Source organism: Streptomyces sp. NRRL S-378 (genome assembly GCF_000720645.1).
Taxonomy (GTDB): domain Bacteria; phylum Actinomycetota; class Actinomycetes; order Streptomycetales; family Streptomycetaceae; genus Streptomyces.
On sequence record NZ_JOBX01000056.1, the window covers coordinates 1 to 54410 of the forward strand.

Genomic DNA, 54410 nt, shown 5'->3' on the forward strand with positions numbered 1-54410 from the left:
GGACGAGCGCGCGACCCGGGCCGCCTGGCCGTGCCACACCCGCACGCGCCGAGCCGAGGAGAGCCCCCGCAGGGGCACCGCCCCACCCGCAACCACCGCCCACGCGGGCACCACGGCCGCACAAACCAGCCCCGCCGGCGCGCTTGAGGCGCACCCACCGGCCCGCACCCGGACAGCACGCGCACCCACCGGCCCGCACTCGGACAGCACGCGCACCCACCAGCCCGCAGCCGGGCGCGCCGAGGCAACCCGGTGGGGGTGGGGGACGTCTCGTTGGACGGGACGGAACGCTGCCCCGCCGTGACCTTTGTCATCCAGCGAGGCCGATTTTCCCCCGTGATGACGGCATATGACGGAGGCCCGCGCCAAGAACGGCATTCCGTTCGCGGTGCCGGGACCGCTAGGGTCTGCCGGAGCGCACCCTCGGGGGGAGGGAAGGAACCGGAAACGATGTCCGTACCCGTACCGCGGCAGAGGGAGACCCCCGCCACGGAGAGCGGTCAGGCCGTATTGCACGCCGTCGCACCGCCCACGCCCCTCGGCGCCGACGTCGCGCAGGCGACCCCTCACACCACCGCCCTGACGCTCCTGGTCATCGAGGACGACCCCGCCGGCGGGCTCACCGTCCCCGAGATCCTCGACACCGACGGCCACCGCATCCGGCTCCGCACCGCCCGCAACCTCACCGAGGCCGAGCGCCTGCTCACCCCCGACGTGCACTGCATCCTGCTCGACCTGTCCCTCCCCGGCGCCCGCGGGCCCGCCGGGGCCGCGGGCACGGCAACGACCGCCGCCACCGTGGAGCAGCAGCTCGCCGTCCTCCACCAGGTGCTGCGCCTCGCCCCCCGCCACGCCGTCCTCGTCCTCACCGACGAGGACGACGCCGAGCGCGCCGCCGAGGCCGTCCGCGTCGGCGCCCAGGACTTCCTCTTCCGGGACGAGCTGGACGGACGGCTGCTGAGCCGCGCCATCCGCTACGCGGTGGAGAGAAAGCGGGCCGACATAGCCCAGTACAAGCTTGCAGAATCGAAACTGCGCGCCCAGGAGAACGCCCGCCTGGAGCGCGGCCTGCTCCCCACTCCCCTCCTCCAGGGTTCCGATCTGCGGTTCGCCGCCCGCTACCGCCCCGGCCGCAGCCGGGCCCTCCTCGGCGGCGACTTCTACGACACGGTCCGCACCCCCGACGGCACCGTCCACGCCATGATCGGCGACGTCTGCGGCCACGGACCGGACGAAGCCGCCCTCGGCGTCGAGCTCCGCATCGCCTGGCGCGCCCTGACCCTGGCCGGCCTGTGCGGCGACGACCTGCTGGCCACCCTCCAGGAGGTGCTGGAGGTCGAGCGCCCCTGCGAGGAGATCTTCGCGACGCTGTGCACCGTCGACATCGCCCCGGACGGCCGCCGCGCGGGCCTGTGCCTGGCCGGCCATCCGGCCCCGCTGATCTCCCGGCCGGGCCGCCGGGCGCGGCTCCTCCCGTACGAGAACAGCGGCCCGGCCCTGGGGCTGCTGCCCCGGGCCCGCTGGCCGCGTCGGCAGGTCGAGCTCGGCGGCACCTGGAGCCTGATGCTCTACACCGACGGCCTCATCGAGGGGCGGATCGGCGAGGGGAAGGAACGCCTGGGCCAGGACGGCATGGTCGAGATGATCAACCGCCACCTGGACCTCGGCCTGAGCGGCGAGGGGCTGCTGGAGGCCTCCGTCACCGAGGCCCGCCGCCTCAACGGCGGCGAGCTCACCGACGACGTGGCCGTGGTCCTGCTCTCCCGCTCCGAAGGCTGAGCGGGCAGCCGAGCGGGCAAGAGCCCGGCGAGCCGGCTACCGGCCGCCGTTGTAGGGGCCGTACGGGCCGTCGCTGCTGCTGCCACCGCTGCGCCGGCCGCCGCCCGAGACCTGCTTGAGGGCCGGCCGTACGTCCACGAAGAACACGATGGTCGCCACCAGGCCCGCGATCTGGAGGAAGAGCATCCCCAGGAAGGCGTCCACGAGCACGGTGATGCCGAGGATGACCAGCCAGAAGGTCTTGCTCTGCTTGTCGGCGGCCCGGTACGCGTCGTCGCGCGCCAGCAGCGCGAACCCGAAGGCCACCACCGCGAGCACCAGCATGGCGAGCCCGAGCAGCGGGATCACACCTCGATCGAACCCGTCCATCAACATCGCTTCGACCGCCTTCTCATGCTTCCGCTTCGCACTTCCGATGCCGCCTCGCTCCACGCTACCGGCACATGCCCCTCCATAGACCACAACGGGCCGGGCCCTTGAAGGGTGCCCGGCCCGTCGTCGCCCATGCGGGCGCGGCTCAGCTCGCGTCGTCGGCGGTGACGACGGCCTTCTTGGCCGTGCTCTTGCGCGCGGCCGGCTTCTTGGCGGCGGGCTGCTGCTCCTCGGCAGCGGCCTCGTCGGCCGACGCGGCCTTGGCCTCGGGGGTCGGCTCGGGCCGCGGCTCGACGACGACGGCGATGTCGACGATCTCTGCGGAGACCTCGCCGCGCCAGGCCCGTACGGCCTGCTCACCGTGTTCGGCGACCTTGTCGTAGGTCTCCTTGGCGCGCACCGCGTACTCGGCGGCCACGCCGACACCGCGCAGCGCCAGGTCCTGGGCGGTCTCCCCGATCTTCTTCGGGTCGATCGCGCCGATCACCTCGGCGACCTTGGCGGAGACCGCTTCCTGCACGGCCTTCGGGTCCGTGTTCTTCACGGCCTCGATGCGCGCGGGGGCCTCGGCGCGCAGCTGCTCGATGAGCTCCGGCACCTTCTTCGCCTGCTGAACGGCGAGGTCGGCGGTGCCGGCGGCGAAGTAGAGGGGAGTGGGGTCGGTGAGGGTCTTCTTCAGGTCATCGGCGATGGCCATGCTGCTGGTCCTCCCGGATCAACTTCAGTCGGTCTTCGACGGCATCTCGTCGGCGGACGTCCCGGGAACGGTGGGCGCCTCGGGAACGGTGGGCGATTCGAGTGCGTTCTCCTTGCGGAACGACTCGTAGATCTGGAGCAGCACCTGCTTCTGCCGCTCGTTGATGGACGGGTCGGCGAGTATGACGGCTCGCGTCTCCACCTCGTCGCGGTCCCGCTCGTCCAGGATCCCGGCCTGCACGTACAGCGTCTCCGCGGAGATCCGCAGCGCCTTGGCCAGCTGCTGGAGGATGTCCGCGCTCGGCTTGCGCAGCCCGCGCTCGATCTGGCTCAGGTACGGATTCGACACTCCCGCCGCATCGGCCAGCTGCCGCAGCGAGAGCTGCGCCTGCCGCCGTTGCTCACGGAGGTATTCGCCGAGATTTCCGACGTTGAGCGATGCCATGCTCCCGATCCTGCCCCATCCTGCTAACTTTTGCAAGCAGATGCTTGCAACATCTCCCGGCCGTCCGGCGGCCTCCCCCCTCTGACCAGCGAAAATCGCCTGGACTCCGGGCGCGGCACCGGCATATGTTCCGGACGGCCCCCGCCCGCCCGGCCGGGGCCGTCCGCAGGTCATCCGTTCCCGTGGGGGGTCCACCGTCATGTCCTTCAGCGCGCCCGGCTCACCGCCGCTCCAGCAGCAGCCGGTGCAGGCACAGGGGCATCCGTACCCGCAGCCCGGCCCGGCCCCGTACCCGGTCCCCCCGCCCATGCCCCAGGGCGTACTGCGTTCGCCGAAGGGCCTGGCGACCGCCCTGACCTGGCTGCTCGGCGCCTCGGCCGCAGTGCACCTCTTCTCCGTCGGCGCCGGCGGGTACGAGCAGGCGTGGATGCAGGGGTTCTCGGGGGACACCCACTTCGACGACCTCGAACTCGGCCTGTCCCCCGCGCTCACCATCCTCGCCGGGCTGCTCCAGGTGCTCACGCTGCTGCCCACGGTCGTGGTCTTCATCGTCTGGTTCCACCGCGTGCGGACCAACGGCGGCATCTTCCGCCCCGACGCCTTCACCCTGGGCCCCGGCTGGGCCATCGGCGCCTGGTTCGTCCCCGTGGCGAACCTGTTCCTGCCGTACCGGATCGCCCGGCAGACCTGGCGGGCCAGCACCCAGCGCGGCCCCGACGGCTCCGACCGGACGGCGCCCGCCGCGCTGCTGACGTCCTGGTGGGTGGTCTGGGTCCTCGCGGCGATCGTGGGCCGTGTCTTCAGCCGGATCTACATGGGTGCCGACACCGTGGACGAACTGCTCGAGGCGGGACGGCTCGGGATCGTCGCGGACCTGGCCACCACGATCGCCGGCGTGCTCGCCGTCCTCTTCGTGCGCAGGCTGACGGCGATGCAGAACACGATGGCGACCGAGGGCCCCTACGCGAAGGCCTGACGGGTCCGGTCGGCCACCGAGGCCGAGGGCCAGGGCGACCGCGCCCGAAAACCCTTGGCGGGACAGCGTTCCGGCCGCGGAGACTGACGGCATGCCGCATCGCTCCGCCCATGTGTGCCTCCACTGCCGGGTGTCCTTCAAGCACACCGTCGACCATTCCGGGCAGCGCGGGTACCGCTGCCCCCGGTGCCGCCGGGCGCTCGTCCTCGCCGGTGACGCCTTCGAAGCGCCTCCGAGGCGGGACCGGGACGCCTGGCGGGTCCTGTCCGTGCTCCTGCACGCCGGGCTCGACTTCCGGCAGGCCTGCTGCGGGTGCGGGCCCGGCTACCGGCCGCGCAGCCTGCGAGAGGTGCGCGAGCGGCTCGCGGCCGCCCGGCGCACCGGGGTGTCGGCCGCCCGTGCCCTCGCCACGCCGTAGCCGGTAGCCGGTAGCCGGTAGCCGGAAAAGTCCCCGGCGGGCCGGCTCCGGGGCCGTGAGGGGCCCGGAGCCGGCTCAGGACGTGCCGATCACCACCGTCGCGTACAGCTCCTCCGACGTGACCGCCCGGACCGACAGGCCCGCCGAGGTCAGCGCCGACGCCGTCGACGGTGCCTGCCGGGCACTCGTCTCGATCAGCAGGTGACCTCCCGGCGCCAGCCAGGCCGGAGCCCCCGCCGCCACCCTCCGATGGATGTCCAGACCGTCGGCCCCGCCGTCCAGCGAGACCAGCGGTTCGTGGTCGCGGGCCTCCGACGGCATCAGCCCGATCTCCTCCGTGGGCACGTACGGGGCGTTGACCACCAGTACGTCCACCCGGCCGCGCAGCTCCGGCGGGAGCGCGGCGTACAGGTCGCCCTCCCACACCCGGCCGCCGTACGGAGCCACGTTGCGGCGCGCGTACGCCAGCGCCGCCGGATCGATGTCGGCGGCGTGCAGCTCCACACCCCCCGGTGCCTGCGCCGCAACCGCCGCGCCCAGCGCGCCGACCCCGCAGCACAGGTCCAGCACCACCGCACCCGGCCGGACCAGTGACACCGCCTCCTCCACCAGGAACTCGGTGCGCCTGCGCGGCACGAACGCCCCCGCGCCCACCTCCACGCGCAGTCCGCAGAACTCGGCCCACCCCACGACGTGTTCGAGGGGCTCGCCGCCCACCCGACGGGCCAGCAGCTCCGCCAGGTGCGCCTCGTCCCGGGCGGCGCCGCTCAGCAACTCCGCCTCCTCCTCCGCGAAGACGCAGCCGGCCGCGCGCAGGGCTTCCACAAGTGATGTCACCATGTCGGTCCTCGTCTCAGAAGACGTCCGGGCACCACGGACGGCGCGCGGTGCGGAACACCGCGTCCGCCAGGGCCACCGCGCCCGGCCGCTCCTCGGCCAGCTGCCCGAGCGCGGCCAGCCGCACCGCCGACGCGTCGCCGAGGTACAAGGAGCCCAGTACGGACACGTCCAGCCGCAGGTCGGCCGCCTCCTGCGTGCGCTCGCACACGCCCGTGGCCGCGTCCAGCCGGTAGCGTCCGGCCGCCGGACCCGTGCCGTCCGTGACGTCCAGCACCAGCACCCCCGGCACCTCGTACGTCCGCGCGCCCAGCGCCCGTACGACGTCCAGGACCCGCACCCACAGGAAGTCGGCGGACGTGACGACACGGGCCGCGCGCGGGTCGGGCAGCAGCTGCGGAACGAGGTCGTCGGGGGCCCGGTAGCCGGTGCGGACCTTCAGCACCCAGTCGATCGAGCACAGGAACTGCCACAGCGCGCGCTCCGCCTGCGGGCCGAGCGCCAGCAGGTCGTGGACCTGCACGGTGTTCTGCGGGAGCTTCGCGTCCGTCCAGTGGTCGTCGGCGGTGTAGACGGCCACGCCGGCCACCTCGCCCTCCGCCGTCCGGTACACGGCGTGGAACTTCTCCTTGTAGGGCCGGTGCGACATCTCCTCCAGCCCGGTGGCCACGTTCCACCAACGCTGTCGGCGGTCCACCGCCCCCGGCGTGACCGCCCGCAGCCTGTCGTGCAGCCCGGGCCCGATCCGCCGGAACCCGGCCGCGTCGACCAGGTCGATCCGTCCTCCGTCCACGGGCCCCGACAGCCGCCGGTCCAGCCCGGCGCGCGGTACGTCGATCTCCCACTCCGTGAGGGTGGTCGCGGGCCCGAAGCCGTACCGCCCGTAGATCGGGTACTCGGCGGCGATCAGCGTCGCCAGGACGTCGCCGCGCCCGGCGGCCGCGGCGAACTCGGCCTGCATCATGCGGGTCAGCAGACCCTGGCGGCGGTGGGTGGGCAGCACCGCCACGTTGGAGACCGCGCTGGCCGGGACGGCCGCGCCGCCGGGCACGGTCAACTCCTGCGCGAAGGAACGGAAGGCCCCGACGCAGCGGCCGGTGTCGGTGTCGAACGCGCCCTGGGTACGGGCGAGGTCGTCGTACTTGGCGCGCTGGGCGACATCGGAGTCGGTCACCCGGGTCGCGGTCAGGAAACCGGTGTGAACGGCGCGCAGCCAGTCATGGAGTTCGGATTCGGCGATCGGCCGGACGTCAGCACTCATAGCGGCCCACGCTAATCGCCCGACCGGCGCGGGTCGCCCGAATTTCCTACGCGAGCAGGTCGTCCACCTGCGCTTCTCCCTCCCGGTAGCGCCGGGTGATCTCAGCGCTGCACTCGTCCGCGGTGCGCTGCAGCTGCTGACGGCGCCGCGAGACCTGCTGCTCGTAGCGCACCAGCCGGCCCATCCCGTCGAGCAGTTCGCCGTCCGTGCGGGCCTCCAGGTCCGACAGCTCCACGTCGGCGAGCATCTCCGCCGCCAGCACCCGGTACTCCTCGCTGTGCGGGGTGCCGAGGGTGACGTGCCGGGCGGAGGCGCTGCGGCGGGAGGGTGCGTCGGCGAGGATCACGGAGAGCCGGTCCACCACCGGCGCCTCGGGATCGGTCCGCCGGGCGAGTTCGGCGCGCAGGATGTCGATGCGGCCCTGGAGCAGTCTGCGCACGTAGCTGAGATCGGCTTCGTCGCGCTGCGCGTCGCGGCGCAGCGCGCGCAGTTCGGGCAGCCCGAGCGCGGTGGCCGGGGCCGTCGGCCCCTGGTCCTGCGTCTCGGCCGTGCGCTGCGCGGGCGGTCGTACCGCGGCAGCTGCGACGGAAGCGGGTGATGCAGGTACGGAGGTACCAGAAGTGTTCATGTCGTTCGGGTCCGTCCCCTCGACCGGTGCGGCGCACCCGCACCGCCTGCGTGCATCGTGCCACTCTCCGTGGCCCCGGTGCAGTCCCACTCCACCCGATCGGCCCCGGACGGGTGCAAGGCTGGTACACAGGTGGTATGCGAGCTGTGGTGCAGAGGGTGGACGGCGCGAGTGTCGTCGTGGGCGGCGAGACCGCGGGCGAGATCGTCGGCGAGGGGCTGTGCGTGCTGGTGGGGGTGACCCACGACGACACGCCGGAGAAGGCGGCGCTGCTGGCGCGCAAGCTGTGGTCCGTGCGGATCCTGGAGGGCGAGAAGTCCTGCAGCGACAACGGGGCGCCGCTGCTGGTGATCTCCCAGTTCACGCTCTACGGCGACGCCCGCAAGGGGCGGCGTCCCACGTGGAACGCGGCGGCGCCCGGTCCGGTCGCCGAGCCGCTCGTCGACGAGGTCGTGGCGCAGTTGCGGGCGCTGGGCGCGACGGTGGCGACGGGCCGGTTCGGTGCGGACATGCGGGTGTCGCTGACCAACCACGGCCCGTTCACCATCGTCGTCGACGTCTGAGCGGCCCGGTCAGGGCGCTACGACGACCTCCTGGGCGGCGGCCGTGCCGCCGACCAGCAGCGGTGCGTCGACCGGGACGTTGCGCTTGACCAGGGCGAGGGCGATCGGGCCCAGCTCGTGGTGGCGCACGGCGGTGGTCACGAAGCCCAGCTGGCGTCCCTCCTCGCCGTCCGCGGCGAGCCGGACCGGGGCGCCGTGGGCCGGGAGGACGACCTCGGAGCCGTCCAGGTGGAGGAAGACCAGGCGGCGCGGGGGCTTGCCCAGGTTGTGGACGCGGGCGACGGTCTCCTGGCCGCGGTAGCAGCCCTTCTGCAGGTGCACGGCGGTGCCGATCCAGCCCAGCTCGTGCGGGATGGTGCGGTGGTCGGTCTCCAGGCCGACCCGCGGCCGGTGCCCCTCGACGCGCAGCGCCTCGTAGGCGAGGAGGCCGGCGGCCGGTCCGTGGGCGGCGGCGAAGGCCTCCAGGTCGGCGCGGGGCAGGAAGACGTCGCGGCCGTACGCGGTCTCGCGGACGACGAGTTCCCCGGCCACCTCGGCGATGGAGCCGGCCGGCAGGTGCACGACCGCGAACTCCTCGGTGCGGTCGGCGACTTCGACGCGGTAGAAGAACTTCATCGACTCCAGGTAGGCGATCAGGGCCTCCTGGGTGCCGGGCTCGACGTGCGCCCAGGTGGTCTCGCCGTCGTCGACGAGGTAGAGCGCGTGCTCGATGTGGCCGTTCGCGGAGAGGATCAGGGCCTCGGTGGCCTGTCCGGCCGGGAGTTCGGTGACGTGCTGGGTGATCAGCAGGTGCAGCCAGCTCAGCCGTTCCGGTCCGGTGACGGCGACGACCCCGCGGTGCGAGAGGTCGACGAAGCCGCGGCCGTCCGCGAGGGCGCGCTGTTCGCCGTACAGCTCGCCGTAGTGGGCGGCGACGCCCTCGTCGCGGCCTTCGGCCGGGACGGCGCCGGGAAGATGGAGCAAGGGGCTGCTGGTCATACGGCCAAGCCTACGACCCTGCTGCGCGTGGGCGGCACGCTCCTGCTACGCGTGGGCGGCACGCTGCTTCGCGGCGCACTTCTTGCACAGTCCGAAGATCGCGAAGTGCTTCATGTCGGTCTCGAAACCGAAGGTGGTGCGGAGCTTCGCGGTGAAGTCGGCGGCGATGTCGACGTCCGCCTCGATGACGTCGCCGCAGTCGCGGCACACCAGGTGGATGTGGTGGTGCCGGTCGGCCAGGTGGTAGGTGGGGGCCCCGTGGCCGAGGTGGGCGTGCGAGACCAGGCCGAGCTCCTCCAGGAGCTCCAGCGTCCGGTAGACGGTGGAGATGTTGACCCCGGAGGCCGTCTTGCGCACTTCCGCGAGGATCTCGTCCGGGGTGCCGTGCTCCAGTGCGTCCACGGCCTCCAGCACGAGCTGGCGCTGCGGCGTCAGACGGTAGCCGCGCCGGCGCAGGTCGGTCTTCCAGTCGGTGCCCGGGGTTCCTTCGGTGCTCTGGGTGCTCACCACCCCGTCAGTGTATGTGTGCGAAGGGGACCGCGGTCGAGCCCGCGGTCCCCTTTCGTGCACGGCCTGGGGAGGTTTCCGCTCAGCGGAAGAAGGCGATGCCGTCGTCGGGCATGTCCGGAAGGTTGCGCGCCATCTCGGCGACCTCCTCGGGCGTGACGACCTTCTTGAGCTGGGCCGACATGTAGGGGCGCAGCTCGACGTCCGGGGTGGCCTTCTCGCCGACCCACATGAGGTCGCTCTTCACGTAGCCGTAGAGCCGCTTGCCGCCGCTGTACGGGCCGGAGGCCGCGGTGCGGGCGACCGCGTCGGTGACCAGGTCGATCTGGGGCTTCTGGTCGGCGAGCTCGCCGTACCAGACCTCGACGACGCCCTGGTCGCGGACCATGACGATCTCGACCTTGCGGTCCGCGTCGATGCGCCAGTAACCCGACTCGGACTCCAGCGGCCGCACCTTGTTGCCCTCGGCGTCGAGGACCCAGGTGTGGGAGGTGTAGTGCAGGAAGTCCCGGCCGTCGTGGCTGAAGACGACCTCCTGGCCGAAGTTGCACTTCTCCTCACCGGGGAAGTCGAAGACTCCCGCGCCCTCCCAGTTGCCGAGGAGGAAGGCGAGGGGGACGAGTCCCGGGTTCAGGTCGGACGGGATCTGGATCATGTGTGGCTGCTCAGGCGATCTGTGGGAGGGGTTCCGGGGCGGTCAGCCGAGCCGGGGCTCAGCGCTGACCCTGGTACAGCTTCTTGACGGCCAGGCCGGTGAAGGCCATGACGCCGACGCAGACCAGGACCAGCAGGGAGGTGAAGACTGCCTCAAGCACGGGGTGCTCCTCGGAATCGTTTCGGGGCTGTACGGGGCCGGTCCCCAAGCCTACTGGCCCGGGGACCGGCGCACGGTGTGAGGTGGGCCGTACGGTCCGCCCGCGGGTCAGCTCAGCAGCTGGCTCTGCAGGATCACCGTCTGGTGGAAGGGGACGGGGGCCACGTCTCCCTTGCGGGACTGGACGACCATGCCCAGGACGTCACCCGTCCGGAGGCAGCCGACCTTGGTCTGCTCCTCGCCGGCGACGGGCTTCATCTCCTGGTACACGCTGAGGTCGGTGCCGTCGAAGTGCGCGGCGCCGGGGAAGTCCAGGGCGGTGCTGTTCATCTGCGTGCTCTTGGCCTTGCTCCAGACGTCGTCGAGGTCCAGGGTGGAGACGCCGTTCAGCTGGGCGTTGCTGTCACAGCCCTTGAAGGCGTCCACGAAGCCGGACGAGTGGAAGCGCAGCAGGTAGACGTGCGTGCGGGTGCCGTCCGGCGTGGTCCAGCCCCGGCCGACGATCTGCCGGAGGCCGTCCCATTCGAGGGAGGTCTTGAGCTTCTCGCGGGCGTCGGGCGCGTACTCCTCCAGGAAGGAGTCGACCGGCACCGTGCCGTCCTTGTCGGCCTTGACCGCGTCGTCGGCCTTGGAGCCCGCGGGGGCGGGCAGGAGCAGGCCGGCGAGCTGCGCGTAGTGCGTCCCGTCCTTGTTGTCCGGGCCCTGGGCGAGGGGGGCGCCCGGCGGCAGTGCGGGCTGGGAGAGCTTCGGGAACGTCCAGCGGCCGTCGTCCTCGGTGGCCAGGCCGGGGATGTCGGTGCGCTCGGGCACGGTGATCCCGTACGCGACCCCCGTTCCGACGGCGGCGAAGACGGCGACGGCGGCGGTCCAGCGCAGGGCGGCGAACAGCACCCGCCGGTCCTTGGGCGGGGCGGGCGGGCCCTCCGCCGCGGCGGGGGGCCCGGTGACCTGGTGCGGAGCGGGCGCAGGCGAGGCCGCGGGCACGCTGTCCGCAGCGGCCTCGGACGCCGGCTCCGCAGACGGCGCGGGCACGGTCTCCGCAGCCGCCTCGGACACGGGCTCGGCAGCCGGCGCGGGCACGGTCTCCGCAGCCGCCTCGGACACGGTCTCCGCAGCCGCCTCGGACACGGTCTCGGCAGCCGCCTCGGGCACGGTCTCGGCAGACGGCGCGGGCACGGTCTCCGCAGCCGCCTCGGACACGGGCTCGGCAGCCGGCGCGGACCGCGTCTCGGGGCCGGTGGTGGTCTGCTCGCTGCTCACGCGGACTCTCCGGGGGACTTGAGGTGGTCGAGTTGCTGCTTGAAGAGGCCCGCGGCGTCCTTCGCCGCGAATCCCTTGCTCCCGTACATGCGGAAGGTCACGAGGACGTCGCCTTCGACGGCCACGCAGTCGACGGCGACGATCTTCTCCTTGCCGTCCTTCCCGCCCTTGAGCGAGTCGTCCAGCCCGCACTTGGCCTGCGGGTAGCCCTCCACCTGGGGTGCCTCGCCGCCGCCGCCGGTGAGCTCGATGAACTTCTTGGTGAATTCGGCGAACCTGGCCAGCTGCTGCGGGTCGGCCTGCGTGAGCCGGACCTCGGCGACGGCGGCGCCGACGCCCTCGCCACGGGCGTAGCTGCGCCCCGCCATGCCCTTGAGCTTCAGGTCCGCCAGCGCCTTGTCCCGTTCGGCACGTTCGCTGCTGGAGAGGCCCGTCCGGGCACCCTTGAAGGCCTCCAGCGCCTTGTCACTGGCGAGGAAGTAGTGGTTGCCCTCGGCGTCGAGGTCCGGGCCCGGCCAGTAGTCGGCGGGCAGCGGCATCAGCTTGCCCGTCAGCTCGTTCGGCGGCACGGACGGGACCGGGGCGGCCGTGCCGCCGGTCGTGTGGTCCTCGGCCACCCAGTAACGCGTCGGCGAGGTCCGCTCGGCGTCGGCGAGGGCGGCCGCGGCGGCGACACCGCCGCCCGCGAGCACGACGACGCCGACGGCCGCCGAGACCAGGGCGAGCGTCCTGCGGTTCCCCTTGCGCACGGGCGCGGTCGCGGGCGCGGCGGCGACTGCGGGCTCGTCGTGCTGCGCGGCCTCCGCCGCGTTCTGCTGCTCGCTCACAGCCGCTCCATCTGTCGCTTGGCGATCTCGACCAGGGCCTTCTCGTCGACCTCGCCGCGGTTGTTCGTGTACTCGACGACCATCACGATGTCGCCGCGGCGGATCAGGGCACGGGCCTGCCGGACCGGGTGGTAGCCGGGCTCCTCGTGCGCCTTGGAGTCGATCCACAGGTGCCCGAAGTCCGCCGGCACGCCCGGGAAGTCCTTGCCCGTGTTGCCCGCGTAGTCCTTCTCGGGCATGTAGCCGACCATTTCCGCCTGGAAGCCCTCGGCTCCGCTGCGGTCGCGGTACTGGAGCAGGTGGACCTCGACGAAGTTCCGGTCGTTCTCGGCCCAGCTCGCGGTGGCGACGCTCTTGATGCCGTCCCTGATGAGCCCGCCGACCGCCTCGGAGGGCTGCAGGTACCAGGACGCGGCGAACGCGTCCGCGGAGACGGCACCCGAGAAGCTGTCCTGCGCACCGCCGGGGACGTCCACCAGCTTCTTGGCCAGGTCCTCGTCTGCCTTGTGCCAGCGGTTGGCGTTGGTCGAGCGCCGGCTCGTCGCCTCGTTCATGGCGGCCGGCTTCGGCCCGTCCATCTTCTGCTGGGCCAGCGGCCGCAGCGGGGTGGGCTCGCGGTGGTACTGGACCGCGTAGCCGGTGACCGTTCCGGCGAGGGCGCCGAGGACGGCCGCGCCCGCGATCAGGAGCGTCGTGCGCCGGGCGCGGCGACGCGGCACCGGCGTGTCCGAAGTGATCGTTTCCGGTGCGCTCTCCCCCTCTTTCTGCTGCTCAGGGACGGTCTGTTCGTGTTCCAAAAGGATCCCCCCACAAAGCGGAAGCGCGGGCTGGTTACCCGCGCGTACCCGATGACCCGCAGCAGAGGGGAGCAGTTGTACGGAACGAGATCACGTTCTCGTCTCGTGGTGGTTCAGTCCTCGTGGCGCCGTTTTCCGTCCAGTTCGTCCCACCATTCGTCGGACTTCGGGTCGCCCGAGGGATCGTCCCACCAGCGGTCGTCCGGGCCGCGCCGGTTCGCGATCATCGCGGCGACCGGCGGAATCACCATGGCGACGACGCACATGGCCACGGCGGCCTCGACCGACCACAGGCGCACGAAAGTCCAGGCGGAGACGAAGAGGAAAAGGCATCCGCCCATCAGCAGGAAGTAGGCGCGTCGGCGCCGGGCGTACATGCCTCCAGCGTAGAACCGTGCGCGGACGGCGCGAAGGGCCGCACCCCGTTCCAGTGGCGTCCAACCCCCGGGGGTGCGGCCCTTCGGCCGGTCGATCAGGCGATCACATCTGCGGTGCTCAGACCGCGATCGCCACGTCCGTCACGCCGCCGGCCTCGGCGACCACGACGGCACGGTCCGCCTGGGCACCCGGGACGAGCGCCCGCAGCGTCCAGGAGCCGGTGGCGGCGTAGAAGCGGAACTGGCCGGTGGCCGAGGTCGGGACCTCGGCGGTGAACTCGCCGGTCGAGTCCAGCAGCCGCACGTAACCGCTGACGGGCTCGCCGTCCTTGGTCACCTGGCCCTGGATCGCGGTCTCACCGGGCTTGAGGGTCGCGAGGTCGGGCCCGCCGATCTGTGCTCCACACATGTTCTCTGTCCTGTCCTGGAGGTCGTGCTACGAGGGCGTCGCGTGCCCGGGGATTACTTGTTGGGGCCGAGCTCGATCGGCACGCCGACCAGCGAGCCGTACTCGGTCCACGAGCCGTCGTAGTTCTTGACGTTCTCCTGGCCCAGGAGCTCGTGCAGCACGAACCACGTGAGCGCGGAGCGCTCACCGATGCGGCAGTAGGCGATGGTGTCCTTCGCCAGATCGACCTGCTCGGCCTCGTAGAGGGCGGTCAGCTCTTCGTCCGACTTGAAGGTGCCGTCGTCGTTGGCGTTCTTCGACCACGGGATGTTGCGGGCGCTCGGCACGTGGCCGGGGCGCTGCGACTGCTCCTGCGGGAGGTGTGCCGGGGCGAGCAGCTTGCCGGAGAACTCGTCGGGGGAACGGACGTCGACCAGGTTCAGGGAGCCGATCGCGGCCACGACGTCGTCGCGGAAGGCGCGGATGGAGGTGTCCTGGGGCTTGGCCTTGTACTGGGTGGCCGGGCGGTTCGGGACGTCCTTGCCGTCGACCAGGTCGCGGGAGTCGAGCTCCCACTTCTTGCGGCCGCCGTCGAGGAGCTTGACGTCCTGGTGGCCGTAGAGCTTGAAGTACCAGTAGGCGTAGGAGGCGAACCAGTTGTTGTTGCCGCCGTAGAGGACGACGGTGTCGTCGTTGGAGATGCCCTTGGCGGAGAGGAGCTTCTCGAAGCCCTCCTGGTCCACGAAGTCGCGGCGGACCGGGTCCTGGAGGTCGCTCTTCCAGTCGATCCGGACGGCGTTGGTGATGTGGTTCTTGTCGTAGGCGGACGTGTCCTCGTCCACCTCGACGATGACGACGTTGGCGTCGTTCAGGTGGGCCTCGACCCAGTCGGCGTCTACGAGGACGTCGCTGCGGCTCATGGTGTTCTCCTCCGGGGCAGTGTGCGGCGGGGCGGTGCGGGGTGCGCTGTGCTGCGTGCCTGCGGGTGCGCTCGGTTTCCTGCGCGGGGAGGCGTCAGGGATCAGGAGGCAGGTGCGGTCACGCGGGAAGGGCCTGTCGGGGCCGTCGTCCGGCTGATGGAGCGGATGCGCTCACACGTCACATGGATCGACAGAGCATGGCGGCGACGCGACACAGGTCTACTGCCCGTCGCTTCGTGAGGTCCGCCTGCTGATGCTTCATAGCCATGGATCGTAGGGACGAATCAGCCGCCCTGTCACCGGTGTGTCATATTCCGAGACAGGATAGTCCGAATACTGGGATCAGATCGGCCTTCCCGGGCGCCCCGGCGGCTCCCGGGCCCGCCGCGCGGCCCGTCCTTCTGCGGATCGGACCGCCTTGTCTCACGATCCGGCCATCTGCACGTTCGTGCCGCCCAGCGTGAGGTGCACCCCCGCCTCGTCCGAGGTCAGGGCCGAGAGCTGGAGACCGGCCGGGAGCCCGGTGCCGAGGTCGCGGTCGAAGTCGGTCCGCTTGCGCACCTGGCGCTCCAGCCCGGGGATGCCCTCGCCCGGCACCTCCTCGGCGTGCACCCGGACGATCTTGCCGCCCTTGGAGCCCGGCGCGTCCACGAGCGTGATCGTCGAGATGACGCTGCGCGAGAGCGTCCTGCCGATGATGTCCACCGACGCCGTGACCTTCACCTTGCCGGGGGCTCCGCCGTAGGACAGGGTCGCGCCGGTCTGCGAGGCCGCGGTCAGGTCTGCGTAGGTGATGAGCGCGGTGCCCGTGGCCCGCTCGGCCGTGCCGCCACTGTAGTCACCGTTCAGCTTCACCCCGTGGAAGCTGGCGTCGAGCTCCGCGAGCCGCGTCTTGCGGCCGTCCGCCATGACCTCGACGCCCCGGAGCCCGAGGTCCACCCGGTCCAGATCGTGGCTGAGCGCCTGGGTGAGGAAGGGGAATCCGTGGATGTCCACCTGGGCCGTGCCGGCCAGCCCCTGGCGCGCCTGAATGCGCTCGGCCAGCCGGTTCTCGGCATAGCCGACCGCCCACCGGTCCACTCCGGCGAACAGGGCCGCCAGCACCACTCCGACGATCACGACGACACGCAGAATGCGCACGCGCCTCTCCCCCCACTTATCGGTACGTGCGTTCTAGTGGACCATGCTCCGTGTCGGACAGGGATCAGCCCACCACCCGGCCGATCAGGTACACGGCGGGGGCGGCGGCCGCCAGCGGCAGCGCGACACCGGCCGTCATGTGCACGAACTTCGACGGGTAGTCGTACGCCGCCACGCGCAGCCCGGTCAGCGCGCACACCCCGGCGACCAGGCCGAGCAGCGCCCCGCCGACCCCGACGGAGGTGAGCCCGCCGACCGCGACGCCCGCACCGGCGGCCGCGGCCAGCGAGACGCCGACCGAGGTGGCGGTGGGCAGCGGCAGCGCGCGGACGAAGACGGTGACCGCCACGGCGGCCGCGCCGACCGTGACGGCGGCGGTGTCGGCGGCCAGGTAGCCGGTGCAGATGATGGCGAGGGCGGCCGAGGCCACCGAGGCCATCAGCCCGTACATCCGCTCGTCGGGGTCGGCCTGGCTGCGCAGCTGCAGGACGAGGGTCAGCAGCACCCAGGCGCCGAGGGTGCCGACGATCGCACCGGCCCCGTACGCGTCCTCGACCGCGAGCACGGCCGCGTCGGCGGCCAGGGCTCCGGCGAAGGCGAGGGCGATGCCCTGCCGGGCCGGCCACATGCCGTTGAGGCGGAACCAGCCGGCCGCGGTGAGGCCCTGGAGGGCGATCAGCGGCACGAGCAGCGCGAACTGCCCCAGGACGGCGGCGACGGCGAGCAGCAGCCCGAGGGCGGCGGTCAGTATGGCCGACTGCGGGCCGGGGTCGATGATCGGCGACCGGCCTTCGGCGCGGGCCTGGGCCGGGTCCACGGCGCGCACGGTGTTCCCGCCGAGGGTGGGCGGGGACCAGTCGGTGACCTCCTGCTCCGCGGCGGCGTTCGCGGCCGGAGCCGCGGCGACGGCCGTCGCCGGAGCCGGATCGGCGGCGGCCTGGGGCGGCAGGTACGCCGTCTGCTCGGCGGCGGACACGTGCGGCCCCTGCTGCTGCTCGGGGCCGGGGAATGGCGGGAGGTAGGCGGTCTGCTCCGCGGCGGCGCCCTGTCCCTGCCCGGGACCGGGGTACGGCGGCAGGTACGCCGTCTCGGCGGCGGCAGCGGACGCGGGCAGCCCCTGGCCGCCCTGGGACCAGTCCTGCGCCGGGGGTACGGCGGCAGGTACGCCGTCTCGGCGGCGGCAGCGGACGCGGGCAGCCCCTGGCCGCCCTGGGACCAGTCCTGCGCCGGGGGCCAGTGCCCGGACCCTGCGCGAACGGCGCGCCCCAGGCCGGCCCCCCGGCCTGGACCTGGCCCTGGCCCTGGCTCTGGTCTTGGCCCTGGCCCTGGTACGACGGGTAGGCCTCGGCCCGGCCGGGCACGGCCCCCGCACCCGGCCCGCCCGCGGAACCGTCCGGCCACGGCACTCCCGTACCGCCGCCGCCCGGAGCCGGAGCCGCGGCCTCGTCGCGGAACCAGCCCTCGGGCGCGACCGGCTGCCCGGGCACCGCGCCCAGCGGCGGATGCACCGGCTGGTAGCCGGTGTCCCAGGTGTCGGCCTGCCAGGTCTGGGTCCCGTACGGATCCTGCGGCTGCGGCTGCGGCTGCTGCGGTTGCTGCTGCTGTTCGTCAGGCGTGCTCATCGGCTCCCGCTCACCCGCCCGCGAACGGCGGGAGCACCTCGACGGTGCCCCCCTCGGTCAGCGGAACGGAATCGTGCGGGCGCTTGCCCACAGGTTCTTCGTTCACGAGGAAGGAGCAGCGCAGCAGGACCCGGGTCAGCTCCCCGGGGTGGCGTTCCCGCACGCCGTCGAGCGCCTCGGCCAGTGTCCGCGCCGAGTACGGCTCCTCCGCAGTCCCGGCCGCGGCCTTGGCCGCCGCCCAGTAGCGGATGGTTCCGGTTGCCACTGCAGCTCCTTTTCGTCGGCTCTCTACCGTCGGCCTCCATGATGGCCCCTCCCGCCGCCGCCCCCGGCGTGCCCCGACGCGCCGGGTGTGCGCCCGGTCGGTCCGGTCCCGCCGTACCGCCTGCCCCCGATCCGGTGAAAAACGGTGCATACGCAGGGCGGGGACGTGGCAGGAGCGTGGCAGGAACCACAGAAGACGAAGCAGGAGAGTCCCGGACGGGAAAGAGCGAGTGGGCTATTCTGCTTGGCGAGAGGATCCGGGCAATGTGGCCCCCGGGTCCTTTTGTGCTTTCAGGACGTTGAACGAACCGAGAACAGTGGTGACCGGGCGGATCCCCAGGGCGCGGGGCCGTGCGGGCACCAGGCGACACGTACGAAGCAGTACCGCGCATGTCCTCGACGGGACCGAGGAGGAACCGACGTGATGGACCAGCGAACCGTGCACCACCGTCCGGCCCGGGCAGGTGGTCGGTCATGAGCTCGCTCCTGCTGCTCACCAACGCGCTGCAGCCGTCCACCGAAGTGCTGCCCGCGCTCGGCCTGCTGCTGCACAACGTCCGGGTGGCGCCGGCCGAGGGTCCGGCCCTCGTCGACACCCCGGGCGCCGACGTCATCCTCGTCGACGGCCGCCGCGACCTGCCGCAGGTCCGGTCGCTGTGCCAGCTGCTGCGCTCCACCGGCCCCGGCTGCCCGCTGATCCTCGTGGTCACCGAGGGCGGCCTGGCGGCCGTCACCGCCGACTGGGGCATCGACGACGTACTCCTGGACACCGCCGGTCCCGCCGAGGTCGAGGCACGCCTGCGGCTGGCCACGGGCCGCCAGCAGCTCGGCTCGGACGACTCCCCCATGGAGATCCGCAACGGCGACCTGTCGGTGGACGAGGCCACGTACTCCGCCAAGCTCAAGGGGCGGGTACTGGATCTCACCTTCAAGGAGTTCGAGCTCCTCAAATACCTCGCGCAGCACCCGGGCCGCGTCTTCACCCGTGCCCAGCTGCTGCAGGAGGTCTGGGGCTACGACTACTTCGGCGGCACCCGGACGGTCGACGTGCACGTACGGCGGCTGCGCGCGAAACTCGGCCCCGAGCACGAGTCGCTGATCGGTACGGTCCGCAACGTCGGCTACCGCTTCGTCACGCCGGAGAAGGTCGAGCGGGCGGCGGCCGAGGCCGCGGCCCAGGCGGCGGCCCAGGTCGCCGCGGAGGCGGCCGCGGAGGGTTCCGTACGCTCTTCCGGGGCCACCACCCGGTCGGCCTAAGGGCCCGATGATCGTCCGGGTTTCAGGACGCCCTGCCCAGAGGTAGGTCACCCCGCGTAGACTGCCGCGCGTGGCCAAGGTGACGCGGGATGACGTAGCGCGACTTGCGGGTACTTCTACCGCCGTCGTGAGCTACGTCATCAACAACGGACCCCGGCCGGTCGCCCCGGCCACGCGCGAGCGTGTCCTCGCCGCGATCAAGGACCTGGGCTACCGCCCGGACCGGGTCGCCCAGGCGATGGCGTCGCGGCGCACCGACCTCATAGGCATGATCGTCCCCGATGCCCGCCAGCCGTTCTTCGCGGAGATGGCGCACGCGGTCGAGCAGGCCGCCGCCGAGCGCGGAAAGATGGTCCTGGTCGGCAACTCCGACTACCGCACCGAGCGCGAGGTCCACTACCTGCGGGCCTTCCTCGGGATGCGCGTGTCCGGCCTGATCCTGGTCAGCCAGGGCATGAGCGAGCAGGCCGCCAGCGAGATCGAGGCCTGGGACGCCCGGGTGGTGCTGCTGCACGAGCGCCCGGAGGCGATCGACGACGTCGCCGTCGTCACGGACGACATCGGCGGCGCCCAGCTCGCCACCCGGCACCTGCTGGAGCACGGGCACGAGTACGTCGCCTGCATCGGCGGCATCGAGAACACCCCGTCGGTCGGCGACCCGGTCGCCGACCACGTCGAGGGCTGGCGCCGGGCCATGCTCGAGGCCGGCCGCTCGGTCGAGGGCCGGCTCATCGAGGCCCCGTACAACCGCTACGACGCGTACACGGTCGCCCTGGAGGTCCTGGCGCGGCCCGACCGGCCGACGGCCGTCTTCTGCGCCACGGACGACCAGGCGATCGGTGTGCTGCGCGCCGCGCGCGAGCTGCGCATCGACGTGCCCGGGGAGCTGGCGGTGGCGGGCTTCGACGACGTGAAGGAGGCGGCCCTCACGGATCCGCCGCTCACCACGATCGCGTCGGACCGCCCGGCGATGGCCCGCGCGGCGGTGGACCTCGTCCTGGACGACGGCCTGCGCGTGGCCGGCTCCCGCCGCGAGCGCCTCAAGCAGTTCCCGTCGGCCCTGGTGATCCGCCGCTCCTGCGGCTGCAAGTAGGGCGCCGGGCCTCCTCAGCAGGTGAGGAGGAAGGCCACCAGGAAGAACACCGGGGGCAGCGCCGCGGCCAGCGCCACCGAACAGCCGCTCGGGGGATCGCCGGGATCGGCGACCGATGCGACCAGGAGAAGGAGCGCCGCCGCTGCGACGGGACCGAGCCCGAAGGCGGCCCCGAGCAGCGACACCCACAGCAGGACCGTCCCGGTGAGCAGGCAGGCGCAGGTGAAGGCCGTCGGCGCGTGACGCGCGAGGAGCGGCAGCGCCGCGACGGCAAGGACCACCAGGTACGCGCGGGGCAGGACGTCCCCCGCCCCCACGATCGCCGACCACGCCGCCGCGGCGGCGGTCAGCGCGGTCGCCGCCACCGCCAGCCGCCGCGGCACGCGGGACACCTTCCGCCGCACGACCCCGTCCATCCACGCCCCCCAGCATCCTGAACACGTTCACTTGAACGCGTTCAAGATAGCGGGCGGGGAAGGGGGAGGGAAGAGGAGCGTCTTTACATCGGGCATACGCGGTTCTGTCGGGCTTCTCAGGCCGGACTCAGGAAGCTCTCATCAAAGGCGAGCACAGTCGTGGTCATGACCGAGAGCTTCCGCCGCGAAGGCGAGCACCCGCAGGAACACCTCCCCCGGTACGCGCCGTTCGGCGAGGACTGGCAGCGCGGACGCGACCGGCTGGCACACGAGGCCGGTGCCGGAGCCGGGAACGCGGCGTACCCGCCGCCGCCCTCGTACCCGCCGGCCGCGCCCGGCCGGCACGAGGCGCACCGGCCGCCGGTCGTCCGCGGCGAAACGGTCCCCGCGGGAACCGGCGGCGACGGCGGCGACGGCGACGGCATCCCGCAGGGGCCGGCCCATGCCGCCCCCGCCCGGCGTGCGAAGGGGCCCGTGGCCCTGCTGGCCGCCGTCGCGCTCGCCGCGGCCCTGGTCGGCGGCGGCACCGCGGCCGCCGTCCAGCAGCTGATGGAGCGGCAGGCCGGCACCGCGGGCGGGGTCAACGGCACGAACGTCTCGCAGTCCAGCACCGGCACCGTCTCCGGACTCGCCGAGCAGGTCAGCCCCTCGGTCGTCCGCATCGACACCCGTACCGGCTCCGGTCAGGGCACCGGCTCCGGGATCGTGCTCTCCGCCGACGGCGAGATCGCCACGAACAACCACGTCGTGGACGGCGCCACCGGGATCCAGGTGACGACGAGCGACGGCAAGAAGTACACCGCCGAGGTCGTCGGCACCGACCCCGACAAGGACCTGGCCCTGATCAAGCTCCGGGGCGCGTCCGGCCTCAAGCCCGCCAGGCTCGGCGACTCCGGCAGCGTCAAGGTCGGTGACCAGGTCGTCGCCATCGGCTCCCCCGACGGCCTCACCGGCACCGTGACCAGCGGCATCGTCTCGGCGCTGAACCGCGAGGTGAAGGTGCCCAAGTCGGAGCAGAGCCCCCCGCAGGACCGCCGGCAGGACGACGGCTGGCCCTTCTCCTTCGGCGGCCGGCAGTTCAACGGGGACACCGGCTCGAACACCACCTCGTACAAGGCCCTCCAGACCGACGCCTCCCTCAACCCCGGGAACTCCGGCGGCGCCCTGTTCAACATGAACGGCGAGATCGTGGGCATGCCCTCCGCGATCTACTCCCCCGCCTCGGCCGGATCCGCCGCGGGCAGCGTCGGCCTCGGCTTCGCCATCCCCGTCGACACGATCAAGGCCGACCTGGACTCCCTGCGCAAGGGCGGTCCCGGCGGCAAGGGCTCGGTCGGCGCCTCCGGCGGCGACTCCTTCGCGAACGGCTTCGGCACGTCCTTCTAGCCGGCCGTGCGACGCTGGAGGCGCCGTCACCCGGCGGACCCCGCAGCCGGCCACCACACCTGGGAGACCCATCCATGAACCCCGCCGAGGGCGAAGCGCGGATCCTCGTCGTCGACGACGAACCGGCCGTGCGCGAGGCCCTGCGCCGCAGCCTCGCCTTCGAGGGGTACGCCGTGCAGACCGCCGTCGACGGGCTCGACGCCCTCGACAAGGCGGCCTCCTACGCCCCCGGCCTGATCGTGCTGGACATCCAGATGCCGCGGATGGACGGGCTCACGGCGGCCCGCCGGCTGCGCGCCGCCGGCAGCACCACGCCGATCCTGATGCTCACCGCCCGCGACACCGTCGGCGACCGCGTCACCGGCCTCGACGCGGGCGCCGACGACTACCTCGTCAAGCCGTTCGAGCTCGACGAGCTCTTCGCCCGCGTCCGCGCCCTGCTGCGGCGCAGCTCCTACGCCGCCCCGCAGGCCGGCGGCGCAGCCCCCGAGGACGTACTGACCTTCGGCGACCTGCGGATGGACCTCGCGACCCGCGAGGTCACCCGGTCCGGCCGCCCGGTGGAGCTGACCCGTACCGAGTTCACGCTGCTGGAGATGTTCCTCGCGCACCCCCGCCAGGTCCTGACCCGTGAGCAGATCCTCAAGACCGTCTGGGGCTTCGACTTCGAGCCCAGCTCCAACTCCCTGGACGTGTACGTGATGTACCTGCGCCGCAAGACCGAGGCGGGCGGCGAGCCCCGTCTGGTCCACACCGTGCGCGGGGTGGGCTACGTCCTGCGCGCCGGCGAGGGCGGGCCCGAGTGAACCCGCTCGCCCGCTTCCGCGCGCTGCCGCTGCGCTCCCGGCTGGCCCTGCTGGTCACGGTGGCGGTGGCACTGGCCGTGGCGGGCGTGGCCGCGGTGTCCTGGGTGATGGTCCGCACCCAGCTGCGCGACCAGCTGGACAGTGCGCTGCGCGCCACCAACGCCGAGGCGCAGGCCAACCAGGTCTACCGCTCGCTCGGCTGCGTGGCCGTCACCGGCGCGCTCCCGGAGCGGCCCGCCAACAACCTCAGCGCCCAGGTGCAGATCGTGCGGCCGGACGGCAGCCACTGCTGGATCGACGGCCGCAGCACCCTGCGGATCAGCGCCATCGACCTGGAGGTCGCCCAGCGGCGGCGCGGGGCCGCCCTCTACGACGCGACCACCTCCGACGGGGTGGCGGTCCGCGTCTACACCCAGCCCGCCCTGCTCGACGGGCGGGCGGCCGCGCTGACCGTCGCCAAGCCGCTCGCCGACATCGACAAGCCCCTGTCCACGCTGGCCTGGGTGCTGCTCCTGGTCTGCGGCATCGGGGTGGTCGGCGCCGGCGCGGCCGGCCTGTGGGTGGCCCGTACGGGACTGCGGCCCGTGGACGAGCTGACCGACGCCGTCGAGCACATCGCCCGCACCGAGGACCTGACGGTACGGATCCCGGACGAGGGCGACGACGAGATCGCCCGCCTGTCGCGGTCCTTCAACTCGATGACCGCGGCCCTGGCCTCCTCCCAGGACCGACAGGCCCAGCTGATCGCGGACGCCGGGCACGAACTGCGCACGCCGCTGACCTCGCTGCGCACCAACATCGAGCTCCTCGCGCGCAGCGAGGAGACCGGCCGGGCCATCCCGCCCGACGACCGGCGGGAGCTGCTGGCCTCGGTCAAGGCGCAGATGACGGAGCTGGCCTCGCTGATCGGGGACCTGCAGGAGCTGTCCCGGCCGGACGCGGCCTCCCCCGGCCCGCTCGGCGTGGTCGCCCTGCACGAGATCGCCGCGGCCGCGCTGTCCCGGGCCCGGCTGCGCGGCCCGGAGCTGGTGTTCGCCTCGGACCTGGAGCCCTGGTACGTGCGGGGCGAGGCGGCGGCGCTGGAGCGGGCGGTGGTCAACGTCCTGGACAACGCGGTGAAGTTCAGCCCGCCGGGCGGTTCGGTGGAGGTGACGCTGCGGGCGGGCGAGCTGACCGTACGGGACCACGGGCCGGGCATCCCGGCGGAGGACCTGCCGCACGTCTTCGAGCGGTTCTGGCGGTCCCCGTCGGCCCGCGCCCTGCCCGGAAGCGGGCTGGGCCTGTCGATCGTGGCCCGCACGGCGGCCCGCGCGGGCGGCAGCGCGGAGCTGCGGGCGGCGACGGACGGCGGGCCGGGCACGGAAGCGGTGCTCCGCATCCCGGGGGCGCCGGCCCCGCCGCCGTCCGAGCCGTCGGTCGATCCGTCGGTGGATCCGTCGGTCGATCCGTCAGTTGTGCCGGATCAGTGAGGCGACCAGGCCCGGGCGGGTGTTCGGGAAGTCCATGGGGACGATGCCGAGCCCGGTCCGGCCGGCCATCTCCCCGCCGTCGACGAAGGCGTGCACCTGCGGGTTGAGGCGGTCGGAGTTCCAGCGCGGCGGCATGTAGGCCGAGGTGCTGACGTAGTTGACGAAGAGCTTCCCCGGCTGCTGGACGGCCTTGCGGAAGTGGTTCTCGATCTTCCCGCGCTTGGCGAAGGGCTCGGCGTTCCAGTCGTCCTGGATGTCGAAGACGTTGCCGTCGCCGTAGCGCAGGCCCGGCAGGCCGCCGTTGTCGGCGAGCAGGACCACCCTGCCGCGGGCCTGTCCGAGCGTGGGCAGGGCGTCGGCGATCCGGAACAGCGGGCGCCAGCCGCGGTTGTCGAGATAGTCGTCGAAGACGGCGCGGAAGGTGGCGTCGCTCTCCCCGGAGTACTCCTGCTTGACGCGCATCAGGACGGTCTCGCCGGGATGCGCGGCGAGGAAGTTCCGGCAGGCGACGAGGACGTCCCCGAACATCAGGTCCTGGAAGAAGGACCCGTGGTGGATCGCGAAGGAGCCGCCCGTGACCCGGCAGCGGACATCGAGGAAGCGGATGCCGGAGTCGAGCTGCTGGGCGATCGAGGTGTTCTGGCAGGCGACGTAGAGCCCGCCCTTGGTCGCACCGGAGTCGTGCGTGCCGGGGACGGTCATCCGCTGGAGGGCGGTGGCGTCGCCCAGGCCGGCCATCCAGTCCTGGGTGCCCAGGGCCGCGGCGGACGCGGGGCCGGACGCGGCTCCCAGACCGGCGGCGGCTCCCACGGCGAGTGCGCCCGCCAGGAACGCCCGGCGGCCCATTCCCGTTGCGGCGGCCGGGCCGCTCGTGCCCGTGCTCGCGGTCCCGCCCCCGCTCGCGGTCCTGCCCGTGCTCGTGCCGATGCGCATGCCCGCCCCTTCGCCGACCCGGTGATGGCCGGATTATGGCGTGCACACGTCAGCTTTGCTACCCATCGGTAGCGCTCAGTCCTCGAGCAGCCCGGTCATCTCGCGCAGCCCCCGGAGCAGCTCCCGGCCGTCCGGCGCCCGCTCCGGATCGATGAGGGTCTGCACCATCACCCCGCTCAGCAGCGCGATGTGCAGCGAGCCGAGGGAGCGTACGTCCTCCTCCGCGACCTCCGCCTCCGGCACACCGCGCAGCGCGGCGGCCACCATCCGGCGGTTGCGGCGCTGCCCCTCGGCCAGGATCGCGAGCAGCTCGGGAGAGGACTGCGCGTGAACGAAGGCCTCGACGGAGGCCAGCCAGAGCCAGCGCATCTCGGCGAAGTCCCGGATCTTGCGGTCCCAGGTGTCGGCGTAGCGCTCCCCCGCGGTCGCACCCTCGCCGGCCAGCCGGCCGGAGCCCGCCGCCCACTCCTCCATCGCGGCGAACAGCGCCTGGTTGAGCAGCGCCTCGCGCGATCCGAAGTGGTAGCCGATCGCCGCCATGCTCACCTCCGCGGCCGTGGCGATGTCGCGCACGGTCGTCCGCAGATAGCCCTTCTCCTCCAGGCAGCGCCGGGCTCCGGCCAGCAGGTCCTCGCGATTTCCCATGCCCGGATCGTAGCCGCCGCAACGTTTTGGGCAGATGCCCTACACATGCGTATTGCGCGCTTGCCCAAATCCTGACAGGGTTCGGTCATCGGCAGATCAGCAGATCGACGAAACGGGGAGGACCGCCATGCAGCGCCACGAGATGAAGATCGACGAACGCACCCTGTCCTACGTGGACTCCGGTGGCGCCGGCCGCCCGCTGCTCGCCCTGCACGGCGGCCTGTCCGAAGGAGTCGCCTTCGCCGGACTCGCCGCGCACCTCGGTGACGCCTGGCGGGTCATCGCCCCCGACCAGCGCGGCCACGGCAGCTCCGACCGGGCCCCGCACTACCGCCGCGAGGGCTACGTATCCGACGCCGTCGCCCTCCTCGACCACCTCGGCCTCGAAGCCCCCGTGGCCCTCCTCGGCTACTCCCTCGGCGGCCTCAACGCCTATCACCTCGCCGCCGCCCACCCCGACCGGATCTCCGCACTCGTCGGCGTCGACGCCACCGTCGAGATCCGGCCCACCACCGAGGGGCCCCTCTTCGACTTCCTGCACGGCATGCGGTACACCGCCCCCACCCGCGAGGAACTCCTCCGGGCCGCCGGGCCGGTGGGCGCCCGGTTCGTCGAGCAGGCCCTGCGCCCGCTCCCCTCCGGCGACGGCTGGCGGCTGCCGTTCCACCCGCAGGACATGCTCGACTCCATCGAGGCCTGCCGGGGCGACCACTGGGACGCCTGGCTCGCCAGTACCTGCCCCGCCGTCCTCCTCCACGGGATCCACAGCCAGGCCCTGCGCCGCGACACCGCCGACGCGATGGTCGCGCGCCGCCCCAGGACCTCGTACACCCCCCTGGACGGCGACCACTTCGTGCCCTTCACGGACCCCCAGGGGGTCCACGAGGCCGTCGCGGCATTCCTCGCGGCGCTGTGAGGCGGCCGCCCCGCCACGGGGGTGCGGGGCGAACGCCGGAGGGGGCGGCGGGCCGTTCGGCCCGCCGCCCCCTCCGGGCGTGCTGTACGCGCGTACTACTTGATGACGGTGATCCGGTTCGCCGCCGGCGGGGCGATCGGCGAGGACGCCGAGGAGTTCTTCGTCAGGTAGGCGTTGAAGCAGTCCAGGTCGGACGCGCCCACCAGCTTGTTCTTGTGCTCCTTCAGGACGGTGAAGCCGTCACCGCCACCCGCGAGGAACTCGTTCATCGCGACCCGGTAGGTCCTGGCGGGGTCGATCGCCTCACCGTTCAGCCGGACCGAGTCCACGACGATGCGGTCGGCGCCCGCCTTCGTCATGTCGAGGGTGTACGTGAAGCCCTTCGACACCTGCAGGATCTTCGGGCTCGAGCCGTTGACCGGGCCGCTGACCTGCTGCTGGAGCGCGGTGATCAGCTGCGCGCCGGTCAGGTCCACGATGTTCATCATGTTGGTGAACGGCTGGACCGTGAAGGACTCGCCGTAGGTCACCACGCCGTCGCCCTCGGCCCCCGAGGCCTTGTAGGCGAGGTCCGAGCGGATACCGCCCGGGTTCATGAGGGCCAGCTGCGCGCCGCCCTTGTCCGCCGGGGCGAGCGCCTCCAGCTGGGCGTCGGCGATCAGGTCACCGAGCGGCTTCTCGTGCTCCGCCGAGCCGCGGCCCGGGATGTCGGCCGAGATGAAGCCCTGCGGGCGGTTGGCGATCGGGGCCGCCAGGGCGTTCCACCGCTGGATCAGCTCGGTCATGTCCGGGGCCTTGGGCTGGTCCCGGGTGACGACCTTGTTGACCGGCTTGGGGGAGGTGACCGGCGTACGGACGATGTCCTTGGTCTGCCGGTCGTAGGTGAGCGTGGTGTCCGTGTACAGGCGGCCGATGGAGGCCGCCGAGGTCACCGCGCGCGGGTTGCCCGCCGGGTCGGGGATGTTGCAGGCGTAGGCCTGGTGCGTGTGGCCCGTGACCAGCGCGTCGACCTTGGCGTCGACGTTCTTGGCGATGTCCACGATCGCGCCCGAGATGCCGGCGCCGGCGCCCGGGACGTCACAGTCGTAGTTGTACGCGCCGCTCGCGGGCAGACCGCCCTCGTGGATCAGCGCGACGATCGACTTCACGCCCTGCTTGTTCAGCTCGGCGGCGTACTTGTTGATCGTCTCGATCTCGTCGCCGAACTTGAGGCCCTTGACGCCCTCGGCGGTCACCACGTCCGGAGTGCCCTCCAGGGTGACGCCGATGAAGCCGATCTTCACGTCGCCCTTCTTCCACACGTAGGTGGGCGACATCAGGGGGCGCTTGGTCTTCTCGTCGGTGACGTTCGCGGCGAGGTACTGGAAGGTCGAGCCCGTGAACTCCTTGCCGAACTCGTAGCAGCCCTCGACCGGGTGGCAGCCGCCGTACGCCATGCGGCGCAGCTCGGCCTTGCCCTCGTCGAACTCGTGGTTGCCGACGCTGGAGACGTTCAGCCCCAGCTTGTTCAGCGCCTCGATGCTCGGCTCGTCGTGGAAGAGACCGGACAGCATCGGGCTGCCGCCGATCATGTCGCCGGCCGCTGCGGTGACGGAGTACTCGTGACCCTTGCGGGCCTCGCGCAGGGCGGTCGCGAGGTACTCGACCCCGCCCGCGGGTATGGCCTTGGTGGTGCCGTCGGCCTGACGCTCGGTCACGTTGCCGGAGGAGCCCTGCGGGGGCTCCAGGGTGCCGTGGAAGTCGTTGAACGACAGCATCTGCACATCGACGGTCCGGCTCTTGGCCGCACCGCCACCACTCGCGGCTCCGGCCGGCAGTGCGGCGGCGACCATCGCGCCGGCCCCGGCCGTGACGGCGAGGGCGGTGAAGGTCAACCGGCGGGTTCGGCGGTGCCGTTGTGGCGTCGCTGACATTTAGTCCCCTTTGTGGACAGCGATACTGCTCGGGAGGTCCGCCGAAGCCTATGGTCAACGCGCGTAGCTCTACCAGGGGGTAACGGGTATCGCGTTGGTTACACGCAGAAGAAGGACCGATCCCGCGCCCGCTCTCCGCTCGGCGGCCGGGACGGTCGTAGGCTCGTTCCATGACTGACGCAAGCGCGGCCCTGGAGCCGGGACGGCAGATTCAGACCCTCGACGAGCTGACGGGGGAACAGGCCGACGCAGTCCTCGACCTGATCGAGGACGCGGCGCGTACGGACGGCACCACCGCCGTGTCCGAACAGGGAAGGCTCCAGCTGCGCGGCGGACCGCGCGCGGGCATCCGGCACTTCCTGCTCACCGACGGCGGCCGGCTCGCCGCGTACGGGCAACTGGAGGACACCGACCCGGTGGAGGCACCGGCCGCCGAACTCCTCGTGCACCCGGCGCTGCGCGGCCGCGGCCACGGCCGGGCGATGGGAATGGCCCTGCTGGCCGCCTCCGGCAAGCGGCTGCGCGTGTGGGCCCACGGCGGCAAGTCGGCCGCACGGCACCTCGCCCAGGTGCTCGGCCTGACCCTCTTCCGCGAGCTCCGCCAGCTGCGCCGGCCCCTCGCCGAGGGCGCCCCGCTCCCCGATCCGGTACTCCCGCCCGGTGTGACGGTGCGGACCTTCCTGCCCGGCACCGACGACGCGGCCTGGCTCGCGGCGAACGCGGCGGCCTTCGCCCACCACCCCGAGCAGGGCTCGCTCACCCAGCGTGACCTCGACGACCGCATCGCGCAGCCCTGGTTCGACGCCAAGGGCTTCTTCCTCGCCGAGCGCGACGGCGAGCTCGTCGGCTTCCACTGGACGAAGGTCCACGAGGCGGAACAGCTCGGCGAGGTCTACGTGGTCGGCGTCCTCCCGGGCGCCCAGGGCGGTGGGCTCGGCAAGGCCCTCACCGCGATCGGCCTCCAGCACCTGGCGGCCCAGGGCCTGCCGACGGCCATGCTCTACGTCGACGCCGACAACCCGGCGGCCCTCGCCGTGTACGAGGGCCTCGGCTTCACCACCCACGAGGTCGACCTGATGTACCGCACGGAAAGCTGACCCGGGCCGGCCCCACCCGGCCCCGGCGCTCCGACCCGGCCCCGCCGCCTCGACCAGCGCGCGGGCGTTCGGGGCGCGGGGCCCGGGGCGGCGCCCCGGCTACGTTGCCGCGCCCGGACACACGACGCCCGGCCGGCACGATGCCTGCGCCCCCGGGAAGGACTCGTGCGCCAGCCGGAGCCGGGAAGCCATGCGCCATTAACCGGGCATTCAGACGCGCTTGCGACCCTCCCCCAATGCAGCCCCGACTCCGGCCGACGGCCGACACCTCCGACGCGCCTGTCCTGCCGCTTGCGCGGAAGAATGGAGTCATGAGTCACAAGCCCAGCGCCGGCCCCACCGAGGTCCCCGCACAGCACCCGTCTCACACGTCCGCCTCCGCCACCGGCGAGCCCACGGACAAGGACACCGGCAGGGACACCGGCAAGGCCGCCGGTCAGGCCACCGGCGCCGCGGCCCACGCCCGCATAGGCTCCATCGCCGCGCACCGCCCGCACCTCGGCCTCGACCCCGACCTCGACTCCGACCTGGACGCCTACGACGAGAGGGACGGCGGGGAACTCCCCGCGGACCGCTTCCTCGACCGGGAGCGCAGCTGGCTCGCCTTCAACGAGCGGGTGCTGGAGCTCGCCGAGGACCCGACGACCCCGCTCCTGGAGCGCGCCAACTTCCTGGCGATCTTCGCGAGCAACCTCGACGAGTTCTTCATGGTCCGCGTGGCCGGCCTCAAACGGCGCATCGCGACGGGTGTCGCCACCCGATCGGCCTCCGGCCTGCAGCCCCGCGAGGTGCTGGACCTCATCTGGACGCGCTCGCGCGAGCTCATGGCCCGCCACGCCGCCTGTTTCCAGCAGGACATCTCCCCGGCGCTGGGCGAGGAGGGCATCCACCTCATCCGCTGGCCGGACCTCACCGAGAAGGAGCAGGCCCGCCTCTTCACGCTGTTCCGGAACCAGATCTTCCCGGTCCTGACCCCGCTGGCCGTGGACCCCGCGCACCCCTTCCCGTACATCTCCGGCCTCTCCCTCAACCTGGCTGTCGTCGTGCGCAACCCCGTCAGCGGCCACCGCCACTTCGCCCGGGTCAAGGTCCCGCCGATCCTCTCCCGCTTCCTGGAGGCCTCCCCGCAGCGCTACGTCCCGCTGGAGGACGTCATCGCCGCGCACCTGGAGGAGCTGTTCCCCGGCATGGAGGTGCTCGCGCACCACATGTTCCGCGTGACCCGCAACGAGGACCTGGAAGTGGAGGAGGACGACGCCGAGAACCTGCTCCAGGCCCTGGAGAAGGAGCTCATGCGGCGCCGCTTCGGCCCGCCCGTGCGCCTGGAGGTCGAGGAGTCCATCGACCCCGGCGTCCTGGACCTCCTCGTGCAGGAGCTCAACGTCAACGCCTCCGAGGTGTACCCGCTGCCCGGGCCCCTCGACCTGACCGCGCTCTTCGGGATCGCCTCGCTGGACATCCCGGAGCTGAAGTACCCGAAGTTCGTCGCCGGCACCCACCGCGACCTCGCCGAGGTCGAGTCCGCGCACGCGCCCGACATCTTCGCCGCGCTGCGCGAGCGGGACGTGCTGCTGCACCACCCGTACGACTCCTTCTCCACCTCGGTGCAGGCCTTCCTGGAGCAGGCAGCCGCCGACCCGGACGTCCTCGCCATCAAGCAGACGCTCTACCGCACCTCCGGCGACTCCCCGATCGTGGACGCCCTGATCGACGCGGCCGACTCCGGCAAGCAGGTCCTCGTACTCGTCGAGATCAAGGCCCGCTTCGACGAACAGGCCAACATCAAGTGGGCGCGCAAGCTGGAGGAGTCCGGCTGCCACGTCGTCTACGGGCTCGTCGGCCTCAAGACCCACTGCAAGCTGTCGCTCGTCGTCCGCCAGGAGGGCGACACCCTGCGCCGCTACTCCCACGTGGGCACCGGCAACTACCACCCCAAGACCGCCCGGCTCTACGAGGACCTCGGCCTGCTCACCGCCGACCCGCAGGTCGGCGCGGACCTCTCCGACCTCTTCAACCGGCTGTCCGGCTACTCCCGCCGCGAGACCTACCGCCGCCTGCTGGTGGCCCCCCGCTCGCTGCGCGACGGACTGATCGCCCGCATCGACAAGGAGGCCGCCCACCACAGGGCCGGCCGCCCCGCGTACGTGCGCCTGAAGATGAACTCGATCGTCGACGAGGCCCTGATCGACTCGCTCTACCGGGCCTCCCAGGCGGGGGTGCCCGTCGACATCTGGGTGCGCGGCATCTGCGCGGTGCGCCCGGGGGTGCCCGGGCTCTCGGACAACATCCGGGTCCGCTCGGTCCTGGGCCGCTTCCTGGAGCACTCCCGGGTCTTCGCCTTCGGCAACGGAGGCGAGCCCGAGGTGTGGATCGGCAGCGCCGACATGATGCACCGCAACCTCGACCGCCGTATCGAGGCACTGGTCAGGGTCGCCGACCCGGCCCACCGCGCGGCACTGGACCGGATGCTGGAGACCGGGATGTCCGACGCCACCTCCTCCTGGCATCTGGGCCCGGACGGTGAATGGACACGGCACAGCACGGACGCGGACGGACAGCCGCTGCGGCACGTACAGGAGACGCTCATAGACGCCCGGAGGCGCCGGCGTGGCTCAGCAAAACCGTAACCCGCAGGCCGGGGAGCCGGACGCAGGTGACGTGCTGGGCACGTACCTGCGTTCGCAGGCCACTGCGTTCCTGCGCGGCCTGCGTCTGCACGAGGAGAGCGGGGCCGACGCCGCGGAGAGCAGCGGCGCGGCGCGCAGCCTGCGGGGGGCCGCGCGCCGCATCAGCGGATCACTGGCCACGTTCCGGGTGGTGACCGAGTCGTCCTGGGCGGACGGACTGCGCACCGAGCTGGTGTGGCTGTCCTCGACGCTGGCGGACGAGCACGCGTACGCCGCCCGGCTGGCCCGGCTCACGGCCGCGCTGCACCGGCTGTCGGGGTCCCCGCAGCTCCCCGCGCCGCGCGGCTCGGCCGGCGCGCTGACGGTGGGCTCGGCGCGCGCGGGAGCACTGCTCGACCGCCAGCTGACCCTCGCCCGCACGCGCGCCCACTCGGCCACCCTCCAGGCGCTCGGCTCGTCCCGCTTCCACGCGGTGGCGGACGCGGTGGCGCTCCTGGCCTCCGAGGTCCCGCTCGACGCCGTCGCGGCTCGCGGGCGGGTCGGGGAGGTCCTCGTCCCCCTCGCGGCCGTGGCCGAATCCCGCCTGTCGGCCGCAGTGGCGGCGCTGCCGCCGACCGGCGCCCGCGAGGCGACGCCGAGCCCGTACGACGCGGACCACGACGGCCTCTGGCACGAGGTACGCCGCCTCCTGCGGGTCCACCGGTACGCGCAGGAGGTCCTCGGCGAGGACGTGCGCCGGCCGGCGGCCGCGAGTGAGGCCCTGGACCGCCACCGCGACGCCGCCGAGGCCGCCGCCGCCTCCGCCACCGCGGCCCGTACCCCGCGCATCGCGCCCGCCACGGCCTACGCCTTAGGGGTCCTGCACGCCGACCAGCGCCACGAGGTCGAGGCGGCCCGGGCGGACTTCCAGCACCTGTGGCTCCGGGAGCCCGCGGGCACACCGCGGTAACGGCGGGATAACGGATGATGGCGACCGTGGGCGGACGCGCCGGAACGCACCGGGTCGTCCGCCACGGTTCACCCTCCGTTCACTCGGGCCGGTCGGCTGCTTCACCTGTTCTGCCTAATTTCGGTCGTGCACGGAGAGGTCGGCCCGCAGAGGGAGCGGCCCGCCCGGGCACCCGACGCAGTAGTCCTCTTCGCACGCCGCCCGGTACGAACGGAAAGCGGCCGGCGGCTTCTGGAAGGAACACCCGAAAGTGAAGCTTCAGCGCAAGAACATGCTTCGTGCCTCCGCCCTCGGTGCGCTTGTCGTGTCCGGCGCCCTGGTCCTCACGGCGTGCGGCTCGGACGACAACACCAAGACCGGCGACGGCGCCACCAAGGCCGCCGCGCCGGCCGGCGACATCAAGTGCGACGGCGCCAAGGGCAAGCTGCTCGCCTCCGGCTCCTCCGCGCAGAAGAACGCGGTCGACCTGTGGGTGAAGAACTACATGGCCGCCTGCTCCGGCGTCGAGGTGAACTACAAGTCCTCCTCCTCCGGTGAGGGCATCGTCGCCTTCAACCAGGGCACCGTCGGCTTCGCCGGCTCCGACTCGGCGCTGAAGCCGGAGCAGGTCGAGGAGTCCAAGAAGATCTGCACCGGCGGCCAGGGCATCGACCTGCCGATGGTCGGCGGCCCGATCGCCCTCGGTTTCAACATCGCGGGTGTGGACAAGCTGAACCTCGACGCCGCCACGATCGCCAACATCTTCAACGACAAGATCAAGAAGTGGGACGACGAGGCGATCAAGAAGCTGAACCCCGGCGTCACGCTTCCCTCCACCCCGATCCAGCACTTCCACCGCTCCGAGGACTCGGGCACCACCGAGAACCTCGGCAAGTACCTCAAGGCCACCGCCGGTGACGCCTGGCCGTACGAGGCCGCGAAGAAGTGGCCGGCCCCGGGCGGCCTCGGCGCCTCCGGCTCCTCCGGTGTCGCGACCCAGGTCAAGCAGGTCGACGGTGCCATCGGCTACTTCGAGCTCTCCTACGCCAGCGCCCAGGGCATCAAGACGGTCGACCTGAACACGGGCGCCACCGCCCCGGTCAAGGCCACCGGTGAGAACGCCTCCAAGGCCATCGCCGCCGCCAAGATCGCCGGCACCGGCTCGGACCTGGCGCTCAAGCTCGACTACACCACCAAGGCCGAGGGCGCGTACCCGATCGTCCTGGTCACCTACGAGGTCGTCTGCGACAAGGGCAACAAGGCGGAGACCCTGCCGACCGTCAAGTCCTTCCTCAACTACACCGCGTCCGACGCGGGCCAGAAGATCCTCCTGGAGAACGGCTACGCGCCCATCCCGGCCGAGATCAACGCCAAGGTCCGCGAGGTCATCAACTCGCTGAGCTAGTCCCGAGCTCCGAGGCCCGGTCCGCCCCCTCCCCCGTCCGGGGACGCGGGCGGGCCGGTCCCGGAGCCCCTTCCCCTCCACCCGGGGGAATCCGGTGCACCGCCGCCAGGGGGCCTGCCCCCCACACAGACCGGAAAGACCATGGCTTCCACCACACCCGTCCAGATAGACACGGCTCCGCCCGTCTCCGCGAGCACGAGGTCCACCGGCCGCGCCGGTGACAAGATCTTCGCCGGGCTCTCCAAGGGATCCGGCATCCTGCTCCTGGTGATCATGGCGTCGATCGCCGTCTTCCTCACCTACCGCGCCTCGATCGCCCTGTCGAAGAACGAGGGGAACTTCCTCACCACCTTCGACTGGAACGCGTCGGCCACCCCGCCCGTCTTCGGCATCGCCGTCCTCCTCTTCGGCACCATCGTCAGCTCGATCATCGCGATGGCCATCGCCGTTCCGATCGCCGTCGGCATCGCGCTGTTCATCTCGCACTACGCGCCGCGCAAGCTGGCCGCGCCCATCGCCTACGTGGTCGACCTGCTGGCCGCCGTGCCGTCGATCGTCTACGGCATCTGGGGCGCGCTCTTCCTCGTCCCGCAGCTGGCGGGCCTGAACTTCTGGCTCGACGAGTACATGGGCTGGACCTACGTCTTCGACAAGACCCAGGTCGGCGTCGCCCGCTCGCTGTTCACCGTCGGCATCCTGCTCGCGATCATGATCCTGCCGATCGTGACCAGCGTCAGCCGCGAGGTCTTCCTCCAGGTCCCGCGCATGAACGAGGAGGCCGCCCTGGCCCTCGGCGCGACCCGCTGGGAGGTCATCCGGATGTCCGTGCTCCCCTTCGGCCGCTCCGGCGTCATCTCCGCCTCGATGCTCGGCCTCGGCCGCGCGCTCGGCGAGACCATGGCCGTCGCCACCGTCCTGTCGCCGAGCTTCCTGATCTCCGGTCACCTCCTCGACCCGGGCGGCGGCACGTTCGCGCAGAACATCGCCGCGAAGTTCGACGAGGCCAACGAGTTCGGCCGGGACGCGCTGATCGCCTCCGGTCTGGTCCTCTTCCTGCTCACCCTGCTGGTCAACGGTGCAGCTCGCCTGATCATCGCTCGCCGCAAGGACTTCTCGGGGGCGAACGCCTGATGAGCCACGCAGTCCAGGACCAGCGCCCCTCCCGGGCCCCCCGGTCCGCCGCTCCCGCCGGCCTCACCCGAGGCGGCCTGCCCCGCTGGGCCCCGGCCGGCATCGCGGTCCTCTCGATCGCCCTCGGCAGCGGCATCGGCCTCGCCTTCGGCCTCCAGAGCAAGATCCAGTGGGGTCTGATCGCGGCCCTCCTGTTCGTCGTGATCACGTACACCGCCAGCGCGGTGGTCGAGAACCGCCGCCAGGCCAAGGACCGCATCGCGACCTCCGTCGTGTGGGTCTGCTTCGTCCTCGCCGTGATCCCGCTGCTCTCGCTGATCTGGACCACCGTCAGCCGCGGCGTGAAGGTCCTCACCGGGGACTTCCTCACCCACTCGATGAACGGCGTGACCAGCTTCGAGGAGGGCGGCGGCGTCTACCACGCGCTGCTCGGCACCATCGAGCAAATCGCCCTGGCCACCCTGCTCGCGGCCCCGATCGGCCTGCTGACCGCCGTCTACCTGGTCGAGTACGGCAAGGGCAGGCTCGCCAAGGCCGTCACCTTCTTCGTCGACGTCATGACCGGCATCCCGTCCATCGTCGCGGGCCTGTTCATCCTGACGACGTGGAACCTGGCACTCGGCTTCGGCCCCTCCGGCTTCGCCGGCGCGATGGCCCTGTCGATCCTGATGATGCCCGTCGTGGTCCGCTCCACCGAGGAGATGCTCAAGCTCGTCCCCAACGAGCTGCGCGAGGCCGCTCTGGCCCTCGGCGTACCGAAATGGCGCGTGATCCTCAAGGTCGTCCTCCCCACCGCCATCGGCGGCATCGCCACCGGCCTGATGCTGGCCGTCGCCCGCATCGCCGGCGAGACCGCCCCGATCATGCTGCTGGTCTTCGGCACCCAGCTGATCAACGGCAACCCCTTCGAAGGCGCCCAGTCCTCGCTCCCGCTCTACATTTGGGAGCAGTACAAGGTCGGCAGTGACGCCTCCTACGACCGGGCATGGGCCGCAGCGCTCGTCCTGATCGCCTTCGTCATGATCCTCAATCTGGTGGCCCGCGGCATCGCCCGCTGGAAGGCCCCGAAGACCGGTCGCTGACGCGACTGTATGAAAGCGAAGTGACCCCATGGCGAAGCGAATCGACGTCAGCGGACTGTCCGCCTTCTACGGCAGCCACAAGGCCATCGACGACATCTCGATGACCGTCGAACCCCGCTCGGTGACGGCCTTCATCGGCCCCTCCGGCTGCGGAAAGTCGACCTTCCTGCGCACCCTGAACCGCATGCACGAGGTCACCCCCGGCGGCCGCGTCGAGGGCAAGGTGATGCTGGACGACGAGAACCTGTACGGCGCCGGCGTGGACCCCGTCGCGGTCCGCCGCACGGTCGGCATGGTCTTCCAGCGCCCCAACCCCTTCCCCACCATGTCGATCTTCGACAACGTGGCGGCGGGCCTGCGGCTGAACGGCAACTTCAAGAAGTCCGAACTCGGCGACATCGTCGAGCGGTCCCTCCAGGGCGCCAACCTCTGGAACGAGGTCAAGGACCGCCTGAACAAGCCCGGCTCCGGCCTCTCCGGCGGCCAGCAGCAGCGTCTGTGCATCGCCCGCGCCATCGCGGTCGAGCCCCAGGTCCTGCTGATGGACGAGCCCTGCTCGGCCCTGGACCCGATCTCCACCCTGGCGATCGAGGACCTGATCGGCGAGCTCAAGGAGCGCTTCACGATCGTCATCGTGACGCACAACATGCAGCAGGCCGCCCGCGTCTCCGACCGCACCGCCTTCTTCAACCTCGCGGCGGTCGGCCAGCCCGGCAAGCTCATCGAGATCGACGACACGGACCGGATCTTCTCGAACCCGTCCGTGCAGGCGACCGAGGACTACATCTCCGGCCGCTTCGGCTAAAGAGATGTGCGAGACGTCCCGCGGTGCTGCATGGCGGTGCCACCGCGGGACGGAAGAAAGAAAAGAGGGCCGGCTCCCCCTGGGTGGGGGGAGCCGGCCCGCTTTCGTGCCCGCGCGCCGCGGGCGCGTACCGCTGACCGAAGGCCGGGTTCACGATCCAGAAGCCGACCGCGGCGACCAGGGCCGCGGCCGGCACCGCGATACCGCATCCCCCGGGGAATGACCCCCGGACCCCCAGCAGGGGGCGGCAGCAGCGCTAGCCGAAGGCCAGGTTCACGATCCAGAAGCTGACTGCGGCGACCAGGGCCGCGGCCGGCATCGTGATGAACCAGCCCAGGATGATGTTCTTGGCGACGCCCCAGCGCACCGCGTTCACGCGCTTCGTCGCACCCACACCCATGATCGCCGAGGTGATCACGTGGGTGGTGGAGATCGGCGCGTGGAAGAGGTACGCCGAGCCGAACATGATCGAGGCGCCGGTGGTCTCCGCCGCGAAGCCCTGCGGCGGGTCCAGCTCGATGATCTTGCGGCCGAGCGTGCGCATGATGCGCCAGCCGCCGGCGTACGTACCCAGCGACAGCATCACGGCGCACACGACCTTGACCCAGACCGGGATCGGGTCGTCGGCGGACTGGACGTCGGCGATGACCAGGGCCATCACCACGATGCCCATCGTCTTCTGCGCGTCCTGGAGGCCGTGGCCGAGGGCCATGGCGGCCGCGGAGACGGTCTGGGCGATACGGAAGCCGTGCTTCGCCTTGTGCGGGTTGGCGCGGCGGAACATCCACAGGATCGCCACCATCACCAGGAAACCGGCGACGAGGCCGACGACCGGCGAGGCGAACATCGGGATGACGACCTTGTCGACCACACCGGACCAGATGACCTCCGTGCCGCCGGCCAGGGCCGCGCCCACCATGCCGCCGAAGAGGGCGTGCGAGGAGGACGAGGGCAGGCCGAAGTACCAGGTGATCAGGTTCCAGACGATCGCGCCGACCAGCGCCGCGAACAGGATCCACATGCCCGTGGAGCCCGTGGGCGTCTCGATCAGGCCGCTGCTGACCGTCTTGGCCACCCCGCTGCCCAGGAAGGCGCCGGCGAGGTTCATCACGGCCGCCATCGCGAGCGCCGCCCGCGGGGTCAGTGCCCGCGTGGAGACGGAAGTCGCGATCGCGTTCGCCGAGTCGTGAAAACCGTTGGTATACGTGAAACCGAGCGCGACACCGATGGTCACGACCAGAGCGAAGGTGTCCACGAGGTTCAGGACTCCTTGACCGCGATGGTCTCCACCGTGTTCGCGACGTGCTCGAACGCGTCGGCCGCCTCTTCGAGCACGTCGACGATCTGCTTCAGCTTCAGCACCTCGATGGCGTCGTACTTGCCGTTGAACAGGTGCGCGAGCAGCTTGCGGTGGATCTGGTCGGCCTGGTTCTCGAGGCGGTTGACCTCGATCCAGTACTCGGTCAGGTTGTCCATCGTCCGCAGGTGCGGCATGGCCTCGGCGGTCAGCTCGGCCGCCCGCGCCAGCACCTCGATCTGCTGCTCGACGCCCTTGGGCAGTTCTTCGACGTTGTAGAGGACGACGAGGTCGACGGCCTCCTCCATGAAGTCCATGATGTCGTCGAGCGACGACGCCAGGGAGTAGATGTCCTCGCGGTCGAACGGCGTGATGAAGGAGGAGTTCAGCTGGTGGAAGATCGCGTGTGTCGCGTCGTCCCCCGCGTGCTCCGCCGCCCGCATCCGTTCCGCGATCTCGGCCCGGGCGGACGAGTCCGCTCCGAGCAGTTCCATCAGGAGCTTGGAGCCCGTGACGATGTTGTCCGCGGATGCGGCGAACATGTCGTAGAAGCTCGTCTCCCTGGGGGTCAGACGAAATCGCACGTGAGGTCCTCGGGGTGCATTGGATTCGGTCAGGCTGATGCTAGGCGCATCCCCCGGCCACGGCTAACCGGCGGTTCCCCAGTGTCCTCCATCAGGCAGAGTGAGGAACACGGGCCCCCGCCCCTCGGGCACGAGCCCGGTATCCTATACCCATGAGGGGTATGCATTCCCCTCGCTCCGGACCACGGGAGGACGTATGACGACCATCGAGGCGGAGGGCCCCGGTGCCGGATCCGGCACGGCGGCCACGGCGGCGACGGCGGCCGCCCCCGGCACCTCCCACGACGGCGGGACCGTCCACGGCTACCACCACCAGAAGGACGAGCACCTCAAGCGGCTGCGCCGGATCGAGGGGCAGATCCGCGGCCTCCAGCGGCTCGTCGACGAGGACGTCTACTGCATCGACATACTCACGCAGGTCTCGGCGAGCACGAAGGCGCTCCAGTCCTTCGCGCTCCAACTGCTGGAGGAGCACCTGCGCCACTGCGTCGCCGACGCGGCGGTCAAGGGCGGGACGGAGATCGACGCCAAGGTCGAGGAGGCCACCAAGGCCATCGCGCGGCTCCTGCGCACTTGAGCCTCCGGCCCCGCCGCCGGCCCGCACGCCGCGGGCCCGGCGCGGCACCCCGCGCCGGGGGCGGGCGTGGCACGCGGCCTAGCGGCCCAGCAGGACCTCGTCGATGCGGTCCAGGCTCAGCCGGTCCTCGGCGGCCGCGGACGCGGCGATGATCAGCTCACCGCACAGTTCGATCTCGGCGAGCGCCACGTGGTCCTGCACCGTCGTACCGCCTGCGGGAGTCACGCGTGTCACCTCAATCTGCCACCGGCCACCGGCCGTCATCGGTCATGCCGCACCACTTGCCGGCGCCGGGTTCTCAGCGTAGGGAGGACGCCCCTCCCGCCGCATGACACGGATGGACCATTTCCGGATACCCGGCCATGGCCCGATCGCGCCGCTCCCGGACCGCCCGCCCCGCTAGTCGGCGATCTTTCCGGCGTAAATGTCCCCGCTCGCGGGCAATACGACGGTCACCGGCGTCCCGAATCCGTACAGCAGCGTGGTCGATGACACATCGATCACGCCATTGTTGACGTACGTGAAGCGGTGCCTGACCTTCCGCAGCCGCCCCTCCTCGTCCAGGTAGGCGTCGAAGGGGACCGTGTCCTTGCTGAACCCTTTCGCCGCGGCCGCCAGTGCCCCGCGCATCTCCGCCGACGCGCTCACGGCGGCCCGCCCGATGTCGGTGGTCCCCCGGTAGTGCCGCACCTTGGTGCCCGCCACCTCGGTCTCCCCGACGTACGTCACCTCCTGTGCGGCCCGCAGCAGCTCGGCCGCGATCAGCGGGTCGGTGGCCCCGCCGGTGACCAGGTTCCCGTCGGCGAGGGTCGTCGTGTCGACGCGCACCCACTTGTCGGCGGGTACGCCCGCGCCGCGGTTCTTCATGTAGAGCGCGCCCGGCACGAGGAGCTCGGTGATGGGACGGTGCTCGTCCTCGCCCTTCACGTCGGCCGGCAGCAGCACCAGGAGCTGCCCCATCCGCTTCTTGAAGTCGACGCCGCCCTCGCCGCGGATGGTGACCCGGGTCCCGCCCGTGGCCATCTCCATGGCCGTACGGGCGCGGGCGCTGCCCGTGCGCGCCAGGGCGTCCGCAGCCCCACGGACCACCGAGGCCGCTTCCGCCGGGGACCGGTCGTCGCTTCCGCCGCCGCCGGCGCACCCGCCCGTCGCCGTGACCGCCAGGGTGACTCCGGCGGCGAGCACCACCTCAGCCGCGCGTTCGCGCAGCAGCCTGTGCCGGTGTACCACCATCGCCTGCCAACCCCCAACGCATGACCGCTGCTTGCCCGAGGTCCCCACCCGCTCCGGATAACGAGGCCCAGGGTTTCCCGTCACGGGCCACTCCCTCCCCGCCCGCCGCCGGCCCCGGGTACGGTGGAGAAGTGGAACCGCACATCGACGCGACCCCGGTCCCTCCGCTCGACGCCGTACCGCTGCCGCGGCCGCAGTCGCAGCCACAGCCGCAGCCACAGCCGCCGACCGCCCACATCACCTCCACCGCCGACCGCGGATCGTTCTGCCTGGCCGTCTGCTCCTGCGGCTGGAAGGGGCCGGCCCGCCGCTCCCGCGACCTGGCCCGCAAGGACGCCGCCGGCCACGACGGCCCGGAGACGCCCTAGTAGGGGTCGCGTCGGTCTGGCCGAGACGGGCCCCGGACGGTGCTCTCGCCCGTTCGGACGGCCCGGCTGGCCGGGGGGCGTCGCAGCGGATGCCCTTGACTCATGCCAGGTTCCGCAGCCCGCCTCGCGGCCCTCCTCTGGGCCCTGTTCATCGCGTTCGCCCCGGCCGCCGCGGCCTGGGCCAGACCCGTGGGCTCGGCGGACAGCCCGGCCGACGTGGCCCTGGCCATCGGGCTCACCTCCGCCGCCGCCCTGACCACCGGACTGTGGCTGCGCTCGCGCTACCGCCGCGAGGGCGGCACCGACGCGGGTGACCAGTGACGCCCCGGCCCCGCCCGCGGGCGGTCCGGCTGTGCTTCGGGGTGGCCGCACTGTGCCTCCTGACGGCCGCGCTGCTCGCCGTATGGGACTCGTACGGAACGGGCTGACCCAGCAGGCGGGGTACCGCCGGCAGCAGTCCGGCCGTCAGCTGTCCGGCCGCCAAGTGCTCCGGCCGCCGGAAAGTCCGGCCTCGGGAAGCCGGGCCGTCAGGATGCCGGGCCGTCAGGAATCCGGGCCGTCAGGCGGCGAGGTCGTTGTCCTGCGTACGCCGGCCCGCGGGCGGGTTCTGGGGCTGCGCGAGGTCGACCGGCTGGGGCCGGGAACGGTCCCCGGCCCGTACGAGCGCCCCGAAGCGCGGGGAGTCTGCGACCGTCCGGACCAGCGGGTTCAGCACGGCCAGCGCGAGCGGCGCGAGCACGAGGGCCACGGCGGTGCCGAGCGCGAGCCCACCGATCACGTCGGTCGGGTAGTGGAGGCCCATGTAAACGCGGCAGAGACCCTCCGCCAGGGCCAGCCCGATCCCCAGGATCCCCACCTTCCGGTTCGCGACGAACAGGCCCACTCCCAGGGCCATCGCGACGGTGGTGTGGCCGCTGACGAAGGAGTACTCGGTGTTCGCGAGCCCCACGCCCCAGCCGGGGTCGAGCACCTGCAGCCCCTCGTGCTGGCGGAACGGCCGCTGGCGGCCGACGAATTCACGCAACGGTACGTTCACGAGCAGCGCCAGGCCCGCAGCGAGCGGGGCCCACACGAGCGCGGTGCAGGATTCGACGGCGGCGGTCCCGTCCTGGCGCCGGGCGCCGCGCCAGCACCACAGCACGAGCAGCACCAGGGCCAGCAGGATCCCGTACTCACCGGCCAGGCTCACGGCCGTGTCCAGCCACGAGGGGGCCCGCCGGGCCGCTCCGTTGACCTCGTACAGCAGGCTGACATCCACGTTCGGCCCACCTGTTGTGAGTCCAGCCATGGTGATGCGGCCCCTTGCTCTTGCCGTGGTTCCCCTGCGGACGCATCCGGGTGTGCGCCCCTTCGACACCCACTTGATCAACCCCCGCGTTCATGGAACGCCCGTTCTGACAGCCGGGTTCCACTCTCCACCGAATGATCACGGCAACGTTATCGAAGAGTGACTGGTCGTCGCAGCTCAGGGCCTTTGCATCACGGAGAGTTGCTAGGACGGCCGCCCGGCCGCCGCCCGCACCGGGAGGGACGCCGCCCCGTCCTTCGTGACACGGGTCGCCCCGAAGTAGTCGGGAGTGTCGATCTTGTCGAAGCGGATGACCGCTCCCGTGTACGGGGCGTTGATCATGTATCCGCCGCCCACGTAGAGCCCGACGTGCCGGATCTCGCGAGAGTTCGTCAGATCATCGGAGAAGAACACCAGGTCTCCGGGCAGGAGTTCCTCGCGGGAGGGGTGCGGACCGGCGTTGTACTGGTCGTTGGCCACGCGCGGCAGTTCGATCCCGACCGTCTCGTACGCGGCCTTGGTCAGCCCCGAGCAGTCGAACCGCCCGCCCTGGTCGGGCGTACCGTTGCCGCCCCACAGGTACGGCGTGCCCAGCTGCTTCTGCGCGAAGTAGATGGCCCCGGCCGCCTGTTGCGAGGGCGCCACCCGCCCCACGGGCCGCTCGAAGCTCTTCGCCAGCGTCGTGATCGCCTTCACGTACCCCTGGGTCTCCTTGTACGGCGGCACGCCCTGGTGCCGCATCACCGCACCGGGCCCGGCGTTGTAGGCGGCCAGCATGTTCGTGACGGGGTCTCCGGGAACCTTGCTCACGTACCGGGCGAGAGAGCAGTCGTAGGAAGCGGCCGAAGGAATGGCGTCGTTCGGGTCCCAGATGTCACGGTCGCCGTCACCGTCACCGTCGATCCCATGGGTGGCCCAGGTACCGGGGATGAACTGAGCGATACCGCGCGCATCGGCGGGACTGACGATGTGCGGGTCCCAGCCGCTCTCGGAATACAGCTGGGCGGCGAGGATCGCCGGGCTCAGGGTCGGGCAGAGCACGCCCCACTTCTGCACCAGTGCCTGGTACTTGCTGGGGACCGCCCCCTTGGCGAGACCGACGGGGCGACCGCCGGCAGTCGCGATGCCCGCAGCGGCGGAGTACGTGCCGACCACGAGGAGAGCGACGAAGCACAGGCACGCCCCGAAGCTGATCCCGCCGATCACCCAAAATCTGCGCACTCGTCAACCCTCCCCCATCGAGCGTTCTTTCACTGGGATTCACCACTACGTGTCGGATTCATCCCTTTTGCGGTCCGCTGTCGAACCCATCACAGGCAATGCTCCTGTGTTCCGTATCCGATACGGCATGCCGGAACACCACCGTCCACCCCCCGGGATCCTGCGACAGTGGAGGCGCTTTGACGGTCTTGCCGTTCAGCTGCATCGAGAAGTCGTCCGGGTACGTGGCGTACTTCCAGTCCACCTCGTCACCTTCGTACAGGTCCCGGGCCTTGGCAACGAATCCGAGCTGCCGGTTGTCGGTCACGGCGGTGGACCGGCCGTTCTCGTCGACCTCGTGCTGCGGCTTCACGACGACGGCCACGTAGTACGGCGGTACATCGGGGAGGGCGTTCTTGACCCGGTACCCGATCTTCACTCTGCCCGACGCCAGCTCCGGGTCGTCCATGGTCCGGGGCAGCGCGGTCTGGAAGTCCAGGATGCCGCGCTCTTCCGCGTCCCTGGTGCAGGTGCGGTGGATGGGGTTGTAGTCGTCCAGATTGGGCTCGGTCTGCCTGATGTACGTGGGCGGGCCGGCCGGGGACTGCGCCGCGGATCCCCCGGGGCTCTGCCCGGCAGCCGGCGGCGTCTGCCCGGCGGCGGGTGTCTGCCCAGCAGGCGCCTGTCCGGCGGGCGTCTGTCCAGCGGGCGTGCGTCCGCCGGCCCGGTCGTCCGCGCCGCCCTGGCCCCCCAGCGGCAGCTTCCACACCGCCACGCCGGCCATAACGGCCAACACGACTCCGGCGGCAACCCAGACGCCCGTGCGCCCCCGCTGCGGCGACGCGGCCGTGACCGCGCCCTGGGTGGGGGTGTAGCCGCGCACCACCCCAGGTCCCTGCGTCCGCATCTCGTGCACCGGCACGGGCTCGCCCAGCGTCCCCAGCCCCGCGTACACCGGGTCGTCCACCAGCGCGTCCCGCACCCCGCAGCGGCGGACGATCTCCGCCGGGTCCGGGCGCTCCGCCGGGTCCTTCGCCACGCACGCCCCGATCAGCGCCGCCAGACCCGGTGCCACCCCGGCCAGGTCGACCGGCTCGTGCACCGCCCGGTAGCTCACCGTCGCCGCGTCGCCCGTACCGTACGGCGGACGCCCGGTCGCCGCGTACGCCATCGTCGCGCCCAGGGCGAAGACGTCCGCCGCGGCCCCGGCCTCCGCGCCCCGCAACACCTCCGGCGCCGTGTACCCCGGCGTCCCCGGAGCGTGCCCGTCCTGCGTGAGGGCCGTCTCGCCCACGCCCCGCGCGATACCGAAGTCGATGAGCTGCGGCCCCTGCGCGCCCAGGATGACGTTCTGCGGCTTCAGGTCCCGGTGCGTCACCCCGTACCCGTGCACGCTCGCCAGCCCCTCGGCCAGGGCCGCGAACAACCGCAGGCAGGTGTCCGCCGGCAGGCCCCCGCGCTCGGCCACGGCATGACCGAGCGTCGGCCCCGCCACGTACTCCGTCGCCAGCCAGTACGGCGCCGCCGCCAGCGACGCGTCGATCAGGTTCGCCGTGTACGCCGACCGCACCGCACGCACCGTCTCGGCCTCGCGCCGGAACCGGGCCAGCGCCTCCGGATGCCCGGTGATCTCGTCCCGGATCACCTTCACCGCGACCAGGCGCCCACCGGGCGACCGCCCGAGGTACACCTGTCCCATCCCCCCGGCACCGAGCCGGGCCAGCAGCGCATGCGCCCCGATCTGGGCGGGGTCGACGTCTCTCAGGGCCTCCATCCGCACGAGCCTGCCACACCGACTCCCGCGCCACGGAGGCGGGTTGAGGCGACCCGTGAACCCGGACGGACACCGGGCCCAGGACCCCGGGCTCAGGACCCAGGGCTCAGGACCCAGGGCCCAGGACCCCGAGCCCAGGGCCACGGCTAGGAACGCGGCGCCACGAACAGGCTCTGCGCGCTCCGCCCGATCGGGCCCTTCTCGTCGTGCAGCTGCGCGTCCGCCAGACCGATGCCGGCCGCGTCCACGCTCGTACGGGCCTGCACGCACGCCCACTCGCCCACCGGATGGCGGTGCAGGTGGACGGTCAGGTCGCTGTTGATGAAGACGTAGGCCCCGATGTCCATCACCGCGCTGATCCCGTTGCCCGAATCGGCCGCGATCAGCACCCGGTCCAGCGGCCGGGTCTCCTCCCCGGCGATCAGCGGCACCTTCATCCGCATCCAGCAGGTGCCGGGGCCCGGTTCGACGAAGGCGCCCTCGGTGAACCGGGTCTCCATGGCCGAGTGGTAGCCGGTCTCCCACGGCACCGGGAAGAACGGCGTCACCTCCACCTCCCCGGGCGTCGGCAGCTGCGGCCCGCTCACCACGGCCGGTACGGACTCCTCGGCGACCCGGATCCGCAGGGCGCGCGCCAGCATCACGGGCGCGGCCCCCACCGGGGCGATCGGGGCGATCGCGGCCTCGACCACCTCGGTGCTGCGGCCGGAGCGCAGCACGGTGGTGGTGACCTCCAGCTCGCCGATCGGCACCGGGCGCAGGATCTCGTAGGTGATCCGGGCGATCCGCATGTCCGCGCGCGCACCCGGCCGCTCCTCGACGGCCCGCCCGAGCAACGCCGCCGGCGGACCGGCGTGCTGCGAGCCCGCGTCCCACGGGCCGCGCGTGTACTCGGTGGCGGTGAACCGCCCGGCATCACGTCGTTCGAAGAACCCCTCGGCAGCGCCCATACAGGCCACGCTACCGACTGGTAACCACGGCCACCAGCCCCGGCACAGGCTCAGGCTCAGGCTCAGCGGGCGAACCCCAGCCCCACCCCCAGCCCCACCAGCACCGACCCGATGGCCCGGTTCAGCGTCTTCTGCGCCCTCAGCATCCGTTCGCGCAGACCGGAGACGGAGAAGAACACCGCCACCGCCCCGAACCAGCCCAGGTGCGCCGCCGACATGAACAGCCCGTAGCCGGCCTGCTGCCACAGCGGCGTACCCGGATCGACCACCTGCGTGAAGGTCGACACCACGAACAGCGTCGTCTTCGGGTTGAGCACGTTGGTCAGGAACCCCGACCGCATCGCCCCCAGTCGCGTCAGCTGCGGCTTCGACTCCAGGTCCACGGTCACCTCGGCCCGCGCGCGGAAGGTCCGTATCCCGATCCACACCAGGTACGCCGCCCCCGCCAGCTTGATCACGGTGAACAGCGCGGTGGAGGAGGCGATCAGCAGGCCGACCCCCAGCATCGTGTACGAGACGTGCACCAGCACACCGGCCGCGACCCCGGCGGCGGCGAACAGCCCGGTGGGCCGCCCGTAGAGGTAGCTGTTGCGGACCACCATGGCGAAATCGGCGCCCGGGCTGATCACGGCGAGCAGGGTGATGACGGCGACTGCGATCACTTCTGTCATACGGCGATGCTCGCCGCCCCCTCCCTCTCGATCAACCCCCTTCCCGCGGAGCAGACTTGCCGCATGACCATCCCGCAGCCGCTCGCCCTGCGCTCCTTCCGCCCATCCACCGACGCCCCCGTGCTGCGCAGCTGGATCCCGGACCCCACCGCCCTGATGACCTGGGCGGGACCTAACTTCACCTGGCCCCTGGACGACGCCCAGCTCGCCGCCTACGCCGCCGAACCCGGCCGCCGCGCATGGACCGCCGTGTCCCCTGACGCCACCACCGACGCCACCCGCACCGGCGCCACGCTCGGCACCCCGGCCGGCACGACTGACGGCACGACTGACGGCCCGTCGCTCGGCCCGTCGCTCGGCCCGTCGCTCGGCCCGTCGCTCGGCCCGTCGCTCGGCCCCTCGCTCGGCACCCCGCTGGGGCACGTCTCCCTCGCCGACGGCCGCCTCGGCCGCGTCCTGATCGCCCCCGGAGCCCGCGGCCGGGGACTGGGCGAGCTGCTCGTCTCGCTCGCCGTCTCCGTCGGCTTCGACGAGCTGGCCCTGCCCGAGATCCGCCTGGGCGTCTGGACCCACAACACTGCGGCGCTGCGCATCTACGAGAAGCTCGGCTTCCGCACGACGGCGACCCTCGAAGCGGTCGAGGTCGTCGACGGCGTGCCCTGGAGCGTCCACCGGATGCGCCTGACCGCCTCCGACCGGCGACAATGAAGGCGTGTCCGAGAGCCTGCCCCTCCTCCGAGCCGACTGCGCGAACTGCTTCGCGCTCTGCTGCGTCGCCCTGCCGTTCGCCAAGTCCAACGACTTCGCCGTGAACAAGCCCGCCGGAACCCCCTGCAAGAACCTCCGTCAAGACTTCCGCTGCGGCATCCACACCCGGCTGCGCGACGAGGGCTTCCGGGGCTGCACCGTCTTCGACTGCTTCGGCGCGGGGCAGCAGGTCTCCCAGGTCACCTTCGGCGGCCGCGACTGGCGCACGCACCCCGAGACCCGCGGGGAGATGTTCGACGTCTTCCCGGTGATGCGACAGCTGCACGAGCTGCTCTTCTACATCGACCAGGCACTGGGCCTCCCCGACGCGGCCCCGGTCCACCCCGGCCTGCGCCGCCTGCTCTCCGAGACGCAGGAGTGGACGCGCGCCGACGCCGGCGCCCTCGCCGCTCTGGACGTCGCGGCCCTGCGCGGGCGGATCAACACGCTGCTGCTGGAGACCAGCGAGCTGGTCCGCGCCAAGGTCCCGGGCCGCAAGAAGAACCACCGGGGCGCGGACCTCATGGGCGCCCGCCTCTCCGGGACGAACCTGCGCGGGGCCAACCTCCGCGGCGCCTACCTGATCGCCGCCGACCTCTCGCGCGCCGACCTCCGCACGGCCGACCTGATCGGCGCGGACCTGCGCGACGCGAACCTGCGCGGGGCGGACCTCCGAGGAGCGGTCTTCCTCACCCAGCCCCAGCTGAACGCCGCCCAAGGCGACCAGCACACCCAGCTCCCCAGCCCCCTGACCCACCCCGCCCACTGGTCCTGACCCACCCCGTCCAGCCCCGCCGCACCATCCCAGCCCCGCCGACCACTACGGCGCGGGGCCCGGCCCCGGCGCCCGCGCCCTAAGCCCCGCCGACGTGTGAGGCGCGGGTTCGGGGCGGAGCCCCTCCCTTCCAGCCCCGCCGACGCATGAGGCACGGGGCCCCGGGCCGAGCCCCGCCCTTCCATCCCCGCCGACGCTTGAGGCGCGGGGGCCCGGGGCCGAGCCCCCGTGCTCCAGCCCGCCGCGCTTGAGGCGCGGGTTCGGGCGGAGCCCCGCCCTTCCAGCCCCGTGGGCGCTTGAGGCGCGGGGTCCAGGGGTCGAGCCCCGCACCGCAGCCCGGCCGACGCTTGAGGCGCGGGGGCCCGGGGCGGCACCCCGCGACGGCGCCGCACCCGACAACGCACCGGCACCGGCACCACACCGGCTCGCACCCGCGCCCGCATCCGCACCCCATCCGCCGAGCCCGCCGCAGGCGAAGGGCGTCAGCCACCCGCCCCCGGCATCTCCTTCATCCGGTCGACGACACCCCGTGTCATCACGGCATTGGTGAACACCACCGTGCCCTCCTTGATCAGCCCGTCCTCACCGGAGTCCCCCCGCACCTGGACGACCCGCTCCCCGAGGAACTCCAGCGTCTGCCGGTCGAAGATCCACTCCTCCCGCCGCCCGTTCTCCTCGTCCAGCCGCGCGACCGCGATCCCGTGACGGCCCGCGGCATCGACCGCGTCATCGACCGTCACCACACCGGGGATCTTCGCCGCGGTCTTGTAGAGCGCGGCCGCCAGCTCCGCCGGCGGATAGGTTTCCCGCAGCAGGTCACCGATCGTGGTGAAGGCCTGCTGGTCGGGGCTGCGGCCCTGCCCGCGGGTCTCCTCGTAGATCTTCTTCAGCAGCACGTCGGGGTCGGTGGGCAGCCCGGCGAGGTAGTCGTGGCTGGGAGCGTTGAGGCGCGGCTGCATGTCCTTGCCGTTCTCCTTGGGCCGGTCCAGGGTCAGGCCCCCCGGGCCCGTGGCGCCGGGCTCGATCAGCCAGCCCTTGAGGCCGTCAGGGGAATTCCACGTGTGGCGCATGTGCAGCTCCTGGCTGACCAGGCTGTTCTTGTCGTCGACGGTCTTCACGTAGGTGTTGGCCGTCTTGCTCCCGATGTAGATGAACTGGTCCGGACGCACCTTCACGCCCGGCCCGACGGAGGCGGCCGCCAGGGAGATCCGGTCCAGGAGCTCCGCCGTGCCCTTGGCCTCGGCGGTCCCGATCCGGGTGGTCATCGCCGGCCCCGTGGCGATCGTGGAGCCCGGCCCGTCCGCGGCACCCCGGTCCACGTACGTGAGGAACCCGGCCGCGAGCGCGCCCGCCAGGGCGAACGCCGCCGCGGGCACGAGGAACGCACGGCGCAGGAAGGGGTTGCGCGATCCCGTCCTACGGACGGGGGTGGCGGCGCCTGCGTCGGCGGCTCGGAGGTCTTCCTGGATCTGGGCCATCAGTCGCTCCTTGTGGAACTGGTGGCGGCCCGCGGGAAGTTCCCGTTCGACGAACGTCAGGCGGAGGGAGGAGCCGTCCTCCCGATCGGCCGGGTGGGGCCGGGAAAGGTCGGTGTTCATCAGATTCCCTCCTGTGCGGACCGGACCGCCTTCGCGCGGTCCTCATGTGTCTGTCGGGTCCGGGCCGCGAGTTCCCGTCTGTTCTTCTTCAGTTCCGCGGCGGCGAGTTTGCGCAGCTTCGTACGGGCCCTGGAGAGCCGGGAGCGCACGGTTCCGACCGGAATGCCGAGGACCCGGGCGGCCTCTGCGTACTCCAGGCCCTCGCACAGGCACAGCAGCAGCACCTCGCGTTCGGGTCCACGCAGCGCACTCAACCGGGCCAGCGTCGCCGCGATCTGCTGCCGGTCGTCCAGCCGGCCGGCGACCTCGTCGGCGTGATCGGGCACGGCCGCGCCCCCCGCGGCCGCCGCGGCGGCGGCCGCAGCGGCCCGGAAGCGGCGGTTGCTGCGGCAGTGGTTGCGGGCCAGGTTGGTGGTGATCCCCAGAAGCCAGGGCCGGAGGGAACCTCCCTCGGGGTCGACCGTGCCGCGCAGCCGCCACGCCTCCATGAAGGCCGCCGACATGACGTCCTCCGCGACGGCCCAGTCCCCGGTCATCCGGAAGGCATGGTTGTAGAGGGTGCGGGAGTAGCTGTCGAACAGCTCCGCATAGGCGTCCGGATCACCGGCCCGCACCCGAGTTCGCATCTCTGTGGTCACTCCTGTCGGCTGTCCGCCACCCCCACCCGAGTTCCCGTGACCCGCATCACACCACCCGAGACGCCGGCCGAGGTGCCCGGTCAGCAGCGACGCCGGACTGCCCGGCCGACGGCTTCGCCGAGCCGCCGCCCCGCCGGCCCGTCGGGTACCACCCAAGCACCACAGCGGCCCCCACAGCCCGACACCTCACCCACTCCAGCCTCCCGGCCGAACCGGAGGTCCGGCGCCTCAGCCACCCGACACGCGGCGCCGCCGGGCACCACCGCCCTGGTGCGACAACCGACCGGCGGCTCGTCCGCTCGGCACCAGCCAACCCAGCGCCCGGGCTGCCCGGCACTTCAGCCAACCCAGACCCAGCGGCCAGGCGCCCCCACGGTCCGGCACGGCCAGCAACCCGGCTGTCAGGCCCTGTCGTCGCCCCGGCCGAGCCTGGCCAGGAAGCCGCGGACCGCGGCGAAGTACCCCTCCGGGTCACCTACCCGCACCGCGTGCCCCGCCGGCAGCTCGACCAGCTGGACCCCCGCCCTGCGCACCGTCATCTCCCGCGCGTGCTCCGCCGACAGCACCCCGCTCCGGTCCCCCCGTACCAGCAGCGTCGGCGTCCGCACCCGCAGCCAGTCCTGCCAGTGGTCCCCGTTCAGCCCGCGCTGGGACTCCACCATGTCCTCCACCTCGAACGCGGTCCCCCACCCGTCCGGGTACTCCCGTACCGCCCCCTCCAGATACGGCGCCGAACTCCCCACCCCCGCCAGGAGCCCGGCCCGGGTCGTGGCCCGCCGCGGCCACGCCCGCGCGAAGGACAGGTCGCCGTCGACCACCGCCCCGATGTCCTCGACCACCACCGCCCGCACCAGATCCGGCCGCCGCGCGGCCAGCTGGTACGCGTTGACCCCGCCCAGCGAATGCCCCAGTACCACCGCGGGCCCCAGTCCCACGTGCTCGAGCAGCGCGGCCGCGTCCGCGACGTACCCCTCCCGCGTGTACTCCGCCGCGCGGTCGGAATCCCCCTGCCCGCGCTGGTCCAGGGCGATCACCCGCCATGCCGGACCCACCTCCCGGGCCAGCCGCTCGAAGTCCGCCCCCGCCCCGAAGTGCCCGTGCAGCGCCAGCAGCGGCGCCCCCGGTCCCCCGAAGTCCGTGTAGGCGAGCCGCCAGCCGTCGCCCGTCACCATCACGCCCGGCAACGGACCCAACGTGTCGATGACCCGCTGCCGCAGCAGCTGGTACTCCTCCCAGCGCCGCTTCAGCCGCCCGCCCGGCCGCTTCACCACCCGTCCGGGCGTGACCGCCTCTCCCCGCCGGAACTGCTCCCTCGTCAGGTCGACCCGGATGCCGCCGGGCAGCAGGTTCCACCAGTGGTAGCCCTCCTGCCGGCCCTCCTGGAACACCTCGCCCAGCACCAGGTCCCCACCCACGAGGTCCTGTACGAGCAGGGCGGTGATGTCGCACTGCCCCCACGCCGGATTCTCCGGAGTCCAGGGCACCCGGCTGATGTCGGCCGGCTCGGAGGTGTCCGCGGACCACGCCGCCCGAATCGCCGCCTCGAGATCCGCAAGAGTCCAGGTAGTCGTCATCCCTCCAGCCTGACGCACCCCACTGACAACGCAGCGGCTCCACGGATCCCGGGCAATCAGGGATGGGTGACGGCGGCCCAGCCCAGCGTCCAGGTCCGCGTCAGCGCGCACGAGGTCTCGACGACGGCCCCGGCCGTGGTGAGCACCTTCACGTCAACGCAGTCGGCGACCGTGACGCACACCGCGCAGGCGCTCCTCGGACAACCGCGCGTCTGCCGGGGGCCGGTCAGGCCTCCCACCCGCAGGCCACCCGTCGGCGCGGTCCGGTAGCCGGCCTACGTCCGGCCCCGGGCCAGCGCGGCGCCGTACTCGGCACCCGGCATCGACCCCGGAACCCCGACCGTGTCGATGTCCACGCACGGCGCGGGCGGCCCGGGCGGCCCCGCGGGACCCGCGCGTCCTTGGCTTCGCACCCCCGCGCTGCACCGGTCAGGGCGCACCGCGCGCGCCGGACGTCCCCTTGAGTCATGCCCTCCCGATCACGGAACCCATCCTTCACTCCCCGCGTCGTCCTACCTGACGACGTGGAGCTTCACTCGTAACCCCGGGTAGAGATGTATTACTGACGGAATGTCGGACATATGTCAGCGAGTCAGCCCAACGACACGCGACCCCGCTGCTCCGAACGGCGGCCCCTCACCCCGCCCCCCGTACGCCGAGAGGACAATCATTGCCCGGCGTCACCCCCCGTGATACACAGAGTGACCGCACGTTCTTGCGCATGGGCACCGACCCGGCCCAGGTCAGAGCACGGAAGCCGGTCGCAGGCCGCGAGATCGGGTAAAGAGAGCCGACAAGTCGACGACGGCGGCGGTTTCATCAGCGAAGATAGTGCGTGACCCCTGCCGCCGGGCAGCGGGCTTCCGGAACTACCCATACAGGGGCGGTGAGTTACATGATCCTGGCAGCCGAAAAGGGCGACATCACCACCATCATCGGCGGAATCGCCCCGAACTGGGGGCCGTTCGGCAGTCTCGGCAACGAAGCGAAGGTCATGATCGAGGTGGTCATGGCCGTGGCGATCCTCCTCTGCCTCGGCATCGCCATCTGGGGCGCGGCCAAACAGCGCATCGGCGCGACCGCCCTGCGCGACACGTTCAGCGCGGAACAGGGCAAGGGCTTGATCGTGGCCGGCCTCACCGGCGTTTTCATCATCGGCTCCCTCGGCACGCTCTTCACGATCGTCTACGGAATGGCCGTCTAGCCCGACCGACCACCGGGGCCCTGATCTGATGAGGGCTCACCACACCGCATCCACGCGGGAACCAGCGCTACCGTCGAACGACGCGGAGGGGGCGGAAACGGAATGAGCAGCGACGACCAGTACGGCGGCGCCGGCTACGGCGAGGTCGGCGGCA

At 72.1% G+C, this 54410-nt stretch carries 60 protein-coding genes (1 of these 60 running past the window's edge); 24 read left to right on the forward strand and 36 right to left on the reverse strand.

Translation table 11 applies throughout. From position 1 onward, the window contains the following. Nucleotides 1-450 precede the first annotated feature (450 nt). Entirely contained in the window at nt 451-1779 is a 1329-nt protein-coding gene (locus IH80_RS0129865; RefSeq protein ID WP_030964646.1) for a PP2C family protein-serine/threonine phosphatase, read from the forward strand. 36 nt (nt 1780-1815) lie between these two features. On the opposite strand, the gene IH80_RS0129870 is transcribed toward IH80_RS0129865, so the two are convergent. From IH80_RS0129870 to IH80_RS0129880, 3 genes are all read right to left on the reverse strand, one after another. After that, the gene (locus IH80_RS0129870) at nt 1816-2154 is read right to left on the reverse strand and encodes a DUF2516 family protein (RefSeq protein ID WP_030964647.1); all 339 of its coding nucleotides are present in this window, start codon (nt 2152-2154) and stop codon (nt 1816-1818) included. A 142-nt stretch (nt 2155-2296) separates the two neighbouring features. After that, nucleotides 2297-2848, reverse strand: coding sequence for a hypothetical protein (locus IH80_RS0129875; protein ID WP_030964649.1), 552 nt, complete (start codon nt 2846-2848; stop codon nt 2297-2299). A gap of 24 nt (nt 2849-2872) precedes the next feature. Continuing rightward, on the reverse strand, nt 2873-3292 hold the full coding sequence (locus IH80_RS0129880; RefSeq protein WP_030964650.1) for a helix-turn-helix domain-containing protein: 420 nt from the start codon (nt 3290-3292) through the stop codon (nt 2873-2875). A gap of 199 nt (nt 3293-3491) precedes the next feature. Here IH80_RS0129880 and IH80_RS0129885 point away from each other — a divergent pair, with 199 nt between their 5' ends. Both IH80_RS0129885 and IH80_RS0129890 read left to right on the forward strand, forming a co-directional pair. Then, nucleotides 3492-4268 carry a DUF4328 domain-containing protein gene (locus IH80_RS0129885; RefSeq protein WP_051810122.1) on the forward strand — a complete coding sequence of 259 codons (777 nt, stop codon included), beginning with the start codon at nt 3492-3494 and terminating at the stop codon, nt 4266-4268. A gap of 91 nt (nt 4269-4359) precedes the next feature. Further along, nucleotides 4360-4686 (forward strand): hypothetical protein, encoded by a 327-nt coding sequence (locus IH80_RS0129890; protein WP_030964652.1) that lies wholly within the window; start codon nt 4360-4362, stop codon nt 4684-4686. A 75-nt stretch (nt 4687-4761) separates the two neighbouring features. Here the strand turns inward: IH80_RS0129890 and IH80_RS0129895 are convergent, their stop codons facing one another. The 3 genes from IH80_RS0129895 to IH80_RS0129905 are packed head-to-tail and all read right to left on the reverse strand — an operon-like array spanning nt 4762 to nt 7412. Further along, complete coding sequence (locus IH80_RS0129895) at nt 4762-5526, reverse strand: putative protein N(5)-glutamine methyltransferase (RefSeq protein WP_030964653.1); 765 nt, start codon at nt 5524-5526, stop codon at nt 4762-4764. Nucleotides 5527-5539: 13 nt separating this feature from the next. After that, nucleotides 5540-6784, reverse strand: coding sequence for a GNAT family N-acetyltransferase (locus IH80_RS0129900; protein WP_030964654.1), 1245 nt, complete (start codon nt 6782-6784; stop codon nt 5540-5542). Nucleotides 6785-6830: 46 nt separating this feature from the next. Next, a complete protein-coding gene (locus IH80_RS0129905; protein ID WP_030964655.1) occupies nt 6831-7412 on the reverse strand; it encodes a hypothetical protein in 582 nt (193 codons plus the stop codon). Nucleotides 7413-7549: 137 nt separating this feature from the next. On the opposite strand from IH80_RS0129905, the gene dtd reads away from it, so the two are divergent. Next, nucleotides 7550-7975: a D-aminoacyl-tRNA deacylase gene (dtd, locus tag IH80_RS0129910; RefSeq protein ID WP_030964656.1), complete on the forward strand. Its 426-nt coding sequence runs from the start codon at nt 7550-7552 to the stop codon at nt 7973-7975. Between the two features lie 9 nt (nt 7976-7984). On the opposite strand, the gene IH80_RS0129915 is transcribed toward dtd, so the two are convergent. The 13 genes from IH80_RS0129915 to IH80_RS0129980 form a co-directional block, all read right to left on the reverse strand. Continuing rightward, nucleotides 7985-8953, reverse strand: a complete 969-nt coding sequence (locus IH80_RS0129915) for a YgfZ/GcvT domain-containing protein (protein WP_030964658.1) — start codon at nt 8951-8953, stop codon at nt 7985-7987. A gap of 45 nt (nt 8954-8998) precedes the next feature. Continuing rightward, nucleotides 8999-9463, reverse strand: a complete 465-nt coding sequence (locus IH80_RS0129920; RefSeq protein ID WP_234432430.1) for a Fur family transcriptional regulator — start codon at nt 9461-9463, stop codon at nt 8999-9001. A 79-nt stretch (nt 9464-9542) separates the two neighbouring features. Beyond that, entirely contained in the window at nt 9543-10115 is a 573-nt protein-coding gene (locus IH80_RS0129925) for an FABP family protein (protein WP_030964660.1), read from the reverse strand. 267 nt (nt 10116-10382) lie between these two features. After that, complete coding sequence (locus IH80_RS0129935) at nt 10383-11534, reverse strand: hypothetical protein (RefSeq protein ID WP_234432431.1); 1152 nt, start codon at nt 11532-11534, stop codon at nt 10383-10385. Next, complete coding sequence (locus tag IH80_RS0129945) at nt 11531-12361, reverse strand: hypothetical protein (RefSeq protein WP_051810124.1); 831 nt, start codon at nt 12359-12361, stop codon at nt 11531-11533. Before IH80_RS0129945 ends, IH80_RS0129935 begins: the two co-directional genes overlap by 4 nt. Then, nucleotides 12358-13080: a hypothetical protein gene (locus IH80_RS0129950; RefSeq protein ID WP_234432432.1), complete on the reverse strand. Its 723-nt coding sequence runs from the start codon at nt 13078-13080 to the stop codon at nt 12358-12360. The genes IH80_RS0129945 and IH80_RS0129950 overlap by 4 nt, the downstream gene beginning before the upstream one ends. A gap of 191 nt (nt 13081-13271) precedes the next feature. Further along, nucleotides 13272-13535, reverse strand: coding sequence for a DUF3099 domain-containing protein (locus IH80_RS0129955; RefSeq protein ID WP_030964664.1), 264 nt, complete (start codon nt 13533-13535; stop codon nt 13272-13274). A gap of 118 nt (nt 13536-13653) precedes the next feature. After that, complete coding sequence (locus tag IH80_RS0129960) at nt 13654-13944, reverse strand: DUF1416 domain-containing protein (protein ID WP_030030422.1); 291 nt, start codon at nt 13942-13944, stop codon at nt 13654-13656. Nucleotides 13945-13997: 53 nt separating this feature from the next. Then, entirely contained in the window at nt 13998-14843 is an 846-nt protein-coding gene (locus IH80_RS0129965) for a sulfurtransferase (RefSeq protein ID WP_030964665.1), read from the reverse strand. Nucleotides 14844-15021: 178 nt separating this feature from the next. Further along, nucleotides 15022-15111, reverse strand: a complete 90-nt coding sequence (locus IH80_RS47450) for an Ms5788A family Cys-rich leader peptide (protein ID WP_350875872.1) — start codon at nt 15109-15111, stop codon at nt 15022-15024. Between the two features lie 155 nt (nt 15112-15266). Continuing rightward, nucleotides 15267-15983: a DUF2993 domain-containing protein gene (locus IH80_RS0129970; RefSeq protein WP_030964666.1), complete on the reverse strand. Its 717-nt coding sequence runs from the start codon at nt 15981-15983 to the stop codon at nt 15267-15269. A gap of 64 nt (nt 15984-16047) precedes the next feature. Continuing rightward, complete coding sequence (locus tag IH80_RS0129975) at nt 16048-16959, reverse strand: hypothetical protein (protein ID WP_420708880.1); 912 nt, start codon at nt 16957-16959, stop codon at nt 16048-16050. Between the two features lie 656 nt (nt 16960-17615). Beyond that, nucleotides 17616-17870 (reverse strand): MoaD/ThiS family protein, encoded by a 255-nt coding sequence (locus tag IH80_RS0129980; protein WP_030964668.1) that lies wholly within the window; start codon nt 17868-17870, stop codon nt 17616-17618. Nucleotides 17871-18343: 473 nt separating this feature from the next. On the opposite strand from IH80_RS0129980, the gene IH80_RS0129985 reads away from it, so the two are divergent. Together IH80_RS0129985 and IH80_RS0129990 are read left to right on the forward strand one after the other, a co-directional pair. Further along, the gene (locus IH80_RS0129985) at nt 18344-19126 is read left to right on the forward strand and encodes a response regulator transcription factor (protein WP_030964670.1); all 783 of its coding nucleotides are present in this window, start codon (nt 18344-18346) and stop codon (nt 19124-19126) included. Nucleotides 19127-19196: 70 nt separating this feature from the next. Beyond that, nucleotides 19197-20219, forward strand: coding sequence for a LacI family DNA-binding transcriptional regulator (locus IH80_RS0129990; protein ID WP_030964671.1), 1023 nt, complete (start codon nt 19197-19199; stop codon nt 20217-20219). Between the two features lie 14 nt (nt 20220-20233). Here the strand turns inward: IH80_RS0129990 and IH80_RS0129995 are convergent, their stop codons facing one another. Beyond that, the gene (locus IH80_RS0129995) at nt 20234-20602 is read right to left on the reverse strand and encodes a hypothetical protein (protein WP_158943669.1); all 369 of its coding nucleotides are present in this window, start codon (nt 20600-20602) and stop codon (nt 20234-20236) included. Nucleotides 20603-20800: 198 nt separating this feature from the next. Here IH80_RS0129995 and IH80_RS0130000 point away from each other — a divergent pair, with 198 nt between their 5' ends. The 3 genes from IH80_RS0130000 to IH80_RS0130010 all read left to right on the forward strand — a co-directional run bounded on the left by IH80_RS0130000 (nt 20801) and on the right by IH80_RS0130010 (nt 24296). Continuing rightward, nucleotides 20801-22021 (forward strand): S1C family serine protease, encoded by a 1221-nt coding sequence (locus IH80_RS0130000; RefSeq protein ID WP_030964673.1) that lies wholly within the window; start codon nt 20801-20803, stop codon nt 22019-22021. Between the two features lie 74 nt (nt 22022-22095). Beyond that, nucleotides 22096-22827 carry a response regulator transcription factor gene (locus IH80_RS0130005; protein ID WP_030964675.1) on the forward strand — a complete coding sequence of 244 codons (732 nt, stop codon included), beginning with the start codon at nt 22096-22098 and terminating at the stop codon, nt 22825-22827. Next, nucleotides 22824-24296, forward strand: a complete 1473-nt coding sequence (locus IH80_RS0130010) for a sensor histidine kinase (RefSeq protein ID WP_030964676.1) — start codon at nt 22824-22826, stop codon at nt 24294-24296. The genes IH80_RS0130005 and IH80_RS0130010 overlap by 4 nt, the downstream gene beginning before the upstream one ends. On the opposite strand, the gene IH80_RS0130015 is transcribed toward IH80_RS0130010, so the two are convergent. Together IH80_RS0130015 and IH80_RS0130020 are read right to left on the reverse strand one after the other, a co-directional pair. Beyond that, nucleotides 24276-25142: a phosphatidylinositol-specific phospholipase C gene (locus tag IH80_RS0130015; RefSeq protein ID WP_030964677.1), complete on the reverse strand. Its 867-nt coding sequence runs from the start codon at nt 25140-25142 to the stop codon at nt 24276-24278. The genes IH80_RS0130010 and IH80_RS0130015 overlap by 21 nt on opposite strands. A gap of 162 nt (nt 25143-25304) precedes the next feature. Next, nucleotides 25305-25874 (reverse strand): TetR/AcrR family transcriptional regulator, encoded by a 570-nt coding sequence (locus IH80_RS0130020; protein ID WP_030964678.1) that lies wholly within the window; start codon nt 25872-25874, stop codon nt 25305-25307. A gap of 127 nt (nt 25875-26001) precedes the next feature. Here IH80_RS0130020 and IH80_RS0130025 point away from each other — a divergent pair, with 127 nt between their 5' ends. Beyond that, nucleotides 26002-26790, forward strand: a complete 789-nt coding sequence (locus tag IH80_RS0130025) for an alpha/beta fold hydrolase (RefSeq protein WP_030964679.1) — start codon at nt 26002-26004, stop codon at nt 26788-26790. A gap of 95 nt (nt 26791-26885) precedes the next feature. Here the strand turns inward: IH80_RS0130025 and IH80_RS0130030 are convergent, their stop codons facing one another. After that, nucleotides 26886-28703 carry a bifunctional metallophosphatase/5'-nucleotidase gene (locus IH80_RS0130030; RefSeq protein ID WP_030964680.1) on the reverse strand — a complete coding sequence of 606 codons (1818 nt, stop codon included), beginning with the start codon at nt 28701-28703 and terminating at the stop codon, nt 26886-26888. Between the two features lie 170 nt (nt 28704-28873). On the opposite strand from IH80_RS0130030, the gene mshD reads away from it, so the two are divergent. From mshD to pstB, 7 genes are all read left to right on the forward strand, one after another. Beyond that, complete coding sequence (gene mshD, locus IH80_RS0130035) at nt 28874-29800, forward strand: mycothiol synthase (RefSeq protein WP_030964681.1); 927 nt, start codon at nt 28874-28876, stop codon at nt 29798-29800. Nucleotides 29801-30111: 311 nt separating this feature from the next. Then, nucleotides 30112-32427, forward strand: a complete 2316-nt coding sequence (locus IH80_RS0130040; RefSeq protein ID WP_037881503.1) for an RNA degradosome polyphosphate kinase — start codon at nt 30112-30114, stop codon at nt 32425-32427. Further along, nucleotides 32408-33376: a CHAD domain-containing protein gene (locus IH80_RS0130045; RefSeq protein WP_030964685.1), complete on the forward strand. Its 969-nt coding sequence runs from the start codon at nt 32408-32410 to the stop codon at nt 33374-33376. Before IH80_RS0130040 ends, IH80_RS0130045 begins: the two co-directional genes overlap by 20 nt. 250 nt (nt 33377-33626) lie before the next feature. Next, entirely contained in the window at nt 33627-34760 is a 1134-nt protein-coding gene (gene pstS / locus IH80_RS0130050) for a phosphate ABC transporter substrate-binding protein PstS (protein ID WP_030964686.1), read from the forward strand. A 141-nt stretch (nt 34761-34901) separates the two neighbouring features. Further along, the gene (pstC, locus tag IH80_RS0130055; RefSeq protein ID WP_030964688.1) at nt 34902-35891 is read left to right on the forward strand and encodes a phosphate ABC transporter permease subunit PstC; all 990 of its coding nucleotides are present in this window, start codon (nt 34902-34904) and stop codon (nt 35889-35891) included. Then, on the forward strand, nt 35891-36973 hold the full coding sequence (gene pstA / locus IH80_RS0130060) for a phosphate ABC transporter permease PstA (RefSeq protein ID WP_030964689.1): 1083 nt from the start codon (nt 35891-35893) through the stop codon (nt 36971-36973). Before pstC ends, pstA begins: the two co-directional genes overlap by 1 nt. Nucleotides 36974-37001: 28 nt before the next feature. After that, on the forward strand, nt 37002-37778 hold the full coding sequence (gene pstB / locus IH80_RS0130065; protein WP_030964690.1) for a phosphate ABC transporter ATP-binding protein PstB: 777 nt from the start codon (nt 37002-37004) through the stop codon (nt 37776-37778). Nucleotides 37779-38034: 256 nt separating this feature from the next. Here pstB and IH80_RS0130070 read toward each other — a convergent pair whose 3' ends face one another. Further along, nucleotides 38035-39033, reverse strand: coding sequence for an inorganic phosphate transporter (locus IH80_RS0130070; RefSeq protein WP_030964692.1), 999 nt, complete (start codon nt 39031-39033; stop codon nt 38035-38037). A 5-nt stretch (nt 39034-39038) separates the two neighbouring features. After that, a complete protein-coding gene (locus IH80_RS0130075; RefSeq protein WP_028797706.1) occupies nt 39039-39659 on the reverse strand; it encodes a DUF47 domain-containing protein in 621 nt (206 codons plus the stop codon). Nucleotides 39660-39855: 196 nt separating this feature from the next. Between IH80_RS0130075 and IH80_RS0130080 the strand changes: the two genes are divergently transcribed. Continuing rightward, the gene (locus IH80_RS0130080; RefSeq protein ID WP_030964694.1) at nt 39856-40236 is read left to right on the forward strand and encodes a metal-sensitive transcriptional regulator; all 381 of its coding nucleotides are present in this window, start codon (nt 39856-39858) and stop codon (nt 40234-40236) included. A gap of 78 nt (nt 40237-40314) precedes the next feature. Here IH80_RS0130080 and IH80_RS39835 read toward each other — a convergent pair whose 3' ends face one another. Together IH80_RS39835 and IH80_RS0130090 are read right to left on the reverse strand one after the other, a co-directional pair. Further along, a complete protein-coding gene (locus tag IH80_RS39835; RefSeq protein ID WP_037864540.1) occupies nt 40315-40500 on the reverse strand; it encodes a hypothetical protein in 186 nt (61 codons plus the stop codon). A gap of 135 nt (nt 40501-40635) precedes the next feature. Further along, nucleotides 40636-41469 (reverse strand): hypothetical protein, encoded by an 834-nt coding sequence (locus IH80_RS0130090; RefSeq protein WP_030964695.1) that lies wholly within the window; start codon nt 41467-41469, stop codon nt 40636-40638. Between the two features lie 131 nt (nt 41470-41600). Between IH80_RS0130090 and IH80_RS0130095 the strand changes: the two genes are divergently transcribed. Together IH80_RS0130095 and IH80_RS0130100 are read left to right on the forward strand one after the other, a co-directional pair. After that, entirely contained in the window at nt 41601-41837 is a 237-nt protein-coding gene (locus IH80_RS0130095) for a hypothetical protein (protein ID WP_037881506.1), read from the forward strand. Between the two features lie 102 nt (nt 41838-41939). Beyond that, nucleotides 41940-42158, forward strand: coding sequence for a hypothetical protein (locus tag IH80_RS0130100; RefSeq protein WP_030964697.1), 219 nt, complete (start codon nt 41940-41942; stop codon nt 42156-42158). A 238-nt stretch (nt 42159-42396) separates the two neighbouring features. On the opposite strand, the gene IH80_RS0130105 is transcribed toward IH80_RS0130100, so the two are convergent. The 5 genes from IH80_RS0130105 to IH80_RS0130125 all read right to left on the reverse strand — a co-directional run bounded on the left by IH80_RS0130105 (nt 42397) and on the right by IH80_RS0130125 (nt 47720). After that, nucleotides 42397-43125, reverse strand: a complete 729-nt coding sequence (locus IH80_RS0130105; RefSeq protein ID WP_030964698.1) for a phosphatase PAP2 family protein — start codon at nt 43123-43125, stop codon at nt 42397-42399. A 204-nt stretch (nt 43126-43329) separates the two neighbouring features. Further along, nucleotides 43330-44331 carry an NlpC/P60 family protein gene (locus IH80_RS0130110; protein ID WP_037881508.1) on the reverse strand — a complete coding sequence of 334 codons (1002 nt, stop codon included), beginning with the start codon at nt 44329-44331 and terminating at the stop codon, nt 43330-43332. 73 nt (nt 44332-44404) lie between these two features. Continuing rightward, nucleotides 44405-46099, reverse strand: coding sequence for a protein kinase domain-containing protein (locus IH80_RS0130115; RefSeq protein ID WP_030964701.1), 1695 nt, complete (start codon nt 46097-46099; stop codon nt 44405-44407). A gap of 146 nt (nt 46100-46245) precedes the next feature. Continuing rightward, nucleotides 46246-47049, reverse strand: coding sequence for a thioesterase family protein (locus IH80_RS0130120; protein WP_030964702.1), 804 nt, complete (start codon nt 47047-47049; stop codon nt 46246-46248). A gap of 62 nt (nt 47050-47111) precedes the next feature. Continuing rightward, a complete protein-coding gene (locus IH80_RS0130125; protein WP_030964704.1) occupies nt 47112-47720 on the reverse strand; it encodes a LysE family translocator in 609 nt (202 codons plus the stop codon). A 63-nt stretch (nt 47721-47783) separates the two neighbouring features. On the opposite strand from IH80_RS0130125, the gene IH80_RS41095 reads away from it, so the two are divergent. Next, nucleotides 47784-48428, forward strand: coding sequence for a GNAT family N-acetyltransferase (locus IH80_RS41095; RefSeq protein WP_030964705.1), 645 nt, complete (start codon nt 47784-47786; stop codon nt 48426-48428). A 4-nt stretch (nt 48429-48432) separates the two neighbouring features. After that, entirely contained in the window at nt 48433-49242 is an 810-nt protein-coding gene (locus IH80_RS0130135) for a pentapeptide repeat-containing protein (RefSeq protein ID WP_030964707.1), read from the forward strand. Between the two features lie 482 nt (nt 49243-49724). Here IH80_RS0130135 and IH80_RS0130140 read toward each other — a convergent pair whose 3' ends face one another. The 4 genes from IH80_RS0130140 to IH80_RS46970 form a co-directional block, all read right to left on the reverse strand. Further along, a complete protein-coding gene (locus IH80_RS0130140; protein ID WP_030964708.1) occupies nt 49725-50840 on the reverse strand; it encodes a CU044_5270 family protein in 1116 nt (371 codons plus the stop codon). After that, nucleotides 50840-51466 (reverse strand): RNA polymerase sigma factor, encoded by a 627-nt coding sequence (locus tag IH80_RS0130145; RefSeq protein ID WP_030964709.1) that lies wholly within the window; start codon nt 51464-51466, stop codon nt 50840-50842. The genes IH80_RS0130140 and IH80_RS0130145 overlap by 1 nt, the downstream gene beginning before the upstream one ends. Nucleotides 51467-51879: 413 nt before the next feature. Further along, nucleotides 51880-53052 carry an alpha/beta fold hydrolase gene (locus IH80_RS0130150; RefSeq protein ID WP_078906812.1) on the reverse strand — a complete coding sequence of 391 codons (1173 nt, stop codon included), beginning with the start codon at nt 53050-53052 and terminating at the stop codon, nt 51880-51882. 56 nt (nt 53053-53108) lie between these two features. Continuing rightward, nucleotides 53109-53234 (reverse strand): hypothetical protein, encoded by a 126-nt coding sequence (locus IH80_RS46970; protein ID WP_267883533.1) that lies wholly within the window; start codon nt 53232-53234, stop codon nt 53109-53111. Nucleotides 53235-53947: 713 nt separating this feature from the next. Between IH80_RS46970 and IH80_RS0130160 the strand changes: the two genes are divergently transcribed. Together IH80_RS0130160 and IH80_RS0130165 are read left to right on the forward strand one after the other, a co-directional pair. Further along, entirely contained in the window at nt 53948-54256 is a 309-nt protein-coding gene (locus IH80_RS0130160) for a hypothetical protein (RefSeq protein ID WP_008742356.1), read from the forward strand. 102 nt (nt 54257-54358) lie between these two features. Beyond that, nucleotides 54359-54410, forward strand: partial view of a hypothetical protein gene (locus IH80_RS0130165; protein WP_030964712.1) — the beginning only. 779 nt of this gene lie beyond the right edge of the window; 52 of the gene's 831 nt are visible here — the first part of the coding sequence; its start codon is at nt 54359-54361; the stop codon falls past the right edge of the window.

Coding starts and splice junctions, on each gene's coding strand:
- IH80_RS0129865 (WP_030964646.1), top strand. CDS start 451: ATGTCCGTACCCGTACCGCGGCAGAGGGAGACCCCCGCCACGGAGAGC.
- IH80_RS0129870 (WP_030964647.1), bottom strand. CDS start 2,154: ATGTTGATGGACGGGTTCGATCGAGGTGTGATCCCGCTGCTCGGGCTC.
- IH80_RS0129875 (WP_030964649.1), bottom strand. CDS start 2,848: ATGGCCATCGCCGATGACCTGAAGAAGACCCTCACCGACCCCACTCCC.
- IH80_RS0129880 (WP_030964650.1), bottom strand. CDS start 3,292: ATGGCATCGCTCAACGTCGGAAATCTCGGCGAATACCTCCGTGAGCAA.
- IH80_RS0129885 (WP_051810122.1), top strand. CDS start 3,492: ATGTCCTTCAGCGCGCCCGGCTCACCGCCGCTCCAGCAGCAGCCGGTG.
- IH80_RS0129890 (WP_030964652.1), top strand. CDS start 4,360: ATGCCGCATCGCTCCGCCCATGTGTGCCTCCACTGCCGGGTGTCCTTC.
- IH80_RS0129895 (WP_030964653.1), bottom strand. CDS start 5,526: ATGGTGACATCACTTGTGGAAGCCCTGCGCGCGGCCGGCTGCGTCTTC.
- IH80_RS0129900 (WP_030964654.1), bottom strand. CDS start 6,784: ATGAGTGCTGACGTCCGGCCGATCGCCGAATCCGAACTCCATGACTGG.
- IH80_RS0129905 (WP_030964655.1), bottom strand. CDS start 7,412: ATGAACACTTCTGGTACCTCCGTACCTGCATCACCCGCTTCCGTCGCA.
- dtd (WP_030964656.1), top strand. CDS start 7,550: ATGCGAGCTGTGGTGCAGAGGGTGGACGGCGCGAGTGTCGTCGTGGGC.
- IH80_RS0129915 (WP_030964658.1), bottom strand. CDS start 8,953: ATGACCAGCAGCCCCTTGCTCCATCTTCCCGGCGCCGTCCCGGCCGAA.
- IH80_RS0129925 (WP_030964660.1), bottom strand. CDS start 10,115: ATGATCCAGATCCCGTCCGACCTGAACCCGGGACTCGTCCCCCTCGCC.
- IH80_RS0129955 (WP_030964664.1), bottom strand. CDS start 13,535: ATGTACGCCCGGCGCCGACGCGCCTACTTCCTGCTGATGGGCGGATGC.
- IH80_RS0129960 (WP_030030422.1), bottom strand. CDS start 13,944: ATGTGTGGAGCACAGATCGGCGGGCCCGACCTCGCGACCCTCAAGCCC.
- IH80_RS0129965 (WP_030964665.1), bottom strand. CDS start 14,843: ATGAGCCGCAGCGACGTCCTCGTAGACGCCGACTGGGTCGAGGCCCAC.
- IH80_RS47450 (WP_350875872.1), bottom strand. CDS start 15,111: ATGGCTATGAAGCATCAGCAGGCGGACCTCACGAAGCGACGGGCAGTA.
- IH80_RS0129985 (WP_030964670.1), top strand. CDS start 18,344: ATGAGCTCGCTCCTGCTGCTCACCAACGCGCTGCAGCCGTCCACCGAA.
- IH80_RS0130000 (WP_030964673.1), top strand. CDS start 20,801: ATGACCGAGAGCTTCCGCCGCGAAGGCGAGCACCCGCAGGAACACCTC.
- IH80_RS0130005 (WP_030964675.1), top strand. CDS start 22,096: ATGAACCCCGCCGAGGGCGAAGCGCGGATCCTCGTCGTCGACGACGAA.
- IH80_RS0130015 (WP_030964677.1), bottom strand. CDS start 25,142: ATGGGCCGCCGGGCGTTCCTGGCGGGCGCACTCGCCGTGGGAGCCGCC.
- IH80_RS0130020 (WP_030964678.1), bottom strand. CDS start 25,874: ATGGGAAATCGCGAGGACCTGCTGGCCGGAGCCCGGCGCTGCCTGGAG.
- IH80_RS0130025 (WP_030964679.1), top strand. CDS start 26,002: ATGCAGCGCCACGAGATGAAGATCGACGAACGCACCCTGTCCTACGTG.
- IH80_RS0130030 (WP_030964680.1), bottom strand. CDS start 28,703: ATGTCAGCGACGCCACAACGGCACCGCCGAACCCGCCGGTTGACCTTC.
- mshD (WP_030964681.1), top strand. CDS start 28,874: ATGACTGACGCAAGCGCGGCCCTGGAGCCGGGACGGCAGATTCAGACC.
- IH80_RS0130040 (WP_037881503.1), top strand. CDS start 30,112: ATGAGTCACAAGCCCAGCGCCGGCCCCACCGAGGTCCCCGCACAGCAC.
- pstC (WP_030964688.1), top strand. CDS start 34,902: ATGGCTTCCACCACACCCGTCCAGATAGACACGGCTCCGCCCGTCTCC.
- pstA (WP_030964689.1), top strand. CDS start 35,891: ATGAGCCACGCAGTCCAGGACCAGCGCCCCTCCCGGGCCCCCCGGTCC.
- pstB (WP_030964690.1), top strand. CDS start 37,002: ATGGCGAAGCGAATCGACGTCAGCGGACTGTCCGCCTTCTACGGCAGC.
- IH80_RS0130080 (WP_030964694.1), top strand. CDS start 39,856: ATGACGACCATCGAGGCGGAGGGCCCCGGTGCCGGATCCGGCACGGCG.
- IH80_RS39835 (WP_037864540.1), bottom strand. CDS start 40,500: ATGACGGCCGGTGGCCGGTGGCAGATTGAGGTGACACGCGTGACTCCC.
- IH80_RS0130090 (WP_030964695.1), bottom strand. CDS start 41,469: ATGGTGGTACACCGGCACAGGCTGCTGCGCGAACGCGCGGCTGAGGTG.
- IH80_RS0130100 (WP_030964697.1), top strand. CDS start 41,940: ATGCCAGGTTCCGCAGCCCGCCTCGCGGCCCTCCTCTGGGCCCTGTTC.
- IH80_RS0130105 (WP_030964698.1), bottom strand. CDS start 43,125: ATGGCTGGACTCACAACAGGTGGGCCGAACGTGGATGTCAGCCTGCTG.
- IH80_RS0130115 (WP_030964701.1), bottom strand. CDS start 46,099: ATGGAGGCCCTGAGAGACGTCGACCCCGCCCAGATCGGGGCGCATGCG.
- IH80_RS0130120 (WP_030964702.1), bottom strand. CDS start 47,049: ATGGGCGCTGCCGAGGGGTTCTTCGAACGACGTGATGCCGGGCGGTTC.
- IH80_RS0130125 (WP_030964704.1), bottom strand. CDS start 47,720: ATGACAGAAGTGATCGCAGTCGCCGTCATCACCCTGCTCGCCGTGATC.
- IH80_RS41095 (WP_030964705.1), top strand. CDS start 47,784: ATGACCATCCCGCAGCCGCTCGCCCTGCGCTCCTTCCGCCCATCCACC.
- IH80_RS0130140 (WP_030964708.1), bottom strand. CDS start 50,840: ATGAACACCGACCTTTCCCGGCCCCACCCGGCCGATCGGGAGGACGGC.
- IH80_RS0130145 (WP_030964709.1), bottom strand. CDS start 51,466: ATGCGAACTCGGGTGCGGGCCGGTGATCCGGACGCCTATGCGGAGCTG.
- IH80_RS0130150 (WP_078906812.1), bottom strand. CDS start 53,052: ATGACGACTACCTGGACTCTTGCGGATCTCGAGGCGGCGATTCGGGCG.
- IH80_RS0130160 (WP_008742356.1), top strand. CDS start 53,948: ATGATCCTGGCAGCCGAAAAGGGCGACATCACCACCATCATCGGCGGA.